Genomic DNA, 57,671 nt, shown 5'->3' with positions numbered 1-57,671 from the left:
TCATCCATCGATGGGGTGCGTGGCATCCTCACTTATCGCGGGTACGACATCGGGGAGTTGGCCACGAACGCGACGTTCGAAGAGGTCGCGTACCTCCTTTGGTATGGCCTCCTCCCGAAGGCGTCGCATCTTGTGGACCTCGAAAAAAGACTCGTCGCTGAACGTGAACTTCGACCCGAGATCCTTGACACGTTGAAACTCATGGCCCATCGGACGGCGCCCATGGAAGTGCTGCGGACAGGTGTCTCGCTTCTTGGCGCTTTCGACCCTGATGTTGGAAGCAACGCGCCGGAAGCGAACATCCGAAAGGCCATACGGCTCACGGCGAAGCTTCCAACGATGGTCGCCGCGTACTCGCGCCTACGGGCCGGCAAGGAACCCGTCGCCCCGAACCCCGTTCTTTCGCACGCCGCGAACTTCATCTACATGCTCCAAGGCACCGACCCCGACGCGGAGATCAAACGCGATTTCGACGTCTGCCTCACGCTACACGCGGACCACGGGTTCAACGCTTCCACGTTCGCGGCGCGCGTCACGGCCTCGACGCTCGCCGACATGCACTCGGCCGTGACTTCCGCCGTCGGCACTTTGAAGGGGCCGCTCCACGGTGGGGCCAACACCGAGGTGATGCACCTACTCGAGGAGATAGGTGACGTGTCGCGCGTGCATGAGGTGGTGAACGGCAAACTACAACGGAAGGAGAAAGTGCCGGGGTTCGGTCATCGCATCTACAAGACGCTGGATCCGCGGGCGGTGCATCTCAAGGACATCAGCGAGAGGCTCGGGAAAAGATCCGGGAACCTGAAATGGTACGAGATGTCCACCAAGATCCAGGCCATCATGAAGCAGCAGAAGTCGCTTGATGCGAACGTGGATTTCTACAGCGCATCCGCGTACCACTACATGGGCATAGAGGCCGACCTCTTCACACCGATATTCGCATTGGCGAGGATCGTGGGCTGGACGGCGCACGTGATGGAGCAGCACAAGGACAATCGGCTTATCCGGCCTGAATCGGAGTACACGGGTCCAAAGGAACAGAAGTGGGTGCCGATGGAAATGCGATGATTAGGGCGTACTGAAGGGCGTACCGCGCTTTTTCCGGACGCGCTCCCGAAAACCTTATGTTCCATGACGCTACATGACTGTACATGACCTCGACGATCTCCATTCCTGAGGCGGTGCGGGACCGTCTCAAAACGTACGGTCACGCTGGAATGACCTATCCGGAAATCCTCACCGCGCTCATGGATCGAGTCCAGCGGGACGATTTCGTCGAACAACTCCGCAAGCAGTATGCGTCGACCCCGCGCCGCCAGTACGTGGATTTGGAAGACCTGTGAAGGTCATCCTCGATCCCGTCCACGCTGCCCCGGTTTTCCGAAGCTTATCGCCCGATGTGAAACGACGCCTCAAGAAGGCGCTACGGGGGCTCGCCGAGGATCCGAGTGGAATCTCGAACGCTCTCGACGTGAAGCGGCTCGACGCGGATCCGGCCCAACCGATGTACCGCCTGCGGGTCGGCGAGTGGCGGATCGCTTTCACCCTTGACCGTGATGTGGTCGTCCTAAGGATCTTCCACCGGAAAGACGGTTACGGTTGGCTCGCAGACATGCCGTGATGTCGGACGGCCAGGTCGATCTCCGCTTGCAAGACAGGGTCGAGCCGCGCGTCCACGCGGAATCTAGCCAAGTGCCGGATCAGCCGTCGACGGAATGACGCGTTCGGGCTCCACCGCCACGCCCTTGGCGACAAGGTGGACCTTGAAAATCTCGCCCATCGCACCCGGCACGACAAGATTCTTGATCGCCAGATCAGCTATCATCTCGTCGTCGCTGCGTCCGGGGCGGGCGAAAGTGTCGAGTATCCCCAACCTCGTGAGATAATCCCGTTGGGTCCCGTAGAAGAGTTGCCGTAATCCCAACTCCTCTGCAAGGTTGCGTAGGCTGGTGAAATCCACCATCGTCGTGAGGTCCTGTTCGCCGATGTTCGCAAAGACGTCGTTCGAGACGCGGTGGTCCTTGTAGGCGACGAGCGAGCCCGCCATGCGCGCCGTCGAGTAGAGTTCCTTCGCCTCGTGGCCGTAGTCGATGGTGAGCACGAACCCTGAGTCGAGGGCCGCGTTCACCTTGGTGAGCCATGCGAGCGCATTGAGGTTGAGGTCCGCGCGCTGTCCCTCGACGAGTTTCACGCCGAGTTCGTCGAGATACTTCGCCAGGGTCGGAGTGGATGGTTCGAGGAGCCGCTCCTCGAACTTGTCCGCATCGTCATCGTAGTCGACGTGCACTTCGAGCAGCTCTCCGCCGCTCATCTCGACGCGATGCACGGGGAAGGCGTCCACGAGTTCATTCGAGAAAAAGCATCCACGTACAGATCGTAATTCGCCGGGGTCGGAAAACCGCCGGACCGTCCCAGCCGGCAAGTCAAGTGGTGCCAGTGTTTTCGCCTGCACCGCGGCCATCGCGTCGCTCACCTCGACGATATGGTAGCGGAGATCTGCAAGGAACTCCGGTCGCTCCTTCGCGAGTGCCGTGATCACGTCCCGCGCGAGAACGCCCCGGCCGGCGCCCATCTCCACGAGCGTGAAGCGGCCACGCCCGCATGCTTCCCACATCAGCGCGAACTGGCGCGCTAGCGTGCGTCCGAACGCCGGGCCCAAGGACGACGACGTATAGTAATCGCCATCAGCGCCGATTTTCTCACGCGGTGTCGAATAGTAACCCCATTGGGGGTGGTAGAGGCAGAACTCCATGAACCGGGAGAAAGGCATGGGGCCGTCCCATGTGCAGAGTTTGCGCAGCAGGTTCCCTAGGCGCGTGAGGTGCGGTCGGTCGGATTTCAGACGGCGTTCTGGGCATTTCGTCACGGTCTGTAATGGCGAGGCCGTCAAAAAGTGGAAGGGCCGCCCAAGCTCTGGAAACTGGGGCTGAAACATCTCGAATCGCGGGGTCCTAGCTCAAGACGCCCAAACTCTTATCTGTTATGGGGTTCATAACAACTATGAATGTTAGTAAAGACCAAACAAATAGGGGAAACACCGGTCCTTGTGGTGGGCTCATCCCCTGATCCTCCTTCTCCTCCACGGTGGGCCCTAGATGCCTATTTTCGCCTGTCGCCTCCAGGAAAGCTCGATCTTGCCACTATCGAGGACGTGCTTGGCACGGGGACAAGAGCGCGCCAATTCGCGCACGTCGGGGTCCGCGCGCGACTCCTAGTACGCATTGCGCAAGGTGCCTATTACGCCGTCGACCCGAGTGTTGCCATCCGCGCCTGGTCTCTCTCACCTTATTGGGGCGAGCTCTTGACGCTCAACGCGGCCCTTTCCGCCTTAAAGATCCGGCACGCCTTCGCATGTCTTCCGACACTAGCCCTCACGTCGTACGTCCCTTATCGCGCTTGGCCCGTCTTTTCCCATAAGGGCGCGGCTACTGCTCCAAAAATCGACGCGTTCCAATGCGATGCTTATCGCAGCGAGAAGCGTTTTCTATCGGTGCTTGGCGAAAAGTTCTCCATCCCCTCCACGATCACCGAAGACGCGGCGCTGCTATTCGCCGCGACCGGCCTTCCGCGAGAGGTCGCCGCCGCACAAGAGATCCTCAAGGGAACGCGCATCGATGCGGCGACCGCGCGTCATTTCAATTACTTCAACATCCGCACCGATCCAAAGGTCTTTGAGGCCACAGACCCGCAGATCGTTCTCCCTGGCTTCCTCGCCAAAAGGCGCCAAGCTTTGGGCGATGAATTGATCAAGGAGAGTGCAGGGCCATGAGCGGCGGTCTCGTCTCTGATGACGAACAGCGGGAAGTATTGCGATTGCTTGCCCGCGAATTTCACACGGACGGCCTCCACCTCCTCGTCCTCGGAAGCACCGCCCGACTTTTCAAGACCGGGCACCACGGCGCGACAAAGGACATGGATCTCCACCCGTTCCCTGTCGGCGACGTGGAAAATTATCTTGCCGTCATCGAACGGGTGGCGGCGGCGCTCCACGGGCACTACAGGATCGAACCCGACGGCGCGAGCATATCGCTTTACGTGCCGACACCCAATGGAGACGTCCCGGTGGAACTCATCGAGGGTCGGGAGGACTTCATCTCGCCCGAGGTACTCAAAGACGCGGTCATGACGGCGGGGAAGGCCGACGACATCTACGTCCCATCCTGGGAGCACCTCGTTGCCATGAAGGCGGAGGCGATGTTTGATCGTGTCGGTGCGCAAAAGGCAAGGTTCAGCGAAGACCTGCTGCAGATGGCGAAGACTCTGTCGGCTTCGGGTGAAATGCTCGGTCGGGGCGAAGTTAATCGCATCGTCGCCCTGCGTCCCGAGCGCAAACGGGACGCGATGCGGTTGGCACTCGAAAGGATATTCGCTTTGAACATGAAACCCTGAGGCTTGACCCTGGGATCGTCCAGCGTGCCACTCAGCATGGCCACAGGAGAGGCCCGGACACGACAGACGGAACGAGAGGCGATAACGCCAATTACCCGACCTCGGACCAACGAAACTCTGGACGTCGCTTTGACAAGAGCCACGTAGCGGTAGCCGTGGATCTCGGTAGACGCGAAAAAAAGGCATGGGCGATCCAGCCGACCCGTATCGGGCCGTCCCACGTGCAGAGCTTTCGGAGGAGGTTCCCGAGCCGGGTGAGATGGAGGCGATCCGGTTTCAGCCTTCGGGGACATTTAAGCATTGCCAGATTTTCCCCAGGAATCCGCACCTAAGGGCTCGTCAGGAAATAAACGATTTATTTCGCCATTCGGCCATGGGGTCTGATTGCGTAGTTCCAGTCGCCGTGAAACGGGTCGGGGCGCAAGTCGACCTGAGCCATTTCTTCGTCGGAGACTTCGCGACCCTTGGGATACGTACCCTTGTCCAATTCGGCTCGGACCCGCAGTCCGGTGCGGGTCTGGGTGGCTCCGATGAGGCTTACGATCACGGCGAGACTGACCAGGGGCCGGCCGCGCCAGTTCTGGGTGATGGAGCTGAAGAGTCGGTGCTCGATCTTGTTCCACTTGCTCGTGCCGGGTGGAAAGTGGCTGACGTGGATCGTGAGTCCCGTCCGGTCAGCCAATCGTTGGAGCTCCCACTTCCATAGGCGCGATCGGCTACTGTTGCTTCCGCCGGCGTCGGCCGTGATCAAAAGCGACTTTGCCTTTGGGTAGGCGGAGCGGCCCATCTTCTGCCACCACCGCCGGATGGTCCGCACGGCGAAGGAGGCCGTGTCGTGATCGACGCCCACGCTAACCCATCCCGCGTTTCGCGTGAGGTCGTACACGCCGTACGGGACGGCCTTCCCCTTTTCCTCGATGAGAAAGTCGTGGACGCGCACGCGTTCCGGCATTCCTTCGGGTCGCCACTCCTTGCCGGCGTTCTTGAAGGGACCCACGAGTTCCTTCTTCTTCGTGTCGACGCTGACCACGGGTTGTCCCGCGCGTTGTTGGCGCAGCACGCTCGCGTTGATGTGTTCGAATTGGGCGTTGCGGTCGAGGTGCCGGCTGCCCTCCTTCGTCTTCTGGTTGCCCTGGAGGCTGTACCCCGCCTCGGCCAGGAGTTCCGCCACCACAGGGTAGCTCACCTTGTGCCCCTGCTTTTGGAGTTCCTCGGCCAAGGTGCGAACGCTCTTGAGGGTCCAGCGAACCGGGGACTCCGGGTCTCCCCGAGTGCTGGGTTCCACGAGGCGTTCCAAATCGGGCTGGAGTCTGGGGTCCTTCTCCACGAGCCGTTTGCGTCCACCGCCGGGCCTGCGGATCCGGGACGTGTCCTTGGGTGACGATTCGAGTTCCTTGATACCTCGCTCGATGGTGCTGCGGGCCGTCCCCGTGGCTCGATGCACGGACGCGATCCCACCGCGGCCCAACGCTTGGGCCTCTGCGGCAAACACGAGCCTCCGGCTCCGCTCGTCCAGCGCCGGGCCAAGTGCTGCGAGCTTCCGCTTCAGGGCTTGTGCATCCAACGAACACGGATGGCACCAGCCCCTAATTAAAGCACTTATTTGCTAACGAGCCCTAATCAACTATGAGATGGCTGGGCCGCGAGGATAGTTGTCATCCCAGTCGCTGACCAGTACAAAGAAATCGGCTTCCGCCAACTTCACAATGCTACACGGTTTCCATGGAGGAAAGGTATAAGAATTGGCATTGCCCTGCCCATTCGGAGAGGCGGAAATCGTTTGCACGCACGGCCACGGCTCTGGAGATTCATTTGTGTGTTTTTTTTGGTCCTCTTGGTGACAGGGCCCCCGCCAGACAGCCTGGTGGACGTTTACCCGCCACGAACCCCTTCGGATTTGTTGGCCACTGGCTCCTGGCCTGACGAGCCTACCGCGAGATCCGCGGAGGTCCACGATACGGCATCCGTGCCTGCGACGTCCGATGGGGCTGTTTTTGGAAAGGTAGTCGGACCCTTTAGCGAGTCGCCTCCTGAAGAACGTCCGAAAGACGTGGAGCGCCCCGAGAAAGCGGGCGCTGGTTCGCGGATTCCGGCGCCGAACACAGTCGACGATCACGGCGATGGCGTCGCAGGGACCTCCGCGCCCAAGATGAGCATGGTCCGCAACCATGCCTTCACGGATGGGTCCCTATGGATCGAAGAGCTTCAACTGGCGGTCGGTCACCGGGGGGATATCGACAACAACGGAATCGAGGATGTGCTCGACCATATGGTGGCCGAGGTGCCATCAGACATGGAATTGCCTGTCATAGTCCTGTTTGCGAATTCGGAAGCGTTTGAGACTTCCGTCGTCCCTCTTGAACGGGCAGGCGCAAAGCTCTTGAAGCGCTTCGAATCCGTGGCCGCTTTTTCCGTTTCCCTCCCGGCTGGGGCGATCCAGGAAGTTGCTACCATCCCGGGCGTGGCACGGGTCTACCACGACGCCATCCTTCGTGCCTCACTCGCCAGCTCCGCGCCATCCATCGCGGGCCCTCAGGCGCGCGCGATGTATGCCGTCAATGGGTCAGGAGTGGGAATAGCGATTTTGGACACGGGAATCGATTCCTCCCATTGTAGCGTGGACGATTTCGATGACAATCGCACGACCGCGGACCCCAAGATTTCAGCGTTTTTCGATGCCGTTAACGGTCGTCACCTCACGGCCTACGACGATCATGGCCACGGGACACACGTCGCCGGCATCGCCGCCGGAACGGGATGCGGGGGACCAAATATCGGCATGGCTCCTGGCGCTCGCCTAATTGGAATAAAGGTACTTGACAGCGCGGGAATGGGCACTGAGTCGTGGATAATTGGTGGCATCGACTGGGCAATCGGAAACCGTACGGTCATGGGCATTCATGTCCTCTCTGCCAGCTTGGGCGCGAACGTCAATGGCGATGGGACGTCACCTATGGAGCTCGCCGCTACTCGGGCGTCGGAAGCAGGTATCGTCACAGTTTTCGCGGCCGGGAATAATGGTCCAAACGCCCACACGGTCGGCATCCCTGGAAGCGCGCGGGACATCATAACGGTCGGTGCCGTCGACAACTCCGCGAATGTGGCCTCCTTCTCCAGCCGCGGTCCTACCGCGGATGGACGACTGAAGCCAGAAATCTCAGCTCCCGGCGTTGGAGTAAGTTCCGCTGACGCAGGCACGACCACTGGATTCGTCCGGATGAGCGGGACCAGTATGGCCACACCTCACGTGGCAGGCCTCATTGCGTTAATGATTCAGCGCGCAAACCTAAGCTTTCAACCGAGCTCGGTGCTCGCTACGCTTCAGGCAACCTCTGTCGACCGGGGTATCGTGGGAGCCGACAACAACTACGGGGCAGGCGTCGTTGAATCCCTTGGAGCCGTTGGCGGTTACCGCCTGGTCTCCGACGACCTGGCGGTTCAAACGATATCCGTTACCCCGACCAGCGGCCTTTTCCTGCCTTCATCGCCCGCGGTAGTATCCGTTCAAGTGCGAAATCTTGGTAGCCGAAACCAGTCCGGTGTCGTGGTGAGCACGCGTGTTAATTCTACGGTGGTAAACGAATCTACGCCACGTGATCTTACCGCCGGCGCAAGCACTCTGGTGAACTTCACATGGGTCCTCCCCGAGACAGGCAGCCCGCTGATTCTCGCGGCGGAGGTTTTGGCGGTGCCGGGGGAGACGGACACGAGCAACAATTTCCGGAATACCACCATACTCCTTGGATGTGAAATGGGCTTGGATGGGGCAGGTTACACATGTGGAATCGCCGCCTTCGAGTGGCGCAACCTAACGGCGGGAACGACGGTCGCTCTCGGGGACGACTCGGTCTCGTCGGCCATTACTTTGCCATTTTTGTTTCCATGGTACGGATTGTCAAATCCTTATGTGTATATAGGAAGCAATGGGCTGGTATGCTTTGTCCCGACTAGTTGTGCCGGTTACAATCCCACGCCGATCCCAAGTTCGTCGGCCCCCAACGACCTCATCGCTTGCTTCTGGGAAGACCTTGACCCGGGAAGCGCCGGAACGGTTCGTTACGCGACGGTCGGTACGGCGCCGTCGCGAGTGTTCGTTGTCGAATTCTCGGGTGTTCCCCATTTCTTCCGCGGCGGGTCAAACAGTTTTCAAATCCATTTGGCAGAGGATGGAACCGCGACTTGCATGTATTCGACGGTGGCTTCGGACATGGATGGGATCGCAACCGCCGCCGGATCCGAAAATGGAAACGGCGTAGTGGGTCTTAGGTTGGCCTATCGCGAGTTCTCGGCGACCTCGGTGGGTGTGTCTTTTGTTCCGCCGGCGCCGTCGGCGCCGGACGCACCAAGTCTCCGCGCCCTCAGCGGGCCCCGCGCCGGTCAAATCACAATTGCTTGGGACCAACCAACGCGAACCGGTGGCCGACCAATAGAGAATTACACAATCTACATGGGAAATGCGAGCGGAAACACAAACCTTATGGCGACCGTCGCTGGCACAGCCTCGTCGCATACGGTCACGGGTGTCGCCCAGGGGCAGTCACGTTTCTTCCGCGTGGCGGCGGTCAATTCCGCCGGCGAGGGAATTCTCAGCGGCGAGACGAATTCTACGCCGCCCACGACGCCCACGGCGTGTGAATTTGCCGGACGGGACGCCGGCGGGTATGAATGCAGACTCGCGGTCGTTCAGCCGGCCAATATGTCCGGTGCCACGTCCCTCATAATGGGAGACGACGAGGTATCGCTGCCAATCGACCTCGGGTTCAACATATCCTGGTATGGGCGGACGCGATGGAATGTCAGTATAGGGAGCAACGGCCTCGTCTGCTTCACGCCTACGGGCTGCTGGATCTGGTACCCGTCGACGCCTCCATCTTCGTCGGTCCCCAACGATTTCGCGGCATGCTACTGGGAGGACCTAGACCCCCGATACGGGGGGAACATTTCATATGTGCGTGTGGGCTCGCAGCCCAACCGCAAATTCGTGGTCGAATACCGAGACATACCCCACTACATGTCGAATTTCACTAATACGTTCCAGATTCAGATTGGAGAGGACGGCGAGGTCCGTTGCATACTCATAGATGTATCGACCGATAGCGACGGCAGATTGGTGGCCGCGGCAACGGAAAACTTGAATGGGACCGTTGGAGTACGCTTGGCTTTTTCGGAATTCGCAGCGGAGGGCCTAGGGTTTAGTTTCACGCCGTCCGTGACGCCGGCCCTGCCATCGCCACCTTCATCGCCCATTGCGTACGCGGGCCCGCAAGCGGATCAGATTACGCTTTTCTGGCGCGCCTCAGATGACGGAGGCGCACCCGTCACCGCCTTCCGCGTGTATGGAGGGAACTCGAGCGGGACACTCGCGCTTATCGGGCAGGCGCCCGGGACGGCGTACTCGTTCGTCGACACGGGGTTTTTGACGCGCACAACACGCTATTATAGAGTAACGGCCCTGAACGGGGTTGGCGAGGGCCTAAGGAGCGTCGAAGCTTCTGCGACGTCACTCGGCCCTCCACCTTTCTGTGAGATCGTGGGTCCGGACGCGAGCGGATACGCATGTGCGCTTGTGCCGTTCGATTGGAAAATCATTTCTGGTGGCACGCGGGTGTCGCTTGGAGATGACGACACGAGTGCCCCTATCCAGTTGCCATTCAATTTCAATTGGTACGGGACTCCAAGGAGTAGGGTCATCATATCCAGCAATGGCCTATTGTGTCTCGGAAGCGCGTCAGGGTGCGCATCCTTCACACCGCCGGCACCTCCATCCCCTGCGACGCCAAACGACTACGTGGCCTGCTTGTGGGAAGATTTGCACCCAGGCGTGGCGGGCGTCATTCAGTACGAGACAATCGGGTCCGAGCCAAATCGGGTTTTCGTCGCCGAGTATGACGGCGTTCCCCATTACTACAATGGTCCCAGGGTAACGTTCCAAATCCAGTTGTGGGAGCAAGGCGACGCCAAGTGCATGCTAAAAAATGCACCGACGGACGGCGATGGTGCGCGGACCGCGGTTGGGACTGAGAACGACAGTGGTCTGGCCGGCTTGCGCTACACCTACTCGGAATTCGCGGCCACCAACATGGGTGTGCGATTCGCTTCGCAAACGAGTTCGCAAATTCCCGTCTTTACCGCTACGCTGAACGTAACTACTGGATTATTTTCCGACTCGGCAACGATTGGCGCGCAGGCGAATGCGACTGATGGCTTCGATGCCTTCTGGGATCGACCGGAACCCCCCATGCCGCCCGGAGAGCACGTGCAGTTGTATCTGTCGAATTCGCCAGCACAGGAGGCGGACCTTCGACGATTGGACCAGAACGTGAAAGGCACGACATCCCCCCTTAACTGGACGCTCGTATTACACTATATGTCTAGTCCGAATCGAGTTAATGTCACGTGGACGTCCGGCAACTTCGATGAGTTGCCATCGGGAATGAGTGTCACCCTCGTTACACCCGAGGGTCGAGTCGACATGCGAACGCAGGGTGTTGCCAGCTTCGATATCGGTGCCGAGGGTGACCACAACCTTTCCATAATCATCGCTAGCACCACAACGATGGTTGTTCCCGTTCACCGAGGTTGGAATCTGTTTTCACTCCCTGTAGAAGTAGAGGACGGCAGTCCGACGGCACTTTTCGGTGCCGGACAAGCGGTTGCTTATCGCTGGAACGCGGCGGGCAGGCGTTATGAGCAGGCCTCAAGGCTTGAACCGGGCGCGGCATATTGGGTCTTTGCGTACAATGGCATCAACGTTTCCGTTGTTGGCCAGCCGGTTTCGCTGTTAACCTCGAATCTTGGGCGCGGTTGGAATCTCATGGGGGCAACGTCGGCTAGCATCGAGGTCGCCGCGATTTCAACGGTCCCTCCGAACTGCCTCTTGACAAGCTCCGTGTACGCCTGGGAGAACCCTCAAAGGACGTACCGTAGCACTACCACGATCGATGCGGGAAGGGGGTACTGGGTTTACGCACTCCAAGATTGCTCGGCCTTACAGAGACGGTGACAGGATCCGCTCAACATGAGGAACGGCGGAGGGATTGAGTTTGGTGGCGCCCCTCCCCGCAGTTTTCCAATGTGGGGGATGCCGCGTACGCCCGACGCGGGGCGAAGACGTGGGGCGCGTTTCGCATGAAGGTGTTACAACGTAGTCGCATTGAGTGGATTCATCCGAGCTTTTTTTCCGAAGGGCCTCAACCCAAACAAATAAGTAAGGGAATTCTTCTCGTTATTTCCAGCGGGAGCGGCCGTAGCGGCCGTGCCCACGCACTACAGCGAGGTTGAACGCATGGTAAGGAAAGTAGGTAAAATTCCGTCGCTAAGCGTCGTGGTTGCTATAGTGGTTTCGGGCGTTGCCGTGCTCCCGCCCGCCTTGGCCTCGCATGGATCCGATTGGCTCGTTTCCATCTCGTTTAGTGGGCCAAACTCCGTTTCTGACGACTCTACAATAGGCGTTTCGGACAACGCCACCAATGGTTTTGATTCAGCCTTTGATATCCCGGAGGCGCCTACGCCCCCGGGGCCCCCATATGCGCAGCTCTACCTAAGCTATCCGATGGACCCAACGCCTGAGTTTCGAAAACTCGATAGGTCGGTCATTCCGCCGGCGGCCACAATCGTTTGGAACTTGACATTGAGCTACGCCGCGGACGCGGGAGTTGGTTCACTCAACTGGACTGCGGTTTCTGTCGAGACCATTCCGCTTGGCCTGTCGGTTCGGCTCACGGGTGCCGGAGTCGACGTCGATATGCGAACCGCGACGGTGGCAGCATTGAACCTCGCGGACGGAAACGGTTCACCGGTGATCATGTCATTCCAGATTACGATTTCCAGCGGCGCTGCAGCCCCTCCTCCAACCTCGAACAAACTCGCGAACGGTGGCTTCGAGAACGGCACGGGGATTGACGCCGACAACTGGACCCTTTATTGGACGGTCGACGAGCCCGTCGAGCGCATCAACACTACGCCGCAGGCCGGTCTATTCGCGCTTCAGATTACGAGCAATTCGAATGGTTCCTTCGTGCAGGCGAACCAATCCCTCAACGCGACGGAGAACGGCACTGGCATCCTCAATTTGAACGCGGATGTGAAAAAAGTCTCCGGTAACCAGACGTCCGCCGGCATTGGGTTCCAAGTCGAGTTCGAGCTTGTCGGAAATGGATCCTATTTCTTGGACGTGGGCTTCGCGTCGCCGGCGGTCGGACCATACCAGCATTTCGCTTTCGACGTCCGGGTGCCACCGGGGTCGACACGGCTTGTCGATTTCAGCATCGATACCACGGGGCGGGGTGTCTGGCAAGTGGACAATCTGACGCTCATCAATCTCCCCCCAACGCAATGTTCGGACGGCGTTGACAACGACTTCAACAACCTGTCCGATTTTCCCGACGATCCGGGATGCACCGGGGTCCACGATCAGAGCGAGTCGGGATTCGTCAGTGGCGGGCCAGCAATCTGTAGCAATGGTCAAGATGATGACTTTGACGGTTTCATAGACCTCTCGGATCCCGGCTGCGACGGACCGGACGACCAAAGCGAGTTCAATGATTTCGTCGGTGGTGGATTCCACAACATCACGGGCCACGTTCTCTTCGAGGTGCAACCTGGATCGTCCTCTGGCGTCTGCGTAGCGGCGTTCGCGAGTTTCGACGATCCACAGCCGGCCGGCATGTACATGACCGGCCCGCCGGCGAGCGGCAACGTGACTGTCACGAACATGAGCCCCTCCGGGAGCTTCTTCGATGTGTTCTACACGTTGAGCTCCGTCGCTGACGGTTCCTACAACGTCGTCGCGTTCGCCGATAACACCACGGGCCCCACGTCAACCTGCGACGAACCGCAGAATGGACAGCCATTCGGCTTCCACGGCGGGTTCCCGCCGGCGATGGTCGGCCTCTTCGGCTCCGACCGGTCGAACGTGAACATCATTATCCTGGCCAACGACACGTTCAGCCAGGGCGAGTTCGGCGGCCCGTCGGGCGAGTTCGGGTTCTCCGTCTGTAACGACGGTATCGACAACGACAACGATGGCATGATCGACAACCAGGACCCGGATTGTTCGGGCGGCGGTCCCGGCGGCCCGGGTGGCCCGGGCGGAGTCTGTCTCGTCGGTTCCGGCGGAGCGACGCTCCAAGGGTTCGTCTTGAGCGAGTTCGGCGACCCCGCCACGTTCCAGGGACTCGGCATCAAGAACACGACGAGCGGCAGTTTTGTCGCTGGCAACCAAACGAACGAGACCGGGTTCTACCAGTGCTCGGTGAACGCCGGCCCGTTCACGGTCGAGATGGGAACGCCTGACTTCGGTTACGGCAGCAACAGCGTGACGGTGACGGGCAGCGATGTGGTTAACAGGACCGTCGTCTGGGCGAACATCACGCTATCCTTCAACAACCGGCCGCAGTTCCAAGGCCCGACCACTTTCTACGGGGGCACGATCAACGGCACGATCCGTTTCAACAACGGCACGAACATCACGGGTGCTCGAATCAGCGTGTTCCCGCATTTCGAGGAGACGGGACCCGGCGGCGGTGAAGCTCCGCCTCCCCAAGACCCGAACTCGATCTTCAACCAGTTCGGTTACGCCGAGACCGCTTCGCCGTACTCGATAACGCGGCTTGCGAACGGCAGTTACGACATGTTCATCGAGGCGCCGGGTGTCGGGTCCGCGTTCATCCCGAACCAGGAGAACAACATCACGTTCACGAACGTGAACCAGAACAGCGTGAGCCTCATCTACTTCAATTACACGTTCTCGCCGCCGGGTAGCATCAGCGGCCGCGTGACGCAGACGAACGGCAGCGGTGTCGCAGGCGCCAACATCAATGCCTTCGGCCAGTCCGGCGGCGGCTTCACGCAGACGGATGCGACGGGCAACTACACGTTGAACATCGCGCCAGGCACCTATGGAATGCAAGTCGAGCCTCCGTTCGGTTCGCCGCTCGAACGTGCAAGCCTGTTCTTCGACTTCTTCTCGGGGACCGGCGGCGTGACCGTCACCCAGGGAAACACGACGATCCAGAACTTCACGCTGGGTGTCGGCGCCTCGATCGGCGGCCGCGTCGTGGACGGTAGCGGGAACCCGATTGCGTTCGCGAACGTGAATGTGTTCAGTGATTGTTTCGGGCCCGGGCCGTGCGACTTCCGTTACAACTTCGGACAGTCGAACGCCACGGGTGTTTTCAACCTCACGGGGACGACGCCGGGCTCGTACCGTTACCGTGTCGAGCCGCCCTTCGGAACGGGCTTCTCCACGAACGAATCGTCATCTTCCATAGCCGTCACGGCTGGGAACCACACGAACCTCGGGGACATCGTTCTCCGCACGGGCGGTTCGATGACTGGTTGCGTTCGTGACGACAATGGCGCACCGCTTTCGAACCTCTTCATCAACGTGTTCCCCTTCATCGAAGGCCCTGGTGGGTTCTTCGGTGGCGGTGGTTTCGGTCAGACGAACAGCACGGGCTGTTTCCTTGTTCGCGGCCTCGTCGCGGGCAACTATTCGGTGGAAGTGAATCCGCCGTTCGGTAGCGACCTTAGGCGGTTCCGCCAAGATCGTGTGCAGCTCAACGACAGTGAGGCGAAGGAACTTGGCAACATCACGCTCTCGACGGGTGGGGCGATCCAGGGCTTCATCTTCACTGGAGCGGGTGCGCCGGTCTCGCGTGCGTTCGTGAACGCGTTCAAGATCCAATTCGGGCCCCCGGGTGCGAACCAGGACTTCAGTGGAAGCTTCGGCTTCGCCCAGTCGGACGCGAACGGGTTCTACCGCATCGGTGGACTCTCGAACGGTAGTTTCGGCATGTTCGTGGATCCGCCCTTCGGGTCCGGCCTCTCCAGCGCCCAGGTGGATCCCTTCGGGACTGGGGAGTCCATCCTGGTTGCATCGACGGCGTGGCGTAATTTCACGTTGGACAGTGGTGGAATACTCACCGGTCGCGTGACTGATGGCACGAGTGCGGTCCAGAACGCGTGGGTGAACGTGTTCAGTTTCGAGGGCGGTTGGGGTGGGGCCCCGACGGGTCCGGACGGTCGTTTCACGATCGATGGGCTGCGTTCGGCGAATTACCAATTGAACGTGTTCCCGCCTTTCGGGTCGTCCTTGACGAGCGCTCAGCGCAACAACATCAATGTGACCGCCGGTTCTACGACGGACATCGGTTTCGTGAACCTTTCCGCCGGTATCACGATAAGCGGGAAGATCAACAAGACCGACGGCACCAACGTCTCGAACGCGTTCATCAATGCGTGGGAGATAGGTAGCTTCGGCTTCTTCGGCGCGTTCGGGTTCGCGCAGTCGAACTTTGAGGGTGATTACACGATCCGTGGCTTGAACGCCGGGACGTACAACCTCCGTGTGGAGGCTCCGTTCGGTTCCGGTCTTTCGAGTGTCGAGGCGCAGAACGTCGTCTTGAACGAGAGCATCGTGCGGAACTTCACATTGGGCGCGGGTGGCTCGATTTCGGGCCAGGTGTTCAAGGCGGACACCGGCGATGGGATGAACTTCGCCAATGTGTGGGTCTATTCGCCGACCACGAATTCGGGCGGCGGTGGACAAACGAACATCACTGGTCATTTCAACGTGAGCGGGCTCGCTCCGGCGAACGACTATGGTCTCTTCGTCGACCCTGGCTTCTTCAACAGCGCGTACCAATCGACGAACATCGTGCCGATCAACGTTACGTCGGGCAACACGACGACGGGATTGATCACGCAGTTCTCTGGAGCTGTTGCGAATCTCTCGAACATCAGCCTTGGGCGCGGTGGCGAGATCTTCGGTCGCGTCATCGATTCGAGCGGTAATGGCGTCAGTTTCGCGTTCGTTAACGCTTTCGTCGAGGGCGGAAGCTTCGGTTGGACGATGACGGGTGGCGACGGTCGCTTCACGGTCCGCGGTCTATCCGACCCCGGCTCGTCGCCTTACCACCTTAGGATCGACCCGCCGCAGGGAAGCGTATTCGTCCCGACGAGTGTCGACGTCTCGTGGGCCGCGAGCGGTTCCACGGATGCCGGGAACATCACGCTCTCCGGTGGAAAGACCGTGACGGGCTACGTGTTCCAAAGCGATGGGACGACGCCGATATCGGGCGCGAACGTGAACATCTGGTCTCCGGCCCTCTTTGGGGCCGGCGGGTCGACGACCACGAACGCGACCGGGTTCTACAACTTGAGCGGATTGCCCGCATCCACGTTCGACGTGAACGTCGACCCAGGATCGGGTCAGCCGCCGCGTTTCTTCGGAGCGGCGTTGGTCGTGAACGCGACGGGTGATTGCGTGTTCAGTGGGACGAGCAAGCCCGGTTGCGCCGACGTGAACGTCGTGCTCCAATCGCCGGGGAATGTACGCTTCCGCGTCACGGATGGGGCGAGCAATCAGCCGAACGTGTACGTGAACCTGTGGGACGATTCCACGGGCTTCGGTCGGCTCCAGTACACGAATTCGACGGGAAACACCTCGTTCACGGACCTTCCGCCTGGTAACTACAGCTACCAGATCCTGCTTCCGGGTTGTATCCCCGTGCTTCAGGTGGATAATCTGCCTATCGCGGCTGGCGACAACGGCGAGGTGCTTGTCACCCTCTCGGCGTCGACCCCATGGTACGTCCGCGGCAACCTAACGGGCGCGAACGTGAGCGGGATAAGCGTGCTCATCATCCGGAATGCGACGGCAAGTAACGCGACCGGTCTCGGGTCGTTCAGTTATTCGAACTTCACGGTGACGAACACGACCGGGTTCTTCCAGTTCGGTTTGAACACTAGCAGGGACGTGCCCGAGGGTGTCTACGAGCTTCGCTTCCTGAATTCCACGGGAAGTCAGATCGGGAACAGTACCATGACGGTGGTCCAGGCTTCGTCGAACTACGCCGGCAGCGCCCCGACCACGTCGCGAGAGGCGTTGAGCCTCGCAAGCGGCGGTGGAGACATCGAATTGAGTGTTGCGAGGGTCTAACGGGGGCTTGTAGAATGAGGGAAAACATCATGGAGGAAAGGGTCGGATCAATAGTACGTGCGACGTTCGTGGCGCTTCTCGCCTGTCTCGTCGTTTCAAGTGTAGCGAGCGCCCATAACGGAGGCCCCACCGCGAATGCCGGAGCCGACCAGGAGATAGTGGCGGGTGCCTCGGCGTCGTTCTCCGCGTCGGGGAGCAACGCCTCGAGCGGTCACAACCTGATCCTCTACTCGTGGAACTTCGGCGACTCCGGTAGCGGTTCCAATTCGGGCACCGGTCAATCGGTGACGCACGCATACACGACCGAGGGGACGTACACCGTCTCTCTCACGGTCACCGACGACGAATCGCCGGCGAACACGGCCACCGACACGGCCACGGTGACGGTGCGCGCGAACGACACGGTCGCGCCGACGATCAACCACACGCAGCCCTCGACGACGCCCACGGCCGGGTCCGCCATCAACATCACATCAAACGTCACGGACAATGTGGCGGTCTCCGCGGTGACGTTGTTCTACAAGAACACCACTGGATCGTCGTACGTCAACACGACCATGACGCGGGTCGGGACGAGCGCGGTGTATTACGCGAGCATCCCGGGCACGGTCACCACGGCGAACGTGAACTACTACATCCAGGCGGTCGACACAAAGCCTGGAACGCCTAACTCGGCGCTCCTACCCGCGGGCGCCCCGTCGACGAACTTCACGATCAATGTGAGTGACAGTCAGGCACCGACGGTGACGCACACGGCGACCACGTCGGGGACCGCTAGCACGGCAGTGAACCTCACCGCCGACGTGACGGACAACCTCAACGTCTCGATCGTACAGATCAAGTACCGCGTTGGCACGAGCGGCACGTTCACGACCGTGAACATGTCGCGCGGAACCGGCACCAACTGGACCGGGCAGATCCCGGCTTCGGCGGTCACAAGTTCGGGCGTACAGTATTGGATCAAGGGCCAAGACGCGTCGCAGAACAATGGCACTGCCCCGAGCGGTGCCGACGAAGTCGGTTCCGCCGTCTACACCATCGGCGTCTCGTCCGCGCTTGCGCCTACCGTCACCCACACGAACCTCACCTCCGCGACGGCGGGCACTGATTCGACTGTCACCGCGGTGGTTGCCGGTAACGGCGGTCGCGGCATCACGAACGTGTCCCTGTTCTACAAGACGGGCAATTCTAGCACGTGGGTGCTTGCGCCTTCCTCGGCGTTCAATAACCTCTCGGTCGCCACGACCTATACTGGGGCGCTCAACGGCTCATGGATCGACGACAAGGGCATCTATTACTACATCAACGCGACGGACAGTTCGAACGAGACCGCGAGCAAGCCATCGGCGGGAAGGGCGGACCCGTACTTCGTCCCCGCGCCCCCCGGAACACCCGCCAGTCTCGCGACGACTCGCACCGGTTACACCACGATGAGTCTCACATGGACGGCTCCCACGACCACGACGAACAACACGGTCAGCTATTACAAAGTCTACAGGCGCGGTTCGACGTCCACCGGCACGGCGGCAGCGCTGTCGACCGGAACGACCGTCACGTCGGCAAGTTACACCGATACGGGCCTCACCAACGGCACGGCGTACCTTTACAACGTGTCGGCCGTCGACGCCTTCGGAAACGAAGGAGCGCTGACCACAGAGGTGTTGGGAAAAGCGACTCCGGGATCTCCCAGTGGACTCGTGGCCTACCGTAACGGAACGGCGACGATGAACCTCGTGTGGACTGCGCCCTCGACGACCTCCAACAACGCCGCCGCGTATTACAAAGTCTACCGCAAACCGGCCAATACGACGGAGACGCTCACGGCCCTGTCCACCGGGACTAGTGTCACGACGACGAGCTACAGCGACACGACGGTAGTGGACGGGACCGCGTACAATTACACGGTTGCCGCCGTGGACGCGTCCGGCAACGAAGGAAGCCAATCCACCGAGAGGTTGGGCGGGGCGACCTTTGTCGCGGCCTCAACGACGACCGGCTCCAGCGGGGACAGCGGCTCGACGGGATGCACATCGACGGCGTTCCCGTCTTTCGGCACGTTGACGCCTAGCGACGGCGCCACGGTCACGAACACGGCGCGGCCGACGATCTCGGCGGCCTACACCGGCAACGGCGCCCTCACCACGACGCAGCTGAAGCTCGATGGGACCGCGCAAACCTCGGGGCCGTCGTTCGGGACGAGTTCCGTGAGTTTCACGCCGGCCGCGAACCTCACCAACGGTTCGCACACGATCAACGTGACCATCGCGAACTGCTTCGGGTCCCGCTCCACCGGTTGGACGTTCACGGTCAGCGTGACGACCACGGCCGCCGACACGACGCTCCCGGTCATCGCCGGTGTGACGCCGACGGACGGGTCGACCGTCACGGACGCGACGCCGACGATCGGCGCGGATTACTCCGACAACGTAGGGATCGACGTTGCCGTCGTCTCCCTCAAGCTCGACGGTTCCGCGGTCTCCGCGACGGCTGGCGCCACGTCCGTCGCGTTCACGCCGACGGTCGCCCTTTCGGATGGTTCGCACGCCGTTAGCCTCACTGTGAAGGACGCGGCAGGTAACGCGGCGACCAAGAATTGGACGTTCATCGTCAATACGGTGCCGGCGGCGGACACGACCAAGCCGGCCTTTGGAAACGCCAGCCCCGCCGATGGATCGACCGTGGAGACGAACAAGCCGGAGATCGCCATCACGTACTCCGACAACGTCGGCGTGGTCGCATCATCCGTCACCTTGACGCTTGACGGGACACGAGTTACCTCGGGCGTTACCACGACTGCAAACGGCCTGAGTTTCACGCCCTCGACGGCGCTGGCGAACGGTTCGCACGCCGTCGTTGTAAGCGTGGCCGATGCCGCCGGTAACACTGCGACCGAATCCTGGTCGTTCACGGTGACGCTACCCGACACGGAGAGCCCGAAGATCGTCTCGCTCGTCGCTCCCGCGGCCGGCTCCAAGGTGAAAGGCACGATCGCCATCAGCGCCATAGTGACCGACAATGTCAGGGTCACCAAGGTGGAGTTCTTCGTCGACGGCGAAAAGGTCAACCTCGAAGTCGATCCGCCCTACGACTTCAGCATCGATACGACGGACTTCAAGGATGGCACGCACACCATCAAGGCGATCGCTTACGACGCGGCGGGGAACACCGTCGCAAGGGAAGTCACCGTGACGATCGAGAACGGCGCGGCGAAGCCCGCCTCGAAGCCCCTCATCCCGGGCCCTGGTGTGGCACTGGCCCTGTTGGCCATCGCCGGCGCGGTGGCGCTGCGGCGCCGCAAGTAGGGTGCTCGAATGAGGAGGGCGCTCGTTCTTTCCGCCCTCCTTCTCTTGATTTTCGCGTCCCCAGCGGAAGCGGCGCCACCGGTCGCGCGACTAGCGACTCCCGAGCCCGTGACTGTCGGGGAGACGATGATCTTCGACGCAAGCGGTTCGAGCGATCCGGATGGCGATATCAGGAGTTACTTCTGGAACTTCGGCGACGGCGCGAATACCACGTCGACGAGCCCGAAGGTGGCCCACGCTTACGAGAAGGCAGGCCTCTTCACGGTGCTTCTCGCGGTCTTCGACTCGCAAGGACAATCATCGAGCAATGTCACGTCGGTCACCGTCGCCCGCTCGCCGACGAAACTCTCGGTCCCTGAGGTCGTCGGAAAGGCAGGAACGCAGGTCACTATCAAGGCCACGTTGGAGGACGCGCGGGGACGCGGCATCTCGTCGAGGGTGATACGCTTCTTCCTCGAAGGAGAGGAGCTTGGGGCGTCAACCACGATCGAGGGTACGGCCACGGGTCTCCTGAACAGGACTGCGCTGCGGGCCGGTGTCCATAACCTCACCACATTGTTCAACGGAGACGACGCGTATCTCGCCTCCGCGAACGTCACCCTCCTGAAGCTGCTCCCGGGCGACATCACGGTCCGGGTCACCGGAAACGAGTCGGGCCGGGCCGGCATTGCGCTCGGGTATCGCGCGAACGCCTCATCGCCCGCCACCAACATCACGGCCTATGATTGGGATTTTGACGGGGACGGCGCGGTGGACACGCGAAGTTTCGTGCCGGAAGTCTTGCACGTTTTCCCCCGGGCAAGCACCTACATCGTGACGGTGACGGCCATCGACGAACAGGGGCACACCGGGAACGGCACGTTGACGGTCACGATCTTTCCGCCGCACGACGCCAGCGCGGACGAGAACGGCTTGTTGTCGCCTGGCCTGAAAGTCCCCGCCCCGACGCCCTTCATTTCGCTTGCAGTCGCGGGCCTTCTGTCTCATCTACTCGTGGCGGCACAACGACGACGCCAAGGCCGATGACCTGACGGCCCCGACCTTTTCCCTTACTTGAGCGTTGCCGCCTAGCCATTTCTACATCGTCGGGGAAAACTGAAAGGACTTAAATGCCGCCCGGAAGCTCGCGTCCGAGGGTCCCCTCATGAAAGCCCGCATCATAGTCCTCGTGATGGCCATGACGCTCGTCCCGCCGAACGCCTATCTTCTGGCGGAGCCGGGGTCGAACGTGATATTGGGGATCGCGGCGGCGACGCATTGCGCGCCCGATCAGGTCCACGACCCCTCTGGCAATTGTGTTTCAGGGGGCACGCAGCCGACGCAATGCCCGCCCGGCGAAACGGGCACGCCCCCGAACTGTTCTGGTTCGTCGGGTTCAAACACGTGCCCCTCCGGCACCACCGGCACACCCCCCAGCTGCCAGCCGATCCAACAGCAAACCTGTCCGACGGGGCAGCACTTGGAGAATGGCGCCTGCGTTCCCGATGCGCAGCAGCCCCAATGTCCGTCCGGTCAGGTTTGGGACGGGACGAGGTGCGTAAGCTCCACGAGCCAGCCCCCGCAGTGTCCCTCGGGCCAGGTCTGGGACGGCACCAAGTGCGTGAGCTCGACCACTCAACCGACGACCTGCCCGGATGGCTCGCAGCCGGTCAATGGGCAGTGTCCACAGCAACAGACGCAACAGTGTCCGTCCGGCCAGTTCTGGGACGGCTCGAAATGCGTCTCCTCGACGAGTCAGCCGCCTCAATGTCCGTCCGGCCAGTTCTTTGACGGTACGAAGTGCGTGAGCGGGAGCCCGCCTCCGAACCAACCCCGGTGCCCCGAGGGCCAGTTCTGGGACGGGGCAAAATGCGTCTCATCGAGCGGGGGTTCGTTCCAATGCCCCCCCGATCAGTTCTGGGACGGCCAGAAGTGTGTGAGTGGTGGGGGTGCCCCGCGCCCACAGTGCCCTGAAGGCCAGTTCTGGGACGGCGCCAAGTGCGTCTCCGCGCCGCCGCCGGGTGCTGCATGCCCCGAGGGCCAGTTCTGGGACGGTAAGATGTGCCGCGAAGGTCAGGCGCCTCCCCCCTGCCCGGCAGGGACCTATTGGAGCTTTGAAAAACAGACTTGCACGTCCGATGCGTCGGCCGGAGGCAACGCCGTTTCATGTCCGCAAGGCCAGTACTGGGACGGCCACATGTGCTCCGAGGGCACGCCGCCCCCGCCATGCCCCGATGGCACTTTCTACCACTTCGAGAAGAAGGAGTGCACGCCGTTCGAGAGCAGTGGCTTCCAATGTCCGCCGGGAGCCCACTGGGACGGCCAACGTTGCGTCGATTCCGATTACTCGAAATGCCCCGAAGGCCAATATTGGGACGGTCAGAAATGCGCCGTCGGCACCCCGCCCCCGCCCCATGACTGCCCCGCGGGATCCTGGTGGGACCAATACCGGCAGCAGTGCATGACGCCACCGCCGCAGCAAGGTTGTGGCGAAGGCAAGCACTGGGACGGCGCCGCCTGCGTCGATGGCCAGCCGCCGTCGCAGTGCCCGCCGGGCCAGTACTTCGATTTCTCAAGGCAATCCTGTACGCCGGGCGAGCCGCCCAAGCAGTGCCCGTCCGGCCAGTTCTTCGACGGGTTCCGTTGCCGTGAAGGCGAAGCGCCGCCCCCGTGCCCGCCCGGTTCCTATTTCAATTGGGAGAAGAAGCAGTGCGTCGAAGGCGGATCCGGAGGCTTCCAATGCCCGCCCGGCGCCTCATGGAACTCAGAAAAGAAGTATTGCGAGGGTGGCCAAGGTGGGCCACCGCCCGGGTGCGAACCTGGGGGCGAGAACTCGACGACGGACCGGTGCAAGGCACCCCAGGGTGCCGCGTGTCCCCCTTACACGTATTTTGATCCCGAGAAGGGTTGTATCTCGCCTGGTCAACCACCGGGCGATTGTCCGCCCGGACAAGCGTGCGGCCCCCGCCCGCCGCCTTGCGAACAGCAGGGCGATGAGATGATCTGTACGCCTCCGCCGGATTGCAAGGCGGAGAACGGTTGCAACCCGCCCCCCGATTGTAAACGGGACGATGCCGGAAAGTTCCATTGTCCAGTGCGCCATGATTGCGGCGGACCATGCGGGCCCGCGATCATCCCGGAATGCGAGCCAAAGGACGGGGCGATGCTTTGCAAGCCACCGAAGGAATGCGACGGAAGGATCGGGGCTACACCCGAGTGCACGCCGCCGCCGTTTTGCACCGCGGACACCGAGACCGGCCTTTACCTTTGCAAACCGCCGCAGGAATGTAGACCAACCAAGACGGCCGAAGGCAAGGAAGAGAACCGTTGCTTCGCACCCGCCTCGGGCGGCGGCTGCCACGCCCAAGCCCAGGTGGAGGGCGGATTCAGGCCATGTGTGGCGCCGCCCAAGTTCTGTACGGCGGGCGAGGAGCCCGTGTTCAATCAGACGGGCCCGCCAAGTTGCATCCCGCCACCGCCGCCGCCACCGAAGCCTTGCGAGGAGGGCGAAAAACCGACGCGAGACGCTCGCGGCTTCCCCTCCTGCTTCCCAAGGCCAAGGTTCGAGAACGGCACGTACCTCCCGCCGGAGGGCTTCGAGCCGCCCCGTAACTGCGCTCCGCCGCCGGCCCCTTGCGGGCCACCGTTGCTTTTCGCCCCGCCGCCCCCCGAAGCCGGGCCCGAGGCTTACGCCGCGTGGAAGAAGTTCATGGGCAACCAGAGCGCGGGATTCAACACCGGGCGCGTGGTGCTTCGAGAAGAGCAATGGGGGAAGTTCAACGAGAGCGACCTCAAGAAGTTCCATGACCAGGGGGCCTTGAGCGGACTCTTCGCACGGCCGTCGTTTGACGGTGAGAACATGAGCGGCCAGTTCGTGAACGCCCGCTTCGGCCAAGGCTTCAACGTCACCGACTTCGAGGTCGGCGGAAGGAAGTTCTTCGACAGCGTCCGGGCGTCGGGTTCGGACGAGACGCCACTTGTCACGACCGCCGGAAGCACCGTGGTCGCCGGAACGGAGAACCTGACGGTGGAACTCCACAACAACGGCGCGGGCGTACTAGCCTACACCCGGCCCAAGGGGACCAACGGCACGGGGTTCCAAGTGGGTGACGAGACCGCGGTCGAATTCTCAAGCTCCGAAACGAAGACGGTCACGGCCGACGTGGAGGCCTGCCAGGACACCGAGAGGAAGGAGACCGCGTATTGCGCCGTGCGCGTCATCGCGCGAGGCGATTCACCGGACGAGTCGAGCGGCGTCTTGATCGTCCCCGCAGACGCCGACTTCGGCGACGGGACCGTCGACGTGAACCTTGGCGCCGGCGAGGGTGCCTATTTCATGGCGATTCCCGAGGAGGGCCTCGAAAGCGAGACGCGGCTCGACATCGCAAGCGCGCTCGCGGCAGGCGAACTCGGCGCAGAGGTCAGTCTCCTGGCCCGCGACGGCGACGTCGTCACCGACGTGACCGACTACACGGGCGAGGATATGACGTTGGTGGTCTCGAACGTGACCGATGAATCGCTCACCGTGGATGTGGCTTCGACGGAAGAGGAGGGCCGAAGCGTCGTCCTTACGTTCGACCGTGAGACCCTGCCGGTGCCGCTCTCTGAGCTCGTCATAGAGATCGACGGCGTCGACCTCACCGAGGCGACGACCATCGAGGAGGCGCTCGACCCCACGAAGGCGGATTATTTCGTGACCGCGAACGAGACGATCGTCCAGGTCGTCGTGGGCCTTGAGCACTTCAGCGATCACAAGATAACGCTTGGCCGCGGCACCGTGGCGACCGCACAATCGCCCTCCGAGGACACGTCGAGCGGCGACGAGACCACGGGGCAGCAGATGCAGAAGAACGAGACCGTCTCGCAGCCGAAGGGCGGAAGCATCCCCGGCTTCGAATCGATCTTCGCCTTCGCGGCCACCCTCTTCGCGGCGGTCGTGATCGTGACGGCGCGCCGGAGACCGTAGGCAAGAAAGGCTGGATCGGAACACCGAAGGTTGCGAGACTCGAGGGCCCCGGGCCATTCGGAAAAGCACGGAGCCCCGCCGGAGCGTCAGGGACCGTTTGGGCGCCCACGTTAGGGGGAGCGAAGCTCCCCCCATCGGAACGATCGACCCTTCCAGGGTCGTCTGAAACCCTTTTATAGCATACGCTCATTATCCGCAGGTCTTATCTGATGGATACACCCGCGCGACTCGTGCTGGAGGACGGCACAATATTTCGCGGGGCTTCTTTTGGCGCCAACACTTCGGTGTTCGGGGAACTCGTTTTCAACACCGGGATGACCGGTTATCAGGAGGCCCTCACCGACCCTTCTTATGCGGGCCAGATCCTCATGATGACCTACCCGCTCATCGGAAATTACGGCATCCACCCCGGCGTCGGGGAGAGCGACGGTGTCAAGGCCTGGGGTTTTGTCGTGCGGGAATGGTGCAGGAAACCGTCGCATCGTGATTCCACGAAGACCATCGACGATTTCCTTCGCGAATACGGGGTCCCGGGAATCGCCGGCGTCGACACCCGCGCCTTGACGGTGAAAGTCCGCGAGCGCGGCACGCTCCTTGCGATGATCGACCCAGGAACGGACAACACCGACGAAGACCTGGTCCGCGAGGTCCGATCGAGGCCTCACCCGGAGAAGGAGAATCTTGTCGCCGGCGTAAGCGTCAAGGAGATTCGGGAACTCAAAGGAACAGGGCAATCTGGAAGGGTGGCTCTCCTTGACACCGGCGTCAAGGAGAATATCGTCCGAAACCTCCGGCAGAGGTTCAAGACGGTCTACAAGGTCCCCTGGAATGCGCGTGCGGAGGACGTTTCCAATCTTCATCCCGACGGGATCTTCCTCTCGAACGGCCCAGGGGATCCCGCGCACCCCGAGATCCTGAAGCACACCGTCCCGACGCTTCGCGCCCTCGCCGAGAAGTACCCGACGCAAGGCATCTGCCTTGGCCACCAGATTCTTGCGCTCTCGTTCGGCCTCAAGACGTTCAAGTTGAAGTTTGGGCACCGGGGCGCGAACCAGCCCGTGAAGAACCTTGAGACGGGTCGCGTCTACATCACGAGCCAGAACCACGGGTTCGCCGTCGATGCAGGCTCCGTGACCGATGACATAGTCATCACGGAGGTCAACGCGAACGACGGTACGGTGGAGGGCTTGCGGCATAAGCGCCTTCCCATACTTTCCAGCCAATACCATCCCGAGGCGTGCCCCGGCCCGCAGGACACGAACTTCCTTTTCGACCGCTACAAGGCCTGGCTCGACAAGGGGGCGACGGCCTCCAACGTCCCCAACATCCGAATGGATGGATCCGGCCTCGCGGCGCGGCCGGCGGACGCGCGACAGACGGGGGGCGCGCCTTAGTGGTGCTCGCCCTCTTCAAGTATCCTTGGAGGCCGCAATAACTTGCCGAAACGGACCGACCTCAAGAAGATCATGATCATTGGCTCCGGCCCCATCGTCATCGGCCAGGCCGCCGAGTTCGATTTCTCGGGAAGTCAAGCGTCACTGTCGCTCCGGGAGGAGGGCTACGCGACGGTGATAGTCAACAGTAACCCGGCGACTATCCAGACCGATCTTGAGACCGGGGACGTCGTCTACATCGAGCCTCTGACGGTCGAATCCATCTCGCGCATCATCGAGAAGGAGCGGCCGCAAGGCATCATGAGCGGCATGGGCGGCCAGACGGCATTGAACCTCTGCTCCGAACTCTTCGAACAGGGTGTCCTGAAGGAGTACGGCGTCGAACTCCTTGGCACCCAGCCCGACGCGATAGCAAAGTCGGAAGACCGCGACCTATTCAAGAGGACGATGGAGGAGATAGGAGAGCCCGTCCCCTTGGCCCATGCGGTGAAGACCGTGAAGGAGGCGGTGGCGGCCGCGAAACTCCTTGGCAAATACCCGGTGCTCGTCCGCCCTGCGTTCACGCTCGGCGGCACAGGCGGCGGCATCGCCTACGGCGAAGACGAACTCGCGGAGATTGCGGGCCGCGGACTCGTGTATTCACGCATCGGCCAGGTCCTCATCGAGGAATCGGTGCTCGGTTGGCAGGAGTTCGAGTACGAGGTCGTGCGCGACGGGGCCGACAACTGCGTCATCATCTGCAACATGGAGAACATCGACGCGATGGGGATACACACCGGCGAATCCATCGTGGTCGCTCCTGCACAGACGCTTTCCGATGTCGATCACCAGAAGCTCCGCTCGGCCGCCATCAAGATAATCCGGGCGTTGAAGATCGAGGGCGGCTGCAACGTGCAGTTCGCCGTCGATCCAAAGACCGGTGATTACCGTGTCATAGAGGTGAACCCGCGTGTCTCCCGATCCTCGGCACTTGCTAGCAAGGCCACCGGTTACCCGATCGCCCGTGTCGCCGCGAAGATCGCCGTCGGGATGCGCCTCGACGAGATCAAGAACCCAGTCACAGGAGACACGCCGGCGAGCTTCGAACCGGCCCTCGATTACGTCATAACCAAGATCCCACGGTGGCCGTTCGACAAGTTCCGCACCATCGACCGCAGGCTTGGGACACAGATGAAATCCACCGGTGAAGTGATGGCCATCGGCCGCACCATCGAGGAGAGCCTTTCGAAGGCCATCCGGAGCCTCGAAACGTCGCGAACAGGCCTCGAATGCCCCCCCTTCACCGACGCGGAACTGGAACGCGAGCTTCGGGTCCCAGGCGACATCCGGCTCTACTGCGCCGCGGAAGGCTTGCGGCGCGGGTGGAGTGTCGACCGCATTTGCGACCTCTCCTCCTATGATCCTTTCTTCGTGGACAAGTTGACGAACATCGTCGAAGCGGAGGAAGCGGTCGGCAAACGTCTCGATGCGGGCAGCCTACGCGCGGCGAAGCTCCTCGGCGTCTCGGACGAGCGGATATCCGAACTCACGGGAAAGTCGGAAGACGACGTGCGTGACATGCGGTTCTCCTCCGGAACGGTGCCGACTTTCAAGATGGTGGACACTTGCGCGGCCGAATTCGCCGCAAACACGCCCTACTACTATTCGACGTACGAATCCGGCGACGAGTTGCCAAAGACCGGCGGCCGGCGCATCCTCATCATCGGAAGCGGGCCGATAAGGATCGGCCAGGGGATAGAGTTCGATTACGCCTGCGTCCACGCGGCCAAAGAGGTGCGCTCAATGGGCCTCGAGGCCATCATGATGAACAACAACCCCGAGACGGTGTCGACGGATTTCGACACGTCGACACGCCTCTACTTCGAGCCCCTCACCCTCGAAGACGTCCTCCACGTCATCATGCGCGAGAGGCCGGAAGGCGTCATACTCCAGTTCGGGGGCCAGACCTCGGTGAACCTGGCGATGCCGCTCGCGGCGGCGATCAAACGCCACAAGTTGGCCTGCCAAGTCCTCGGCACACCACCCGAATCCATCGACGCCGCGGAGGATCGCGAGAAGTTCAACGTCGCCATGGAGAAGCTCAAGATCCCGCAACCAAGAGGCGGCGTCGGCCGGAACTTCGAGGAAGTGAAGGACCTCGCGACGCGCATCGGCTACCCTGTCCTTGTCCGCCCCTCTTACGTCCTCGGCGGGCGGGCGATGGAGATAGTCTACGATGAGAGCGACTTGCAGGACTACATGAGGGAGGCGGTCAAGGTCAGCAAGGCGCACCCCATCCTCGTAGACAAGTACCTCGACAATGCGATCGAGGTGGATGTGGATGCGTTGTGCGACGGGACGAACACGTTCATCGGCGGGACACTGGAGCACGTGGAGGAGGCCGGCGTCCATTCGGGCGACGCGACGATGGTGCTCCCGCCGCAGACATTGAGCCGCGAGATCATGTCCACGATCAAGCTCTACACGGAGCGGATCGCAACCGAACTTGGCGTCGTCGGCCTCATGAACATACAATACGCCGTGAAAGACGGCAAGGTCTACATCCTCGAGGCGAACCCGCGCGCAAGCAGGACCGTTCCGTTCGTGAGCAAGGCCGCCGGCATCCCGCTCGCCCGCATCGCGACCCGGCTCATGCTCGGGGCGAAGCTCAAAGACCTCGACCTTCGCCCCGTCTCCGGTAGCCTCGTCGCGGTGAAAGCGAGTGTCTTCCCGTTCCAGAAGCTCGTCGGGGTGGACAGCATCCTCGGCCCTGAGATGAAATCCACGGGCGAGGTCATGGGCATCGATGCGGACTTCCAACGCGCATATTACAAGGCGATGGAATCGGCGTACAACAAGCTCCCATTGGCCGGCCGCGTCTATGTGACGGTCCGCGACGAGGACAAGAACAAGGTACTCCCCCTCACGAAGGAACTCGCGGAGATGGGCTTCCAGGTGGCCGCCACGAAGGGGACGGCCACGTACTTGCGCGACTTCGGCATCCCATGCGAGACGGTGTGGCGCATCAGCGAGCGAAAAAGCCCGGACGTCCTTGATCTCATGCGTTCGGGGAAGGTCAGCCTCATCATCAACACGCCGACCCTTTCGCGAGGTGCCCGACGCGACGGCTACATGATGCGCCGCCTCGCCGTCGAGCTCCAGATCCCGTTCATCACGACGATGAGCGCGGCGACCGCCGCCGTCTCGGCCATCCGGGCCGCAAAGGAAGGCGACTTCACTTTGAGGTCGCTCAAAGGGTGGCTCGAGGCGGGGCCGTTGCCTCCAACGAAGAAAGGTTAAAGAGGCGGCGCGGAATCAGCGGATGGCCTGATTGTACGGCTCCGGTTCGCTGGCACGTTGCCGGCGGGGTGCAAACAACCCCACGAGGTCTCGTTTTGGAAGCCCCGTGGCGCTGGGTGACTCCCTGTCGGTCGTCACCCGCGCCCCGGGGCAGAAGAATAATTGGGTGGAAATCAGCCCCGTGGTGTAGCGGCCAATCATAGGAGACTCTGGATCTCTTGACTCTGGTTCGAATCCAGACGGGGCTATTCGGGCGCGGTCGCGGTTTGGTGTTGGCGGCGGTTTCCGGGCGCGCTTTTTGCGAGCCGGGGCGAGCAAAAAGGGTGCCTTGGCTCTGGTTCGAATCCAGACGGGGCTATTCGGGTGCGATCGCGGTTTGGTGTTGGCGGCAGTTTCCGGGCGCGCATTGCAACAAGAGGCATAGGGCGGGGCCCGAGTCTGCGCGGGGCTTCCGCGGCGATACTGGACGAATCACCGCGCTGCCTTGGCGCGGCTTTCTCACAACGCGGACGCCTTCGGGCCGTCGATTCCACGCCGCGCAAGGGGCGGCTTGCAGCCGCAAGCCTCGGCCTAGGCTTCCGCAAGAGCGCGTTGTCGCGTCATGAGGCCGGAGTGAAAAGCATGAACCATGAAGTCGGCACAATGAGCAGCGAATTCGTCATTTCGTTTGAGAACAAGCCAGGGACCCTCGCCCCGGTGGCGAAGGCGTTGGGAAGCGCGAACATCAACATCATCGGTTTCTCGATCCAGCCGCAGGGCGAGTTCGGGACCTTCCGCTTCGTCACGACGACCGGCGACGTAACGAAGACCGAGAACTGGCTCAAGAACGCGAACCGCGCCTACCGCGTGAACGAGCTCGTGACCGTGAGGACCCGCGGCGTACCGGGTGTGCTCGGACGGCTCTGCGAGAGCCTCTCCGCGAGCGGCGTCAACGTGGAGGCCTGCTACCAACTCGCTTCCCAGACGCCGGGCGACATCGAGATCGCGTTCCATGTGGACGATGTCCCTTCTGCGCGCAAGATCCTAGCGCAGTAAAGGGCGACTCGTGCTTGCCCCGGAAGCGTGACATACGGCTCCGCTTCCGTTCTCTTTTCTTTTCGGCTTCAGTTTCATCTTATCATGGCAGATCGCGTTTCCCAGACGATTCTTACAAAGGCCATGGCAGGGCGGCCACGGCGTCAAACGCGCTCGGGACGAGACACAGTGGGGTTTCTCCGGTGACCAGGTGTCCGAGCGCCCCCCGCTTTACGTCGCTCTGAAGAGGAGCAGCGATCGCCCCACGCCGATGACATCGCCGTTCTCAAGCCGGGCCTCGCCGCCGAGAGGCAGCCTTTTCCAGTTGAGGGTGGTCCCGTTCTTGGCGTGCCGAAGATCGAGGACGCGGTACTCGTTTCCGGTCTTGATTATCTCCGTGTTCTCGGGCGAGACGTAATGGTCGTACTCAAGCGGGACATGCGCCTCCCGTGAACGGCCTATCACCCAACCTCTGGATGGCCTCACCTCCATGTCCCGGAGCGCAAAGACCCTGCCCACCTGCACGCCCCTGATGAGCACGAGTTTCAATCCATTCACCCACTCGGGTCCCCACTGGTGCTTGAGGTCTTCCGTGGCGAACGGATCCAAGGGGACCGTGGGTTCGAACGTGCTGAGCTTGCGCATCTCGTCCACGACCGCGAAGAGCCGCGCAGGATCGAGCACGTACTCTTGGCGTTCGCGCCTTCCGCCGCGCCCCGTGCTTCGGACCCGGATGAGGCCCGCTTCCTTCAATTGTTCCAGATGCCCACGGACCGCTTGTCGCGAGATGCGTCTATCCGGCGAGGCCCCGGCATTCGAGGCGCTGGGGGTGAGGTGTATCTCGTCGAGCATCTTCGGCCAGCGCAGGAGGTAAAGGAGAGCGAGCCGGTTGGGGTGGGCCAGGAGCTTCAGGGCACGGGCGAGCTCGCCGAAGTCGATCTCGGCTTCGGTCGCCCACGAGGGCGTTTCTCGGCGCACGTCTAGGTCCTGCAGTTGGGGCAGGTCGGGCGCCAGCTCGATACGGCTTGGTTGCAGAGCCAGCAGATCCTTGAAATTATGTTGAGAGGGCTATTGCGGAGTTCCATGGACCCCGACGAACAGCCTCCCGCCTTATCGCTTCTCTCACGGGCGCGGAAAGGAGGAGGACCGGTTACGTCCGTTGGCAACCACATTGCGACCCTCGCTCCGGTCTTGGCCGAGTGACATCGCGAGGGGCGGAGCGCCGCGCGGTCCCAGACGGCTACCGCGGGCCAGTCGGGCTCGTGCCGGAAGGCGGCTTCAGGCGGCCACTTTGGAAGGGAGCCCTCGCCCTTGCAAGTCTATCGCAAACGCCTCGTCGCTCCCGTATGGGGTCTCGTCGTCCACCTGATAGTAGAAGTCGAGCCGTTGCCACGGCGAGTGCGCCACGTCGTTCGAATCGTTCTCTTGCGCGGTGAAGCGGCGTTCTTGGCCCGCGGGGATGGAGCCGGGGAGGTCTATGTAAGTGGCGCCCTTCGTCGTGTTGAGGAACGCATAGCCGAAGATGTACGTGGCATCGCTTCGCTTGTTCATGACGTCGAAGACGACTTGCAACGACTCGGCGCCGACGCGGTGGTCAACGAGGCGGATGCGGATATCGGCGTTCTCGCCGCCGGGCAGCACTTCTGGCGGTGTCGTCTCAAAGTCGGTGTTGTCCGTCGTCCTGTTGTTCGAAGGCGTCGGGTCCGGCGCGGGGTCCGGCGGGGGCGGCGACGTGCATCCCGAGACGACGAGGATAGCGAAAGCGAGGAGAGGAAGCGCGCGCACGGGGGTGAAAACCGCGTCCTACCGGATTAGGCTGACCGTCACGGCACGGGCTCAATCGACGGCGTCAGAGGGGACGGTCGCGGCATCAAGATACGTGCGTGGCGTGTCGTTGACGAGCGGGACATCGATCCAGGAGCCGTCCGCCCCGAAAAAGAGCGTGTTCGTCGCTTTTTCTTCGTCGCTGAAAACATACGCGTCGCTTGACTTGACGACGACCACGATCCGATGCCCGGCGGCGACCACATGGTCCCTCGGGTGCAAGTCCCACTCCACTTCGTACCTGGCGCCGGAGACGAGGTCCTCGCCCTTTTCCAGGCCGTTGCGGTGCCTCGCGTCGATGTATCCTCGCGTGAGGAACGCCTTCGTGCCGTCGGGGGCCCCATCGTAGACGAGAACCGCGAAGTTCGTGTCCGCTAGATCGGTCGCCGCCTCCAAGTGGGTCCTCGGGGCGCCGGCGACATGCATAGGGACGTCGAGCGGGCCGCTGGCGAAGGTCACGTGGTTCACGCCTTCCAGGTTCGCGTCCTCGGACCCCTGCCCGTCATCCGTGAACGAGACGCTTCTGGCCGTCGGCGCCGTGGGCTGCAACCTGTTTTCGCCTGCGAACCATAGGCGCGAGACGTTCACGTCCTTTGGCGGCCAATCCGCCTCGCCCCTCCATTTGCCGAGGTTGTCCTCGACTTGGACGATGGGTGTTTCGAGGACGCCGTTCTCGAGCCCCAGCATGAAGTGGTCGAGCCAACGGTGCGTGTAGTTGGTGAAGTACTGGCGGGAGCCGGGGACCCCATGGGCGTGCTGTCCGTAGAATGCTCGCTTCTCAGACGTGACGAGCGGGAAGAACTGCGGGATCATGTCGGTCGCGACGTTCTCGTCCTTGAACCCTTGGGCGTAGAGCACGGGGACGGTGATCTTTCCGGACAGTAGGGCGTGGTTTCGCGCTTTCCAATAGTCGTCGTAATCGTCCTCCACGTAGTACTTGCGCGTGAACTCGGAGGTGCACGCGATCTCCTCGGCGGGCTCCGCGACGCTCGTCCGAACACCTGGAGTCCATGAGAGCGCCACATCAAACGCCGGGTCGGTCGATGACGAGCCGGGAGGCGGGTCCCCGTTGATGCGCTGGACGCCGTTCTCGAAGTAATACGTGTACCAGGACGAGACGCTGCTTATCGGCAGGATGGTCGTAAGATGCGGCGGCTCGAAGACGGCGGTCTCGATGGGGGTCGTGCCGACCCAACTCGTGCCCATGAGCGCGACTTTCCCACTCGACCACGTTTGCTTGGCGATGGCCTCGACGATCTCGTAGCCGTCCTTTCCTTCCTCGGGACCGCCGACCGTAAGACACCCTTCGCTTTCGCCGGTGCCGCGCACGTGCGCCACCGCCACGGCGTAACCGCGGGGCACGTAGTAGTTCGCAAGTCCCAACGAGAAGTTCCCCGCCGCTTGGACGACGGCGTTCTCCTTCCCGAGGGCCCAGCGCTGCTCCCCTAGGATGCTGTAAGGCGTGTAATCGACGAGCGTCGGGAACGGGCCAGGGGCGTCCGGCAATTGGACGTCCACATGGAGTCTTGTGCCGTCGAACGAAACCACCTTGAAGCTCAGGAACTTTCCAGGTAGTAGGACGGGTTTGGTAAGGCCCGCATGTCCAATCGGAACTGCGGCACCGACATCCGCCTGCGCCGATAGCTCGGAGGCGGGTGAGATGCAACCAGCAAGAAAGGCGGCGAGGAGAGTGATCGCGATGACGACCGCCTCCCTGCCTCTCGTGGCACGACCCATGTCGGGAATCCACATGAAGTCGCCGTGCCGACTAATCAACCTTTCCGAGTCAATGGGCGAAAAAGGGGCGGGTCGAGGCGGTCCGGTGGGACGATGGCTGTCGGCCCCGTCGTGTTTTCTTGGCTAGACGTTCCGACCTTTTTCTTTCTGATCGGTGCTCATCATCTCGACAAGGCTTAAACGCGGCAGTACCATTCCGTTTCGCACGGAGGTCGATGGGGTGGGTCTACGACCTATTGAACCAAGGCCGAGTACGAACGATGGATCGGATCCGCACGGTGGTGGCTTCAGCCCCCAGCTCCTGCAGCTTCTCAAACCCTACGGGGACCACCTCCTAGACATGCTGAAGGTCCGCAAGGGCGAGGCGGTGCTCGACGTCGCGTGCGGCTTCGGGGAACCCGCGATAACGGCCGCCCGCATCGTCGGACCCGCAGGTCGCGTCGTCGGGATCGACATCGCGGCGCGGGAGCTCGACATCGCGCGCGCCGCGGCGAAGGGCCAAGGAGTGCGTAACGTGGACTTCCGCACGATGGATGCGGAGACGCTCGAATTCCCCGATTCCACCTTCGACGTCGTCGTCTCCCGCTTCGGGCTCCAAAGTTTCCATGACCCGGCGCTTGCCGTGAGCGAGATGCACCGGGTCGTGAAGCCCGGGGGACGCGTGGGCCTTGTGGTCTGGAGCCTCGCGGAGCGCGTCCCAGCGATCGACTGCCTCTTGCGGCCTTTGATGAAGCACGTCCCGTCGACGCGGGCTTCTCCGAACCAGTACGGGTTCGGCGCCCCGGGGTCGCTTGCTACACTTCTTCGCTCGCCCGGCTTCACGGACATACGCGAGGAACGGTTCACGAGCGAATTGGCATTCAACAACCCGGACGAGTACGAACGCGTGATGCGCTACGCCACGCCTTTCGCCCGCCGGTGGGCGGATTTCGACAAAGTTGCGATGAAGATCGTACGCGAGGAGATGAGCGCGCACCTGCGCCGTTACGTGCGCTCCGCGCGGATATTCGTCCCGGCGGAAGCGGTGCTCACGGTCGCGACAAGACCCTGGACATAGTCGTAATGTGCGGGCTGGGAGCCGGAAGGCGCGATTGCAAGCCCCCCTCGACGGGTCGCAAGGCTGTGGTGGGAGGGCCCGCGTGAAGCCTCGTCAGGATGGGCAAGGGCGGCGCGTGGAAAGACGGCTCACGCCACGCGTGCTTTCTTGAAAGGTTTTAATCTTCAGGCGCGTTTGTGCCTTCCGATGCGCCGGAACAGCGTCGTCGCGCTCTTGCTTTTCATCATGCTTTCTCCTGCGGTAAGCGCCGGGGTGGCGCTCGTGCCGCAGTTCAGCGCGAAGCTAGCCGCCCTGCCGCCCGGCGGCTCGGCAGATTTCGTATGGACGTTCGTGAATGAGGATTTCGATGCGTACCAGGTCGTCGTGTCTCCGCCCGAACTCGGCGACGGATGGAACGCGACGGCTTTCCCGCAAGCCTTCACGGCCGCCAGCGGCTCGACGACGAACATCACGGTGCGCGTCACGGCGCCGACGCAGAGGCAGCCGCCGGTGCATTCCGAGATAACGGCCCTCGTCTACAACCAATCCCTCGGCGTCTCGCACATCGTCAAGGGCAAGTTCGCGGCCGAGGTCCGTTTCCAGCCGCTCGTTCTCGCTCTTTTCGAGAATCCGCTTCCTGCGCCCTTGAACAACGAGTACGGTGTTTTCCTCCTGGACATCTTCTTCTGGGCGGCGGTGGGGATATGGGTAGTGCTTTTCCAGGACCCTATCATCAGGCTGCTTGCCGGGCGGGCTCCGAAGTGGGTCGTCAACAACATCATCGTGAGGCTACGCGGGCCGGTGCTCGCCCTCATCGTCTTCTTCGGGGCCGTCCAATCCCTCCACTCGCTCCCCCAGACCCCGGTCATATCTACGATCAGCCAGATCTCGCGCGCCCTCCTCATAGGTGTCATCGCCTACGTCGTCTACCTCTTCGTCCATAGTTTCCTCTTCTTCTACGGAGAGCACGTCGCGAAGAAGACGACCACGAAGCTCGACGACGTCCTCGTTCCGCTTCTCGACAAGATAAGCGCCGTCGGCATCGGGATCGGGGCGATCCTCTACTACCTTGGGACCCTCGGCTTCGACCTCACTGTGTTTCTTGCGGGCTCCTTCATCCTCACGACCGTCATCGCCTTCGCCGCCCAGGACACCATATCGAACTTCTTCTCGGGCGTCTTCCTCCTTCTTGACCAGCCGTTCGCGGAAGGCGAAGAGATAATGCTCGAAAGCGGCGAGTACGTGAGGGTCGAACGGATAGGCCTTAGAAGCACCCGTCTTTATCACGGGAAGAACCACGAGCTCATCGTGGTACCGAACAACCAGCTTGCGTCGAAGCGGGTCGTGAACCTCGGTTACCCGGACCAGAAGTACCGCGTCTTCGTGAAATTCGGCGTCGCCTACGGGACCGATCCCGAAAAGGTCCGTAAGGTCGTCCTCGGCGTCATCACCTCGCATGAGAAGGTGGTGAAGGACCCGGTGTATCCGGCTTTTGTCCAGTTGAGCGAACTCGGCGACAGCTCGGTGAACTTCATCGCGGGTTTCCTCGTCGATAGTTTCCGCGACCGTTACGCCGTGCGCTCCGACGTGACGGAGGGAATCTACAAGGCGCTCATGAAAGAGAAGATAGAGATCCCGTTCCCGCAGCGCGTCGTGCGGTTGATGAAGGAAGGGTGAGTAGGCGGCCAACGGCCCCGAGTCGATGGAGGCGGCCTTCCGAAAGGCCGCGGTGGGATTCGATCTCCTCGTGGAAGTCCAGCCCGGTTCCTCGACGGCTCTTTTTCCCGCCGGTTTCGATGCGTGGCGGGGTCGCGTGAAGGCGCGCGTGGTCTCCCGGGCCCAAGACGGGGCGGCGAACGAGGAGCTCTTGGCCTTGGTGAACGCGTTCTTCGCGCCAGCGGGCGGGACCGTCGAACTGATCTCGGGGGCCAAGTCGCGCGAGAAGACGCTCCGGGTCACCGGCGTCGGGCTTGCCTCGGCCAAACGCATGGTGAGGGAAGGCCTTTGAACGGGGGAGATCCCGAACCCTCGACGACGCACGAGATCCCGGCCCGCGCGGCCGTTCTGCCCGGGGGACGCCGGTGAAAGAGGAAGAGCGGTTGGAGCGGATCGAAAAGTGGCTTGAGGCGTTGATAGAGGAGAACCGCGAGGTCCCGGTCGTGGTCGAGGGCGCAAAGGACGAGGCGGCGCTTCGTCGACTCGGACTTGCGGGGCCAATCATCCGGATAAATGCCGGTAGTCAGATCTTCACCCTCTGCGAGGGACTCGCCCGATCACACGCGCGGGCGATCGTCCTTGTCGACTGGGACCGCACGGGCGGGCGTCTGGCGCGGCTCCTTTCCGAAGGGCTTGAGGCGAACCAGGTGAAGGCCGACTTGGGTTTCCGCCGCCGATTCGTCCGGTTGGCACAGGGTGAGATCAAGGATATCGAGAGCGCGTTCACTTTCATCGCCCGGCTGCGGGAGACCGCCGCGCCGTAGGACGGAACTCACGATATCTTTATAAGGCGAGCCTTAGTATTCCTGCTTTGGAAATAACAGTGCTTGCTTCAAGCATTCACATTCACAACTCGCCCCATGGTTTGGGACTTGGATTGATTCTCGCGGCTTTGCCCCTTAGGGGCGAAGAGGCAGTCTAATCCCCGGAAGACTTCCGGAAGTTGGTTAGGAAGCGCGATCCGGCACTGTTTTTTCCAGCAGAGGAGCTACTCACAATGTACAACGTTGCTCAAGAAGGAGACAAAACGAACATAGACCCCAGTACGACGAAATACCTGATCAAGGCGCAGATCCAAGCTGATGGGGTGATCGAGAAGCCCGACGTCGTAGGCGCCATCTTCGGCCAGACGGAGGGCCTTCTAGGAAACGAGCTGGACCTACGCGACCTCCAGAAGTCGGGTCGGATCGGTCGTATCGAGGTGGATGTGGACAGCAAGCGCGGCAAGTCCACTGGCGTCATCACGCTTCCATCGAGCCTTGACAAGGTCGAGACGGCCATCATGGCGGCGGCCCTCGAATCGATCGACCGCGTAGGTCCCTGCCGGGCGGAGATAAAGGTCCTTTCGATCGACGACGTGCGCGTCACAAAGCGCCGCCAGGTGGCTGACCGGGCGAAGCAACTCCTCCACAGCATCGTGGACGGAGCGAAGGACGACACGTCGGACCTCATGGAGGACGTGCGTGCCGCGGTGCGCACCGAGGAGCTCATAAGCTACGGGCCCGAGAAATCCCCAGCCGGTCCCAACATCCTGAAGTCGGACGCCATACTGATTGTGGAGGGACGTAACGACGTCCTCAACCTGTTGAAGAACGGCATCAAGAACGCGGTCGCAGTCGAGGGCACGAACGTCCCGAAATCTGTGGTCGAGCTTTCCCGTGAACGCGTTGCAACAGCATTCGTCGACGGCGACCGTGGCGGAGACCTGATTCTCAAGGAACTGCTCCAGACGGCCGAGGTCGACTTCGTCGCTCGGGCACCCCGCGGCCGCGAGGTCGAGGAGTTGACCCAGAAGCAGATCATGAAGTGTCTGCGGAACAAGATCCCCGCGGACCAGTACGTCGAGATGTTCAAGATCGAGGGAGTCGCCCCCCGGACGACCGAAAAGTCCCAGAAGTTCCAGGGCCGAGGTCCCCCGCCGGGCCGTGGCGAACGGCGCGACGAGCGGGACGACCGCGGCCGGGATCGCCCCGAGAGGATGGGACGGCCCGAGCGCCAGGAGCGGCCCGCATGGAGCGAGCCGGAGCCTGCCTTCGAGGAATCGCGAGGCGTGGAAGCGATGGCGGAATCCACCGGGGCGCCGGAGCCTGGCGAGGACGCCGACGATTCTGCGTGGACCGCGGAGGAACCGGAGAAGCCGACGGGTGCCCGGGAGACGAACTACCTTTCCGTCCTCAACACGCTCTCCGGAAAACTCCAAGCCGTGGTCTACGACGACGCGGGAGTGCAAGTGGGCGAGCCGATTGCGGTGCGCGACCTCGCCGACAGCCTGAAACGCCAGACGGCGAGCATCAAGGCGGTCGTCTTCGACGGCGTGGTCACGCAGCGGCTTCTCGACATCGCGGCGGAGAAGAACATCTCGACACTTGTCGGCGTGAAGACCGGGAATATTACGAAGCGTCCCGCCTCTGTGGAAGTGGTCACCAAGGCGGACCTCGAGTAAGCGACGTTCTCCAGATGGCGGGCGCACTTTTGCCCGCCGTCTGTCCGTTCCATTCTCGACGTCGTCAGACACCGGTGCGAAAAATGACAATTTTTAACATTTTATTAATATTATTGTGATGTTTTCTGGATTTATCGCGGCGGATAATTTGGGTCACTGATCTTCATTTGACCCTTGAAATCCGATTTCCGACCGATCGCGTGCTTGAAAAATCTTCATGGAAAGTTTTATCTTCGGCGCGCGCGATATCTGTCATTGCCTTGAGGGATGGGCATGCACAAGGACGAACTTATACAGATGCACACACTACTCTGTCAACTGAAGAACTACTTTGAGTTGAACGGAGCAGAGATAAGCAAGTTCGCGGACTACAAAGCGATGAACGTCAGCCCGTTGCACGTTCACAGGTCCAAGTCGGACCACAAGCGGGCGATATTCACGCTGGGCAAAGAGCTCGCTGAACACGTATCAACCAGCGATCTTAGCAACCCTGCAAAGGTCTCCCACCGGATGGCCTCCATGGCCGGTCGGTTGGAGAAGTTGAAGGCGCAATAGGACGCTAAGCATCGTGGTTGGTGTCAGAAGCGGCCGCCCAGCGGGTAGGCCGCCTCCACTTTTTTTCTGATTTCTTGTCTTCGCCGCCTTCTCAAGCCCCATGAGGCCCATGGAGCAGGCTCAGATCGGTCTTGACATCAAGTAGGCGTCTTCCCCGTCAGCATAATACTTCGCCAGCACCTTCTTCGTTTCGAAGCCAAGCTTCTCGTAGAGACCGATGGCCCCCTGGTTCGATACGCGGACCTCCAGTTTCACCTTGCGGATCCCCCCCTGCCGGAACCTGTCCATGAAGAGGTTGCAAAGCTTCGAGCCGATGCCTTGCTTCCGGTAGTCGTCCTCCACCGCCAGGATGAGTATCCTAGCCTCGTAGGCCCTCTCCACGACGCCGACGATGAACCCCACGACCTTCCCATTGACCTCCGCGATGATGAACCCGTCCGGGTACAGGTCGGCCAAGTGCAGGAAGAGGCCACCGTCGTAGTTCTCGTCAAGGGTGCGGTTGGCCAGGCGCAGCACAGGGAAAAGGTCCTCCGGGTGGAAGTTCCTCAACCTGTACACAAGGGTCAAAAGGAAGCGTTCTATAAAAGGACAGATGCAGGACGCGGCAGTCCTCCCGGCCGGGCTCGTCGATCGGTTCAAGGGTGCGAGAAGGATCGTCGAGGTGGGGGTCGGAAACCGCTTCGAATGGGCCCTCGAGTGGCGTCGCTTGCTTCCCGGCTGCGAGGTCCACGTGACGGATTTGAGGCAGGGTCTCGTCGAGGGTAATCCTCCGGGGACCTTCGCCCACGTGGATGACGTCACGTCGCCGGACGGGGACCTGTACTTGGGGGCGGCGCTCCTTTACTCGGTGCGGATGCCTGAAGAACTCCAGGTCCACGCCGCGATCCTCGCCAAGAGGGTGGGCGCCGCATTCGCATTGTCGCCGCTTGGAAGCGAGGTGGTCGACCTCACGGCGTTCTTCCCTCACGTCGAGCGTTTCGCTTCGACCGGTCGGGCTTGGTGGCTTTTTTCCCGACCGGGTGGCCCGGCCGTTTCGCCCGCGGCGCATGCTTCTTCCCCGCCGCCTTGAACCGTTCTATGTCGGCGTCTGTGGCGCCGAGGGCGAAGAGCAATCCCGCGAGGTTCTCTCGGCTGATGCTCCCGTGCGCGACCCGCTTCAGGACATCCTTGGCGTTGAAAGCTATCCCCAGGCCGGCGTTTTTCACCATTATCCTGTCGTTCGCGCCGTCACCCACCGCCACGATCTCGTCATGGCTCAACCCTTCCCGCGCCGCCAAAGCGTCCACGATCTCCCATTTCTTCACCGAGTCGATGATGTCGCCGGCGACTTCCCCGGTGAGGCGGCCGTTACGGACGACAAGCCGGTTCGAGTAGGCGTGGTCGAAACCCAAGTCGTCCCTTATCCTGTCCGTGAACATGGAAAAGCCGCCGGAGACGAGGGCGGTCCGGAACCCCATCGCCTTGAGTGTGCGAAGCAGTTCCCTGCTTCCGGGTTGCAGTTTCACCTTCTCGGCGATGCGCTCCACCTCCGCGACGGGCATGCCGCGTAAGAGCCGCACCCGGGCCTTGAGCGCGGCCTTGAAGTCCATCTTCCCTTCCATCGCCCGGTCGGTGATCTCCTTCGCTGCCGATTCGGCGCCGGCAGAGCGGGCGAGTTCGTTGATCATCTCGCCTTCGACGATGGTGGAATCCATGTCGAAAACGACCAGGCGCCTACGCGTCCTGTAGATGGAGTCCGGTTGGATGACCGCGTCGACGCCGATCTCCTCGCAAGTGGAGCGCAAGGCGGAGCGTAGGCCATCGAGTTCCGATGTTTTCGCCTCGACGACTATCTCGAAGGCCATGAAATCGCCTTGCGCTACGTGGCGCATGCGCTCAATGTTGAGGCCGCGTTTTGCGATGGTGCCGGTGATCGCGTGCATGACTCCCACCTTGTCCGCGCCGAGGATCGTCACGACGACGGGCCTCCTACCGTCGTCATGCGTGAGTTCCGCTTGCGGCATGGGCGACAAAGTGGCCTTGACGCCTTTCTTTTCCAGCGCTCTCTTGAGCCTCGACGCAAGCCGTCGGCTCTCGGCGGCGTTTCGTGCGTAGAGAAGGTCGACCACCATGAACATCACCATGACACCCTCTATGGAGGTCTCCTCCACGCGGACGATGTTTCCGTGGCGCTCGCTGATGGTGCCGGAGACGTCGGCGATGAGCCCTATCCTGTCTTTGCCGAGTAGATGCACGCCGACGAGGTGGCCGGTCACGCTGGCGCCTCCGAGTCGCCGGGCCGCGGATGAGGCCCGTGGCTTATTGCCGTCACGAAGGCTCGAAAAGGGGCGCCCATACTTAAGTCTCGTTTCACGGTCGCGCCCCTTGGTTTTCCTTTTCCGAGGCGACGGCGGTTCACGGGGAAAGTTCGTAGACGACGCGCTCAGTGTCTTTGCCCTTGTACTCCCGCTCCACTATCTTCATGCGGCCGATCTCGTCGGTCCTGGCAACATGCGTGCCGCCGCAGGGGCAACTGTCGTAGTCGCCGACCTCGACGACGCGTAGCATCTTCACGGCGGCCGGCACGGCCTCGATGATCGAGCGGCCTGCCAGGGCGCTTTCTAGCTCGGCGCGTGGTTTTTCACTGATGCGCACCGGAAGTGCCGACGCGAATATCCGGTTGCACTCGTCCTCGATGCGCTTCACGTCCTGGTCGCTCCACTTCGCGGGGGCGAAGTCCACGCGGCTGTGCGTCGCATGGATCTGGTTCCCGGCGGTCTTTGCCTTGAAGAGGTTCCAGGCGACGCCGGAGAGCGTGTGCTGGCTCGTGTGCATGCGCATGTGACGATGACGTAGCTCCCAATCGATGACGCCATGGACGGCGGCCCCTTCTGGAGGTGGCGTCCCCTTGACCTTGTGTTTCAGCACACCCTTCTTGGAGACGTCTACGATCTCGCACTCGCCACCGTCCCACTTCAACGAACCGCGGTCAGACGGTTGCCCGCCGCCCTCCGCGTAGAACGCAGTCCGATCAAGGAGGACCCACCCGTCGGGTGTCACCTTCGTCACCTTCGCGTCGAATTCGCGGATGTAGTTGGGGCTGGGGCTGCCGGAGGTTGGGTCCCAAGGCTTCAGGTAGAGGACTTCGGTCAAGCCCGCTCACCCGAGGAGAAACTGGCGCAGCCAATCCCGGTCCATTTCGATTCGCTCGTCGCACGCCTCATAGAGTTCATCGTGGATAGCGCCCCGGGAATAAAACAATTTCACCAGTATTCCTGCGTCTTTGGCGGCGTGGACCGCGGGAACAAAGTCGCTGTCCCCGGTGAAGAGACCCGCCGTCGCGATGTGGCGACCCCAACTCATCCGGACAAGATCGACCGCGAAGAGGATGTCGACGCGCTTCTGTTCGAACCGTCCGTCTCGTCGTGCGAGCTTACCCAGACGGACCTCGAACCGTGGAAGTCGGCGAAGGCGGTTGAAGAACGTCTCTGCCGCCCCGAACCGGCGCGAATCGCTTTCTGAAGGGGGGCTTTCGTGTGGCGGGAGGCAATGGTAATAGTATGTCCGCAGGCGCTCATCGGGTCGCGCGGCGTGCTCCCCCATGGAATGGAAATCCAATGGCGGAGGGTTCGGCCCGAACGTAGTCCTCTTTACGTTGTCGAGATAGCCTCCATCGATGAAGATCGCGGCTCGGTGCATGGGAATCGCCAGATATCCCGCGCCTCCGCCACGGCCGCGCCCGGAGACTAATGAACTGCCGTCCCCGGAGGAACGGCAGCGGGTATAATGCGTGAGTATTGACGCCCGGCGCCCATAAACTTTTCCCCCGTTGGGAAGGACGGGAAGCACGCGGGGTGAGAGCCTGGGCGGGCTGAAGCCTTCAGATCTCTTTCACGATCAACGCGTCAAACGCCCTCATCCTCTTCTCCCATTCCTCCGGGTGAAGTAGTCTCGTCACCGCCGCGATGTTCGAAAGAAGCACGTTCCCGTCCTGGGGCGTGAAGCAGAACCCGAAGACCTCGTTCCCCCGCACGGCCAAAGTCGGTAACGACAGGACCGCTTGGCTGAGGATCCGCCCGTACGGACCTTGGTCGCGCCCCCACGCGAACACCTCGTTGGCGCTTTGCTTGTTCGTGACCGCGATGAGTGGGTTCGCTTGGATGCGTCGGATCGCTTCCTCCTTGGTGATGGGCTCGGATAGCTCCAGGTTGAACCAGAGCGTGTGCATGTACTGCGTGTTGGTCTTCAACGCACTCGACCAGAGGTTCAGGTCCTTGCCGAGTGTTTTGAACACGTTGGCGACGTCGTGCGCGTGGTGCGTTCCCTCGGCCTCCTTGTGCTTGTCGAGCGTGGGCGACGCGGAGAGCTTCGATTCACCGATGTCCGATGACCTCCTGATGCAGATGAAGCGCCCGGCCTTGAGGTTAGAAAGTTCGCCCTCGAAGGCCAGTGTCTTGAGTATCACGCTGATGTTGTGGGTGTTGCAAGAGACCACGTGGATGAAGCGGTCGGCATTCGTGATCGCCTTGTCGTTCACTCCGTAGGCGTACTGTTTCCCGAAGCCGTCCTCGCTTCCTTGCGCGAGGAACCCTTTCACGTCCTTGAGCTTCGTGTAGTGCTTTTCCTTGTTCTCAAGGCCCGAATCCTCAGGGGTAGCGTCCACGATGACGCTCGCTCTTTTCATCGCCTCCTCGGCGGTGAATGCGACGTGAAGGCCCAGCTTCTCGAAGTCCGCCTTCTTTTCCGGGGCGACTGCGAGTTTTCCGCCTTTTCTCTGCAAGGCCACGATCATCGGCCGATCCTCGAGCCGGGGGCTGTGCTTGTAGAACGAGACCTCGTCGATCCCGAGTTCCTTCCTGTACTGGAGTAGAAGGCCCGTGAGGGGTTCGCCGATGGTGCCGACGCCGACTACGTGTACTATGTTTCCAGGGGTCACAAGCTTCGCCGCCGACTAATCGGGCGGCCTGTCATTAAATTATCTCCGCCACGTGACGCGCGCGGTCACCAAAACGGGCCTCCCGTCGTCTGTCGTCAGACCCGACCGGTGAAGCGGAGGAACACGAACGCCCCCGCGACTATGAGCCCGACCGCCACGGCGGCGGCCATGATGAGAGTCGCGTTGCTGCCGATGTCTTGCTGCAGCGACGTCTCGACCGTGAACGTCTGGGCCGATTCGATGATCTCGGTGGAACCGTCCTGAAGCGTCGTCTCGATGTCGACCCGGTAATTCCCCTTCGTGGGCACCCTGTAGGTCGCGGTGAAGACGCCGTCCTCGGGCACGGCGTCGCCGCCGGTGCGGTCGTCACGCATCTCTATGGCAGCTGAGAGCACCGAGTCCCGGTACACTATCGCCTTGACGCTACGCGTCGGCGTGAATATGGTCGCGGTGATCTTCACGTTCCCGCCGATGGCCGGCGCTTGCGTCGAGACGTTGATGCGGCTCGTCACGAGGCCCGTGTTGTTTATCCTGATGTTTATCGACGCTATGGACGAGACGAGCGTGTCCGACGCCTGGACACGCAGTTCATACGTCCCATCGGGGAAAAGGCGCGTGTCGAAGTTCTTGTCTCCCGTCCCTTCCTGCCTCTCGGCGAGCAGCGTGAAACCGACGACCGTCGTCGGCCGGATGGAGACGTCGACGACTATGGGTTGGCTATCGGGATCCGTCGTCTCCCACGATATCCTTTCCGTGCCAAGAAGGACCGAGTCCGCGAGCGGGACGACTATCGCCACTTTCGGCGCGTGGTTAGGTTCGGTGAACGAATGCGGCGTCGCGGCACTCGCCGAACTCATCTTGTTCCCGATGAAGTCGGTGGCCACGATGTAGTAGAAGACCGTCGTGCCGCGAGGGTACGGTTGGAGGTCCGCGCCGTACTCATCGCTCGAACCGGCAATGGGGAATAGGTTCTCCTTCACGTAACTGCCCTCCTCGGTCCTGTAGAAGACGGCCGCTTCCCTGATGCCGACGCCTGCGTCCGTCACCTTCGCCCGGATGCTTCCGTTTTTCGGCGCGTGAAGTATGAGCGGTCGCGACCCGTCGACGAGCAGCCGCAAGGTCGACGTGTCTTCGACGTTTCCGGCCAGGTCGGAGCTGAGGTAGCGGAGTTCGAACCGGTCGGGCTCGACGCCGCCGAATTCCTCGTCGAAGCTGAACGGTCCGTCGTAGGTGAGCGAGGCGAACGGGGTGCCGTCGCCGCGGCTTATCGCGACGGTGGTGAAGGCGACGCCGGAGCCTGAGTCCTCCGCGTTCAACGCTATCGCCTCCTTCGGGCTTATCGCCAAGACGTCGCCGCTCACCCGGTAGAACTCCGCAATCGCCGCCTCGGTCCTCGGCGCCTGCGCGTCCACCGTGAAGTTCCAAACGGCCTCGGCGCTGGTGCCCAATCTGTCCGACGCGGCGACTCGCACCGTGATGAGGTCCTGGTGGAAGTACGATGCCTGTTCGAAGACGATCGTCGCGAGGCCCCCGGGCTGTACGACGATGACGGCGGGGACCTGTCGTTCCTCCTGGAGGTTCTCCGAGACGAACATGCGGATGTCGTCGGGGTCGAGGTTCGCGTCCGTCACCGTGGCCGTCATCCTCGGATGCGCCGTCGCGTACGTCGCGTCCTTGGGCGTGAGCGCGGAGAACCTTGGGGGTTCCCTCGGGATGATGTCAAGGAGCGTCGGGGCGCTTTCGCTCGCGTGTCCGAATGCGTCCGTCGCATTGACGCTGAAGGAATATCGGCCCGTCGCGACGAGCGAGACGGCCGCCGTCCAGTTCCCCCTCGCAGGTCCCATTGCGATCCTGGTGACGTTTCCTCCCGTCCGGTTGATGACTAGTGTGACGCCGGTGAGTGAGGCGTCGGTCACGTTCACTTCGAAAGTGAGGTTCGCGCCCGCTTCTTGGAAGAGCGTCCCGTCCCGCGTGGGGGCGTCTGTCATGACGCTTCCGATCATGGGGTCGATGTTGTCCGTGATCGTGAAATTGAACACCTCGCTCTCGTTGACGTTCCCCGCGATGTCGACCCCCCGGAACCTTCCGGAGTAGAACCCCGCGGCCCAATCCGTGAGGTTCGCGTAGTACGTGCCGTTCCCGAACTCGTCCGTGGAGTTCTTCAGGAGCCTCACGGTCTGCGTGTCGTTGCCCGGGAACCTCGTGAGCAAGAGGTCCCCGTACGCGATGCCGCCGTTGTCCGTGAGGTTTATCGTGAAGTTGATCGCCTCGTCCTGGGCGGCGCTTCGCTTCGACACCTCCACCTGCGTCACGTTCGGCTTGACGGATTCTATGGTGAAGTTCCAATCTGACCTGAACGCCGTGACGTTCCAGTTGCGGTCTGAATCGACGGCCGTCACGTTCACGTGGTAGCGGCCGTCGGAGAAGTTGAACGGGCCGTTCCTGAAGAACGTCGGCCCCGTGTGGTTGTAGAAGACGCTTTCGTTGAGGAACAGCTGCCCCGTATCGTTTCGGACGATGATGCGGACATCGCGCAAGTCGCCTTTCGGGTCGAACGCGGTGAACGTGAGGTTGAACGATTGGTTGCGGTTCGCGTAGGTCTGGATGCGCCCGTTGAAGCGCAAGTCCGAGAACGCGGGGATGTTCTTATCGATGGAGACGAAGAGCTTGGGGTGGTGCTGGCGATCGGTGTCGTTGTTGGAGAAGAATGTGATGGTGTTCTCGATCGTCGGGATGCTGCCCCGCGCGTTGTCCACGAGGACCCACCCATTGTAGCTTTGCGGATGATCGCGCCATGTCTGGATCGTGGTCGTTACGTCGAATTCTTGGGTTGTCGGGCAACTCGCAAGAGCAGGAGTCGTCGGGCTGGTGTTTGGCGGGGCTCCCGTCGAGCAATTCGTTCCGCGGCTTTGAAGGAGGGCACCCGCCCGCGGTTGGTTGTTCCAGGTCGCTTTCCAATCGTCCCACGTCGCGTTTGCCTCGTAGACGTCCATGACTTGGTTGCTTGTATCTCCGAGGTAAGTCGAGACGTAGAGTCGAAGGAATGCACTGAAGGCCTGCGGGTTGATGGCTATGTTCGAGCCCGTCGGTTGCTGGGCCGCCGTCACGAGGGTGGCGTTGGTCGGCAATTTGGAAAGGTTGAAAGTCACGAAGACCCCGGTATTCAAGTCGCTTGGCCCGCGGGAAAGGTTGAGGAGAGTGAGGTTCCCATGGACACGATCCGGGCTTTTTGAATTCACTTCCGTGTCGTTTCCATAATTGTTGCCTGAGGGGAGGTTCTCGTCCTCGACGAGGACGCACCAACCGGGAAAGGATCCCGTAATCGAGACCTCCGGGCAGTACGGGACGGCAGGCAAACCGAGGATGCCGCCGGGATCCCCGCTTGCCGGCGTATGGCTCCCGACGGCCCCGCCGCTTACAAACACGGTCGCCGCGACCGCCGCTGCGGCTATAACAAGAATAATCGGGGGCCTTTCCACTTCTCGTCCTCACGCCGTCCTAAAGGGGCGACCATATTGAACTTTGCCCAAAGTCTGGCTTTCCGCGGGGTCGTTTCGGCGCTCTTCGTTTGAATCGGTGGATTCGCGAACCTGGCTCACGAGCACCTGGTTTCGCGAGCACGGGGTGCTCGTGTTCTAGTTTTCACCATCTCGGCCACGCGCCATCGCCCAACCTTCGGGGCCGGCAAATGAACCATCTTCCCCTTCGAATTTCGTCGGATTGTCCGAATCCGGGCTGTTTGTCACTACAGGTTTGAGACAAGCTTTATAAACTCACTTTCTAATTGATGTATCACTGTTGGGAGGCAAATCAAGTTCCAGCAGTACCGGTAGGAGGCATCATTCGAATGAGCAACAGAACCACTGTTTCAAGGCTGGCAGCGTTCGCGATCGTAGGCGCCATGTTGGTGACAGCTTTGCCCACGGGCATCGCAAGCCACAGGGCGACGTATGATGATTCGGGCACGGTGCCAGGTAGCGGCATCCGTGACGAAGGGCTACGCATGACCTATGAGCCCGATTTCGCATCGACCGAGATCTACACTCCAGGTTCGCCGATCACGAACTGCATCGCCGACCTCGACCCCGACATGGACTACACGGCGGTCACCTATGGCGGCACGTGCGATGAGGCGGCAACAGCAGACGACTTGAAGGCCAACTCCGGTGAACTCTTCTTCGACTCCATGATCTTCGCTCAACCGGCCTCGCCCGGGGCGAGCGAGTGGTTCGCTTACAACCACTACAGGCGGACCATCTTGGGCGCGAACGACAACGTGATCCTCCCCGGCAAGAACGGGATGTTCGCGTGGTTCGGCCACTGGGACGACAAGAACCAGGACGGCAAGATCGACGACATATGCAAGTTCCTGGCCGGCGCCACGGACGAATTCATCTGGCGTGGCCAATCCACCGGCGAGAACGGCGGACAATGGAACGCGCAATCCGCTCCCTTCAAGTTCATAATGCGCGGCTGGGGCGACCCAGGTGAGTTCCAATCAGAGACCGCCACTTTCCCGCAGATCTTCGACAACATCGCGACCGACGACTACGGCATCGGCGAAGCAATCGGCTTCGACATCGCGGACGGGGACGGGAACCTCGGCGTCAATCGGACGCAGAAGAACAACCCCGAGGTCATCTACAGCGACCGCACCTCGGAAGACGCGGCGGCGAGTGGCTGCCCGTCAAACACCGGCTACATGTCTGACAACGGGAACCCGTTCTACGCGTGGGAGAACTCCCTTGTCTGGACGACCACGATCGTGACGACCGTGAACCCGGCCCTCCTTCCGATCGGGGACCCGCGCCAGTACGACATCTCCCAGGCGCTATTCACGGACGTTGACAAGTACGCCTCGCTCAACCCAACGCTCGAGGAGCTTTACCTCAGCCTGAACGACCAGGCCCGTAGCGCCGAATTCGGCGCAGGCAACGCGACAGTCGCGGCGATCGTCATGGCGGGCGCCGTCATCGATGGCGTGATCGAACAAGCGAACCAGACGCTCATCGCCACGTGCGCCGACCTTGAGACGCAAAGCGGAAAAGACGTTTGCGACCCCGAAGGGACGGCTTGCGACGAGGCGGCCGGCGCGGGAGCTGACGTTTGTAATGCCGCGGACCCGGTCGGGCTCGTTTGTGCTGAGGTCGCCGACCAGTCCGGGGAGGACCTCTGCGCCTTCAACCCCGTAACGTTCGTGAACTCGGTGAGGGCGAATGCATATGGGCAGTACTACGCCGCGGCCGGGTCGAAGTTGACCCGCACGCAGCAGCCGCCCATGCCTCACGAACCGAACACGCCGTTCGACGAGTACTCTTGTGGCACGGAATTGACGTCCAGCTGCAATGCGACCTATGGCGGGACGAGTTACGCAGCGGGCGGCTGCGCGACCGACACGCCGGATCAGCCGCGTGGTTCTTGCAACAGTTACGCGGGTTACCAATCGGGATGGCACGCGTGGATAGATTCTATCCCGCAGCAGTACTTCCCGACGAACCACAGGCCCTTCGTGATCCCGCCGCAGGTCGGATTGTCCACGGGCGGGGGGGCGACCTTCACGCCGGGCAACACTCCGGGCGTGTACACGAATTCCGCGGGCCACGGCAAGTACAGCGATGTCGCGTTCGCGGCCGGCCACAACTATCACTGGACGGCGGCCGTCGGCCAATGGTTCGACCAGAACCTGGACAATTGGGTCCACGCTGGCGCCTTTAGCGCGGCGCAGGACGCGGCGTACCCCTACGGGAACGGAACGTTTGTCATAGGTGTGGGCAGCACCGGCTTCAACGACCAGGGTGGCACTTACCGCGTCCAAGGTGGAAACAACTACACCGCCTGGACGGCGGCAAACCCGGGCTTCGGCGAGTGGCTCAATGCCTGCAACCTGGCAGGACGCGTGCTGGATTCCAGGGTCAAGCTGGTGCCAATGGTCAACGGCGAGCTCGATGCCACGGGCAGCTGGGGCAAGGGCGTCATCGTGCGCTGGAACCACATGGAACCCGGCAAACCGACCAACGGCGACAACCCCGGCCGCACGACCTTCGACCTGTTCACGACGGGTGAGATCGTGTTGAACGAGTCTTGTGCCGCAACGACGGGGACGGACGCGGTGGCGTTCCTCGGAGCGAATTACGATGGAATCGATTTCGCCGTAGTCACCGAGGTCACCATGCGCGTTGATACGAATCCATTGTCGACGGATCCGGACGAGGCAGGCAGGTACGTCACGGAAACCGTGGTGGACGTCGATGTCCACACAGTGACCGACGAGTAGTCGAGCGAAAACATGGGGAGGCGTTCTCGCCTCCCCTCTTCTTTTCATTTCTTTTCTTTTATCCCCGCAGCCTCGGCTTTCCCGAGCGTATCCGGCACCAAGCTCTATCGTCCGGCGAAGCATCGCCTGACCCGTCCTTTTGCCGCTTTCTGTTCATTTTCGCATAGAAGTTCCGGAAAAAGCTTTTGAGTCTGTACGTGAATCGAGGCCCGGGTTGAGGGGGACGACCGTCCTTCTCTTGGAGGTTTGAGGATATGAAGGATAGCGGCAGTACATCGAAGGCATTCGGTATAGCGATCGCAGTGTTCATGGTCGTCTCGGCAGCTCCACTTTCGAGCGCGAGCCACAGGGCCCTTTACGACGATCAGATCGGGACCACGATCGGGCAGAACCCGACGGGCGTCATGGTGCGCGACGAAGGGCTCCGGGTGACCTTGGAGCCTGATTTCAAGTCCACCGAGTACTGGTCTCCCGGCGCCCCGGTCGAGAACTGCATCGCGGATCTTGACGAGGTCTGGCCCGCGGTCGACCTCGACCCCGCGGGGACGTTTGCCGGCCAATGCGACCCTGCGGCCGTCGCGGGGGACCTCGGTAACAACGAACTCTTCTTCGACGCGATGATATTCCTGCAACCCGCTTCGCCGGGCGCCTCGGAGTGGGCGAACTACAATTACCACATGAAGAACCTCGGGCTAACTTCGCAGGACGTTCTCCTCCCCGGTCGCCACGGGATCTTCGCCTGGTTCGGCCACTGGGACGACAAGAACGGCGACTACAAGATCGACGACGTCTGCAAGTTCGTCGGCTCGCCCGCGAACGCTGCGGACGAGTTCGTATGGCGTGGCCAGAGCACGCTGGAGGACGGCGGCACGTGGGCCGCCCCGACGCCGCCTTTCAAGTTCGTGTCCTACGCATGGCTCGACCCCGGTAATTACGGCATCGGCGACGGTGCGACGGGCCAACTCTTCGGTTTCAACCGGACGGCGCTCGGGCCCGACCAGCGGCTCGACGACAGGACAAGCGAGGACAATGGCGCCTCCGGCTGTCCGTCGAACACTGCTTGGATAACGAACTCCGGGAACCCCTTCTGGAACTACGGCGGAGGCCTGGTCTTCAGCGTCACTATGGTGGCCGCGATGAACCCGCCGGTGCTTCCGGGGGATCCGCGCGGTTGGGACATGCAGGCGGCGAAGTTCACGGATGTGGACAAGTACTCGTCGGTGAGCCCGACGCTGGAAGACCTGTTCCTTGGATTGAACGATGCGGAGAACAGCGCGGAATCCGACGCAGGAAACGCCACCCAACCACACGTCACGTTTGTGCAAAACACGGTGAACGAGACACAGATCGTTGCCTGCGCGACGATCACGGGCGACGAGGCTGCGTGCCGTCAGTCGTCGACGGGCGCCATCGTCGACTTCGTGAATGAGCAGGCGGCCCTCGTCTGCGACGCGGCGGCCGGCCAAGGGGTCCCCGTTTGCGACGCCGAACCGAATTCGTTGCAGGGCACTATTTGGAGCCCAGTGTACGGCACTGCAGGAAGCAAGGCGACGAGAACGCAGGTGCCTCCGTTCCCGCACGAACCGAACACGCCGTTCGACAGTTACAGTTGCGCGGACGCGGACGTGTCGGCGACTTGCAACGCGACGTTCGGCGGTACTGCCTACACGGCGGGCCCGGCGTGTCTTTCCGATTCGACGGACCACCCGCGCGGTTCGTGCAACGGTTACGTGGGCTACCAGTCGGGTTGGCACGCGTGGATCGACAGCACGCCGCTCATCTACTTCCCGCAGGCGATGAGGCCGTTCCTCTTGCCGCCGCAAGTCGGGCTCGCGGTTGGTGGCGGCGTCACGGCGTCGATCTTCCCGGCGCTCTACTCGAACGACGCGGGCCACGGGAAATACAACGACGTGGTCTTCGGCACGGGTTACAACTACCACTGGGCGAGCGTCATCGGCCAGTGGAAGGACGGGAACCTCGACACTTGGGTGAGGCGCGCGAACTTCGGTCCGCAGTCCATCGAAGAGCCGTACGGTAACGGCACAGTGTTGGTCGCGGTCGGCGTCGATCCCGGGAATTCCGGGACCGGGACGTCGAACTTCTACCGCCAAGGTGGTGGCAACTACTATAACAACACGTGGAACCCCGACACGAACGTGGACGGCGAGTGGATCAACCTCTGCTCCGTCCAAGGCCGCGTGCTCGACGTGTCGATAAAGCTAGTGCCATTCGTCAATGGCGCGCTCGACCCGTCGGGAAGCTGGGGGAAAGGCGTGATAGTCCGATGGAACCACCTTGAGCCCGGAAAGCCCACGGTCGGCGACAACCCCGGCAGGACCACCTTCGACCTCGTCACAAGCGGCGAGATCGTGTTGAACGAATCGTGCGGTTCGACGCTGTTCACGGACTCGATCGCGTTCCTTGGAGGGAACTATGATGGAGTAGAGTTCGCGGTCGTGACAACGGCCGTCATCCGCGTCGACACGGATCCGTTCTCAAGTGAGGACGCCCTCGTCGAGGAAGTAGTGACCGACGTGGACGTCCACTCGGTCGCCAGGGATTAGTTTCGCGAAAGCGACGGGGGAGCTCCTACCGGCTCCCCCGGTTCTTTTCTTTCCGTTCTCACACAGCGCGGCCTCCGTCCGTCCACGGCGTATTCATACGATCTCGTGGATTCGCCCATGCAACCTCCCGGTTACCCTGTCTCCCGCGTTATGCACAAATCTTCATAAACTCGCCTTCCGATGGAGCACACAAGGTACTGGGGCGGGCCCCTACACTTTGTGCTAGCGGCTTGCAGCCTGCGGGCGGCTTCGGCGCCGAGGGAGAGAGGGAGCGAAATGCAGTTGAAGGCGAAGGCGGCGGCATTGGTCTTGATGATGTTCAGCTCGGCGTTTATCGCGATGGCGACCCCCGCCCTTGCGAGTCACCGCGTGCTCTACGACGACGTCGCGGGCCAGCAGATCGGAATGACGGGGCCCGTGAACGTTCGCGACGATGGGCTTCGCTACACGAGCGAACCCGATTTCGAGACGACCGAACGTTGGACGCTAGGGACCGCAGTTGCAAACTGTATCGCCGACCTCGACCCCGACACGGATCTGAACTCGTCGAAAGCGTACGGCGGCTTCTGCGACGAGACCGCGGTCGCAAGCGACCTCGGCAAAGGCGAACTCTTCTTCGACGTGAGCGTGCATGCGCAGGACGCGGGACCAGCGGCGAACGCCTACGTCGGTTACAATTACTATTACAGGAACGTGATCGGCCAGTCCGACAACGTGATACTCCCTGGCAAGAACGGCATCTTCGCGTGGTTCGGCCACTGGGACGACTTGAACGGCGATTACCGGTTGGACGACGTCTGCAGGTGGGAGACGGATCCTTCGCGCACCGCGACGGACGAATTCGTGTGGAGAGGCCAATCCTCGGGCGAGAACGGTGGCACGTGGGACGTTCCTGCGCCGCCTTACAAGTTCGTGATGTACGCTTGGATGGACCCGGGTTCGTACGCTCCGTTCGACCCGCCGCTTGAGAACGCGCCCACCATTCCGCCCCTTGGCCCCACGACATCAACGACGTACGACCAACGCCTCGACGACCGCACCGGGGAAGACGACATGGCGACCGGTTGCCCGTCGAACACGGGTTGGATGTCGGAGCGCGGATTCTACTTCTACAACTACCAGACGTCGCTTCTTTGGACGCTCGAGATGGCGACGGCCGTGAACCCTGGCGGCTCCTCGGGGACGTTGAACCCGTCGGCGAGCGGGCTCTTGACGGCGCCGTTCGTCGACGTGGACGTCTACAGGTCCTTGAGTCCCCAGGTCGAGGATCTGAGTTACGGCCTCCTTGGAGCACCCGACGCCGTCTTGGATGCCATTTTCGCCGCAAGGGACGATTCTTGCGCGGGATTCGCAGGTGCCTCCGGTAGAGACTATTGTCGCGACCCCGTCGGGTCGGCGTGCGAGGAGTCGGAGAACGCGACGGGCCTATTCGCCTGCTCGATCGAGGTGGATCCCGTCTCGCCCGTTTGCGATGCGGGAAACGACACGGGTTACGAGTGGTGCAAGGACGCGATCGATGAGGCGTGCCGTTTTGTCGCCGACAATTCGGAGGACGTCTGCAACGTCGATGCCATCGGTCCCGTTTGTTTCGTCGTCGCCGGCACGGCCGGTTACGACGCGTGCGACGACCCGCTTCTTCCGACTCGAGGCCCCGTGAACTCGTTCGACGAGTCGCAGAGTGTTGCGAGCCGGTTCGTCTTGCCCGCGCATGCGCACGAGCCGAACACGCCGTTCGACAGGTACAGTTGCGCTTCCGTGAACGTGCCAGCATCCTGCAACGCGACCTATGGGGGCACGTCGTACTCGGCTGGCGGGACCGACGGCTTCCCGGTCTGCGCTTCGGATGCGCCGAACCAGCCGCGCGGGTCTTGCAATTCGTACGTGGGGTACGGCGAGGGTTGGCACGCGTGGATCGACGCGAACCCCGTGGAGCATTACCCGGCGTTCATGCGGCCGCACGCCTTGCCTCCGGCCGTCGGCCTGTTCGTGGGCGGCGGTTTCACGGTGGAGGATCACCTGTTCGGCAGTTACCCGGCCGGTGGCCATGGGAAGTACAACGATGTCTCCTACGTGGTGGGCACGGAGTACCAATGGGGTGCCTACGTGGGCCAGTGGAGCGATTCGAACGAGGACGGTTGGATCGGAGCATCAGCGCGTCCCGATGCCCCGTACGGGAACGCGACGCTCGACCCCGCTTTGGAAGGCGATGGTTACCGTTTCGAGCCGAACAATTACGCTTCGGGCGAGTGGAAGGCGCTTTGCGCGTTACAGGGCCGCGTCCTGGACGTCACTTTCAAGCTGCGCCCGCTCAATGAGGCGGATTCGTGGGGAGCGGGTGTCATCGTCCGTTGGGAGTACTTGGAGCCTGGAAAGCCTACGCAAGGCGACAACCCGGGCCGCACCTACTTCGACCTCTACGCGTCGGGTGAGATCGTCTTGAACAGCGGTTGCCCGTTCCTCGGAAACGAGCGCGCGGTGACGACGGACAAGGTCGTCTTCCTTGGCGGTAACGCCGCGGGGCTCGATTTCGAGGTCATCACGAACGCGAGGATACTCGTTGACACGATGCCGTCTTCGAGCGACCCGGACATGCCTGGACGGTTCGTCGAGGAGACTGTGACGGACGTGGACGTGTATTCGGTCGCGGGTTGAAACCACGTGCCGTGAGCCAAGTCAGCATTGGGGCTCGGTCGGTGAGGATGGAGCCTGCATGGGGCGCGCGTAGCGCCGGCATGGCCCACCAGGCGCGGCCCAGGAACCCGGAGGGGCCCGCGGCACTCATTTCTTTCCGCGGCGGTCGTACTCTTTGCCTCGTTTGTGTTTCCACTAAAGTATATGAAGGCTCATTTTCTTTATATACTTTCTACTTTAGTAGATAACTATATAAAGTAACTTGACCAATGGATTACACTGTGTTCATCGAGCAGATCCTCGGGTCCGAGACGCGCGTCAAGATCCTGCGCACCTTACTTCAAGAGGCCCTGCCCCAACTCGATCTCGCAGCACTCTCGCGCGAAACCGGCAAGAGCGTAAGCGGCGTGCACAAGGCGCTCAAAGAACTACAAGCGTCCCGGTTGATCGTGTCTTACAAGAGGGGTCAGACCACATACTTCGCGGTAGACGGTGCCCACGCCTCGTTTGCGCCGCTTTTGGACTTGTTTCGCGACGAACGGGATCGACAGAACGTGTCTCATCTCTTTCCGACCATGTGGAACCACCTCGAATCCATCATCGCCGGAACGGCCAAGCCGCCCGCGGTCCGATTCGTCCTCCTCTACGGGAGCTTGACCCGTCCGCCAATCTATCCAGACTCCGATGTAGACCTCTTTGTCGGGCTCACG

Annotated in this window: 34 protein-coding genes and 1 tRNA gene (2 of these 35 cut by a window edge); 24 read left to right on the top strand and 11 right to left on the bottom strand. The window is 61.8% G+C overall.

Translation table 11 applies throughout. From position 1 onward, the window contains the following. From HY556_11230 to HY556_11220, 3 genes are all read left to right on the top strand, one after another. Positions 1 to 1,068, top strand: the 3' portion of a protein-coding gene (locus HY556_11230; GenBank protein ID MBI4394346.1) for a citrate synthase. 66 nt of this gene lie to the left of the window's left edge; the window shows 1,068 of its 1,134 coding nt (coding positions 67-1,134); its start codon lies beyond the left edge, outside the window; the stop codon is at positions 1,066 to 1,068. An 83-nt stretch (positions 1,069 to 1,151) separates the two neighbouring features. Next, positions 1,152 to 1,343, top strand: coding sequence for a hypothetical protein (locus HY556_11225; protein ID MBI4394345.1), 192 nt, complete (start codon positions 1,152 to 1,154; stop codon positions 1,341 to 1,343). A gap of 56 nt (positions 1,344 to 1,399) precedes the next feature. After that, positions 1,400 to 1,621, top strand: a complete 222-nt coding sequence (locus HY556_11220) for a type II toxin-antitoxin system RelE/ParE family toxin (protein ID MBI4394344.1) — start codon at positions 1,400 to 1,402, stop codon at positions 1,619 to 1,621. 63 nt (positions 1,622 to 1,684) lie between these two features. Here the strand turns inward: HY556_11220 and HY556_11215 are convergent, their stop codons facing one another. Beyond that, complete coding sequence (locus HY556_11215; protein ID MBI4394343.1) at positions 1,685 to 2,866, bottom strand: SAM-dependent methyltransferase; 1,182 nt, start codon at positions 2,864 to 2,866, stop codon at positions 1,685 to 1,687. A gap of 138 nt (positions 2,867 to 3,004) precedes the next feature. On the opposite strand from HY556_11215, the gene HY556_11210 reads away from it, so the two are divergent. Both HY556_11210 and HY556_11205 read left to right on the top strand, forming a co-directional pair. Next, entirely contained in the window at positions 3,005 to 3,769 is a 765-nt protein-coding gene (locus HY556_11210) for a hypothetical protein (protein MBI4394342.1), read from the top strand. Continuing rightward, positions 3,766 to 4,389, top strand: coding sequence for a nucleotidyltransferase (locus HY556_11205; GenBank protein ID MBI4394341.1), 624 nt, complete (start codon positions 3,766 to 3,768; stop codon positions 4,387 to 4,389). Before HY556_11210 ends, HY556_11205 begins: the two co-directional genes overlap by 4 nt. A 355-nt stretch (positions 4,390 to 4,744) precedes the next feature. On the opposite strand, the gene HY556_11200 is transcribed toward HY556_11205, so the two are convergent. Then, positions 4,745 to 5,953: an ISAzo13 family transposase gene (locus HY556_11200; GenBank protein ID MBI4394340.1), complete on the bottom strand. Its 1,209-nt coding sequence runs from the start codon at positions 5,951 to 5,953 to the stop codon at positions 4,745 to 4,747. A 486-nt stretch (positions 5,954 to 6,439) separates the two neighbouring features. Between HY556_11200 and HY556_11195 the strand changes: the two genes are divergently transcribed. The 9 genes from HY556_11195 (at position 6,440) to HY556_11155 (ending at position 31,287) form a co-directional block, all read left to right on the top strand. Next, positions 6,440 to 11,392, top strand: coding sequence for a S8 family serine peptidase (locus HY556_11195; protein ID MBI4394339.1), 4,953 nt, complete (start codon positions 6,440 to 6,442; stop codon positions 11,390 to 11,392). 549 nt (positions 11,393 to 11,941) lie between these two features. After that, on the top strand, positions 11,942 to 17,332 hold the full coding sequence (locus HY556_11190; GenBank protein ID MBI4394338.1) for a carboxypeptidase regulatory-like domain-containing protein: 5,391 nt from the start codon (positions 11,942 to 11,944) through the stop codon (positions 17,330 to 17,332). 14 nt (positions 17,333 to 17,346) lie between these two features. Next, complete coding sequence (locus HY556_11185) at positions 17,347 to 20,634, top strand: Ig-like domain-containing protein (protein MBI4394337.1); 3,288 nt, start codon at positions 17,347 to 17,349, stop codon at positions 20,632 to 20,634. Between the two features lie 9 nt (positions 20,635 to 20,643). After that, on the top strand, positions 20,644 to 21,660 hold the full coding sequence (locus tag HY556_11180) for a PKD domain-containing protein (GenBank protein ID MBI4394336.1): 1,017 nt from the start codon (positions 20,644 to 20,646) through the stop codon (positions 21,658 to 21,660). Positions 21,661 to 21,778: 118 nt separating this feature from the next. Next, positions 21,779 to 25,579 carry a hypothetical protein gene (locus tag HY556_11175; protein MBI4394335.1) on the top strand — a complete coding sequence of 1,267 codons (3,801 nt, stop codon included), beginning with the start codon at positions 21,779 to 21,781 and terminating at the stop codon, positions 25,577 to 25,579. 209 nt (positions 25,580 to 25,788) lie between these two features. Continuing rightward, complete coding sequence (carA, locus tag HY556_11170) at positions 25,789 to 26,973, top strand: glutamine-hydrolyzing carbamoyl-phosphate synthase small subunit (protein ID MBI4394334.1); 1,185 nt, start codon at positions 25,789 to 25,791, stop codon at positions 26,971 to 26,973. A gap of 42 nt (positions 26,974 to 27,015) precedes the next feature. Continuing rightward, entirely contained in the window at positions 27,016 to 30,252 is a 3,237-nt protein-coding gene (gene carB, locus HY556_11165; GenBank protein ID MBI4394333.1) for a carbamoyl-phosphate synthase large subunit, read from the top strand. Positions 30,253 to 30,427: 175 nt separating this feature from the next. Next, a tRNA-Gln gene (locus HY556_11160) sits at positions 30,428 to 30,500 on the top strand. A 373-nt stretch (positions 30,501 to 30,873) separates the two neighbouring features. Beyond that, a complete protein-coding gene (locus HY556_11155; protein ID MBI4394332.1) occupies positions 30,874 to 31,287 on the top strand; it encodes a hypothetical protein in 414 nt (137 codons plus the stop codon). A gap of 210 nt (positions 31,288 to 31,497) precedes the next feature. On the opposite strand, the gene HY556_11150 is transcribed toward HY556_11155, so the two are convergent. The 3 genes from HY556_11150 to HY556_11140 all read right to left on the bottom strand — a co-directional run bounded on the left by HY556_11150 (position 31,498) and on the right by HY556_11140 (position 34,842). Continuing rightward, positions 31,498 to 32,244, bottom strand: a complete 747-nt coding sequence (locus HY556_11150) for an FHA domain-containing protein (GenBank protein ID MBI4394331.1) — start codon at positions 32,242 to 32,244, stop codon at positions 31,498 to 31,500. A 300-nt stretch (positions 32,245 to 32,544) separates the two neighbouring features. After that, on the bottom strand, positions 32,545 to 33,051 hold the full coding sequence (locus HY556_11145; GenBank protein MBI4394330.1) for a hypothetical protein: 507 nt from the start codon (positions 33,049 to 33,051) through the stop codon (positions 32,545 to 32,547). Between the two features lie 51 nt (positions 33,052 to 33,102). Then, entirely contained in the window at positions 33,103 to 34,842 is a 1,740-nt protein-coding gene (locus HY556_11140; GenBank protein MBI4394329.1) for a CocE/NonD family hydrolase, read from the bottom strand. A 205-nt stretch (positions 34,843 to 35,047) separates the two neighbouring features. Here HY556_11140 and HY556_11135 point away from each other — a divergent pair, with 205 nt between their 5' ends. The 6 genes from HY556_11135 to HY556_11110 all read left to right on the top strand — a co-directional run bounded on the left by HY556_11135 (position 35,048) and on the right by HY556_11110 (position 40,577). Continuing rightward, on the top strand, positions 35,048 to 35,884 hold the full coding sequence (locus HY556_11135) for a class I SAM-dependent methyltransferase (GenBank protein MBI4394328.1): 837 nt from the start codon (positions 35,048 to 35,050) through the stop codon (positions 35,882 to 35,884). 186 nt (positions 35,885 to 36,070) lie between these two features. Continuing rightward, complete coding sequence (locus HY556_11130) at positions 36,071 to 37,540, top strand: mechanosensitive ion channel (GenBank protein ID MBI4394327.1); 1,470 nt, start codon at positions 36,071 to 36,073, stop codon at positions 37,538 to 37,540. A gap of 25 nt (positions 37,541 to 37,565) precedes the next feature. Beyond that, positions 37,566 to 37,871, top strand: a complete 306-nt coding sequence (locus tag HY556_11125) for a DUF167 domain-containing protein (GenBank protein MBI4394326.1) — start codon at positions 37,566 to 37,568, stop codon at positions 37,869 to 37,871. A 73-nt stretch (positions 37,872 to 37,944) separates the two neighbouring features. Continuing rightward, complete coding sequence (locus tag HY556_11120) at positions 37,945 to 38,343, top strand: DNA primase (GenBank protein ID MBI4394325.1); 399 nt, start codon at positions 37,945 to 37,947, stop codon at positions 38,341 to 38,343. A gap of 233 nt (positions 38,344 to 38,576) precedes the next feature. After that, on the top strand, positions 38,577 to 40,022 hold the full coding sequence (locus HY556_11115; protein MBI4394324.1) for a DNA primase: 1,446 nt from the start codon (positions 38,577 to 38,579) through the stop codon (positions 40,020 to 40,022). A gap of 273 nt (positions 40,023 to 40,295) precedes the next feature. Continuing rightward, positions 40,296 to 40,577: a UPF0058 family protein gene (locus tag HY556_11110; GenBank protein ID MBI4394323.1), complete on the top strand. Its 282-nt coding sequence runs from the start codon at positions 40,296 to 40,298 to the stop codon at positions 40,575 to 40,577. Between the two features lie 120 nt (positions 40,578 to 40,697). On the opposite strand, the gene rimI is transcribed toward HY556_11110, so the two are convergent. The 6 genes from rimI to HY556_11080 all read right to left on the bottom strand — a co-directional run bounded on the left by rimI (position 40,698) and on the right by HY556_11080 (position 48,917). Continuing rightward, a complete protein-coding gene (rimI, locus tag HY556_11105; protein MBI4394322.1) occupies positions 40,698 to 41,126 on the bottom strand; it encodes a ribosomal protein S18-alanine N-acetyltransferase in 429 nt (142 codons plus the stop codon). A gap of 398 nt (positions 41,127 to 41,524) precedes the next feature. Further along, positions 41,525 to 42,832, bottom strand: a complete 1,308-nt coding sequence (gene serB, locus HY556_11100; GenBank protein ID MBI4394321.1) for a phosphoserine phosphatase SerB — start codon at positions 42,830 to 42,832, stop codon at positions 41,525 to 41,527. A gap of 139 nt (positions 42,833 to 42,971) precedes the next feature. Beyond that, the gene (locus HY556_11095) at positions 42,972 to 43,709 is read right to left on the bottom strand and encodes an alanyl-tRNA editing protein (GenBank protein ID MBI4394320.1); all 738 of its coding nucleotides are present in this window, start codon (positions 43,707 to 43,709) and stop codon (positions 42,972 to 42,974) included. 6 nt (positions 43,710 to 43,715) lie between these two features. Further along, a complete protein-coding gene (locus HY556_11090) occupies positions 43,716 to 44,255 on the bottom strand; it encodes an NYN domain-containing protein (protein MBI4394319.1) in 540 nt (179 codons plus the stop codon). Between the two features lie 181 nt (positions 44,256 to 44,436). Next, positions 44,437 to 45,492, bottom strand: a complete 1,056-nt coding sequence (locus HY556_11085) for a hypothetical protein (GenBank protein ID MBI4394318.1) — start codon at positions 45,490 to 45,492, stop codon at positions 44,437 to 44,439. A gap of 95 nt (positions 45,493 to 45,587) precedes the next feature. After that, on the bottom strand, positions 45,588 to 48,917 hold the full coding sequence (locus HY556_11080) for a DNRLRE domain-containing protein (protein ID MBI4394317.1): 3,330 nt from the start codon (positions 48,915 to 48,917) through the stop codon (positions 45,588 to 45,590). Between the two features lie 422 nt (positions 48,918 to 49,339). Between HY556_11080 and HY556_11075 the strand changes: the two genes are divergently transcribed. The 4 genes from HY556_11075 to HY556_11060 form a co-directional block, all read left to right on the top strand. Continuing rightward, positions 49,340 to 51,766, top strand: coding sequence for a hypothetical protein (locus HY556_11075; protein ID MBI4394316.1), 2,427 nt, complete (start codon positions 49,340 to 49,342; stop codon positions 51,764 to 51,766). 254 nt (positions 51,767 to 52,020) lie between these two features. Continuing rightward, entirely contained in the window at positions 52,021 to 54,330 is a 2,310-nt protein-coding gene (locus HY556_11070) for a hypothetical protein (protein ID MBI4394315.1), read from the top strand. A gap of 276 nt (positions 54,331 to 54,606) precedes the next feature. Next, positions 54,607 to 56,982: a hypothetical protein gene (locus HY556_11065; protein MBI4394314.1), complete on the top strand. Its 2,376-nt coding sequence runs from the start codon at positions 54,607 to 54,609 to the stop codon at positions 56,980 to 56,982. 248 nt (positions 56,983 to 57,230) lie between these two features. Then, positions 57,231 to 57,671 carry the 5' portion of a hypothetical protein gene (locus HY556_11060; protein MBI4394313.1) on the top strand. The gene runs 237 nt beyond the window's last position, so the window shows 441 of its 678 coding nt (coding positions 1-441); it begins with the start codon at positions 57,231 to 57,233; its stop codon lies beyond the right edge, outside the window.

It is taken from the genome of Euryarchaeota archaeon (assembly GCA_016207515.1).
Lineage (GTDB): Archaea > Thermoplasmatota > SW-10-69-26 > JACQPN01 > JACQPN01 > JACQPN01.
Note: the sequence above shows the minus strand (reverse complement) of the source record. Positions and strands in the feature narration are given on the sequence as shown.

Excerpts from the sequence above, each read along its gene's own strand:
- HY556_11225 (MBI4394345.1), top strand. The coding sequence starts at position 1,152 with ATGACCTCGACGATCTCCATTCCTGAGGCGGTGCGGGACCGTCTCAAA.
- HY556_11210 (MBI4394342.1), top strand. The coding sequence starts at position 3,005 with ATGTTAGTAAAGACCAAACAAATAGGGGAAACACCGGTCCTTGTGGTG.
- HY556_11205 (MBI4394341.1), top strand. The coding sequence starts at position 3,766 with ATGAGCGGCGGTCTCGTCTCTGATGACGAACAGCGGGAAGTATTGCGA.
- HY556_11190 (MBI4394338.1), top strand. The coding sequence starts at position 11,942 with ATGGACCCAACGCCTGAGTTTCGAAAACTCGATAGGTCGGTCATTCCG.
- HY556_11185 (MBI4394337.1), top strand. The coding sequence starts at position 17,347 with ATGAGGGAAAACATCATGGAGGAAAGGGTCGGATCAATAGTACGTGCG.
- HY556_11180 (MBI4394336.1), top strand. The coding sequence starts at position 20,644 with ATGAGGAGGGCGCTCGTTCTTTCCGCCCTCCTTCTCTTGATTTTCGCG.
- HY556_11175 (MBI4394335.1), top strand. The coding sequence starts at position 21,779 with ATGAAAGCCCGCATCATAGTCCTCGTGATGGCCATGACGCTCGTCCCG.
- carA (MBI4394334.1), top strand. The coding sequence starts at position 25,789 with ATGGATACACCCGCGCGACTCGTGCTGGAGGACGGCACAATATTTCGC.
- HY556_11155 (MBI4394332.1), top strand. The coding sequence starts at position 30,874 with ATGAACCATGAAGTCGGCACAATGAGCAGCGAATTCGTCATTTCGTTT.
- HY556_11140 (MBI4394329.1), bottom strand. The coding sequence starts at position 34,842 with ATGTGGATTCCCGACATGGGTCGTGCCACGAGAGGCAGGGAGGCGGTC.
- HY556_11130 (MBI4394327.1), top strand. The coding sequence starts at position 36,071 with ATGCGCCGGAACAGCGTCGTCGCGCTCTTGCTTTTCATCATGCTTTCT.
- HY556_11125 (MBI4394326.1), top strand. The coding sequence starts at position 37,566 with ATGGAGGCGGCCTTCCGAAAGGCCGCGGTGGGATTCGATCTCCTCGTG.
- HY556_11115 (MBI4394324.1), top strand. The coding sequence starts at position 38,577 with ATGTACAACGTTGCTCAAGAAGGAGACAAAACGAACATAGACCCCAGT.
- HY556_11110 (MBI4394323.1), top strand. The coding sequence starts at position 40,296 with ATGCACAAGGACGAACTTATACAGATGCACACACTACTCTGTCAACTG.
- HY556_11090 (MBI4394319.1), bottom strand. The coding sequence starts at position 44,255 with ATGCACCGAGCCGCGATCTTCATCGATGGAGGCTATCTCGACAACGTA.
- HY556_11075 (MBI4394316.1), top strand. The coding sequence starts at position 49,340 with ATGAGCAACAGAACCACTGTTTCAAGGCTGGCAGCGTTCGCGATCGTA.
- HY556_11070 (MBI4394315.1), top strand. The coding sequence starts at position 52,021 with ATGAAGGATAGCGGCAGTACATCGAAGGCATTCGGTATAGCGATCGCA.
- HY556_11065 (MBI4394314.1), top strand. The coding sequence starts at position 54,607 with ATGCAGTTGAAGGCGAAGGCGGCGGCATTGGTCTTGATGATGTTCAGC.